We start from the raw sequence: 57,671 nt of genomic DNA, 5'->3' as shown, positions 1-57,671 counted from the left end.
AGGTGCGGTAGGTGCGTTCTTCTCCGGTTCTAACACGGTTTCTAACTTAACCTTCGGTAGCGTACAGTTATCAACCGCAGAAATTACCGGTTTATCCACTTCATTAGTACTTGCATTACAATCCGTAGGCGGTGCAATGGGTAACATGGTATGTATTAACAATATCGTTGCGGTAAACTCTGTATTAAATATCCAAAACCAAGAAGGTGCGATTATTAAGAAAACCGTCGTACCGATGTTTATCTATGGTGTGATTGCGGCAGTCGTTGCCTTAACGGTAATTCCATTGTTCTTTAATGTTTAATAAAAAAGTGGTAGAGAAAGATTTACCGCAGACGTGCTACACTACAAGCGGTTAATTTTAAAACTTTTTCACCTACATTGCGTAAAAGGAAGTCAGCTGACTTCCTTTTGTCATTTTTGGCATTTTAAATACGATTGTTTCTTATTTTTATTTAAGTGGGAGTTCTTTATGAACGTAAATTTCTATGTAACCTGTATTGCCGATATTGTTAAAGCCGGCGTAGCCAAAAACAGCGTACTATTACTCGAAAAATTGGGCTGTAACGTTGTTTTCTTAGAAAAACAAGGCTGTTGCGGACAACCGGCAATGAACAGCGGATATGCAAAACAAGCGATTCCGGGCATGAAAAACCTTATCGAAACGTTTGAGGCGAATGACTACCCTATCGTTGCACCGGCAGGTTCATGCGTATATGCAATCAAAAACTATGCCGAGTATTTAAACCGTTTCGGAGAACCGGAATGGGCGAAACGTGCGGAAAAAATTGCCGCTCGCCTATACGATTTAACCGATTTTATCGTAAACGTGTTAAAAAGAACGGATGTCGGCGCAAGTTTAACCGGTAAAGCGGTTTATCATCCGTCTTGCAGCTTAAGCCGTAAACTTGGCATCGTGGACGAACCTCTCACCCTCTTAAAAAATGTTAAGGGTTTAGAATTGCTACCGATTCACAACCAACAAACCTGTTGCGGTTTCGGCGGTACTTTCTCCGTCAAAATGGCTGAAATCTCAGGTGAAATGGTTACCGAAAAAGTGGTTAATATTACTGAAGTTGAGCCTGAATATTTGGTTGGTGCGGATGTTAGTTGCTTAATTAACATTGCCGGTCGTTTAAACCGTGAAGGTAAAAACGTAAAAGTTATGCATATCGCAGAAGTATTAATGCAAGAGTAAGGAAGCCCTATGTCACATTTACAAACTAGCACCCTACCATTTAAACAACGCGTAGAACAGCAAGTTCATAATGAAATCATGCGTAAAGCGGTGGTGAAAGCACAAGAAACCATCGGCGCAAACCGTCAAAAAATGGTGGATGAACTTGGAAATTGGGAAGAATGGCGTGATCTTTCAAAACAATTCCGTAACCACGTTTTAGCAAATTTAGACGCTTATTTATACCAATTAAGCGAAAAGGTGACTCAAAACGGCGGCCACGTCTTTTTTGCAGAAACCGCTGAAGAAGCGACCGCTTATATCCGTAAAGTTGCGCTTGAGAAAAAAGCAAAGACCATTGTTAAATCCAAATCAATGGTAACCGAAGAAATCGGTTTAAACCACGTATTAGAAGCGGAAGGTATGAAAGTGGTGGAAACCGACCTTGGTGAATACTTACTTCAAATCGTAGGCGATAAACCATCTCACATCGTGGTACCGGCGATCCACAAAGATCGTCATCGTATTCGCAAAGAATTACACGAAGTATTAGGTTATGAAGGTACCGAGCAACCGGAAGAAATGAATGCTTTCGTACGTAAAACATTACGCAAAGACTTCTTAGCCGCTGATATCGGTATTTCAGGTTGTAACTTCGCCGTACCGGAAACGGGTTCTGTCTGCTTAGTAACCAATGAAGGTAACCTTCGTTTAGCGACTACCTTACCGAAAACGCATATTGCGGTAATGGGTATGGAACGTATCGCACCGACTTTCAAAGAAGTAGACGCTCTGATTACTATGTTATGTCGTAGTGCGGTAGGTGCAAAATTAACCGCTTATAACACTTGGCTGACCGGTCCTCGTCTTGAAGGCGAAACAGACGGTCCGGAAGATTTCCATCTTGTTATTGTCGATAACGGTCGTTCAAAAATTTTAGAAAGTGAATTTTCGGAAGTTTTACGCTGTATTCGTTGTGGTGCGTGCTTAAATACTTGTCCTGCATATCGCCAAATCGGTGGTCACGGCTACGGTTCTATCTATCCGGGTCCAATCGGTTCCGTTATCTCGCCATTACTCGGCGGTTATGAGGAATTTAAAGAATTACCGTATGCTTGTTCGCTATGTACCGCATGTAATAGCGTTTGTCCGGTAAAAATTCCTCTAGCGCAGTTGATCCTTAAACACCGTGAAAAAATTGCCGAAGCCGGTTTAACACCGTTCTCGGAACGTCTTTCTATTAAAGGTTTCACCTTTGCCAACGCTAATCCGTCAGTCTGGAATATGGGGGTTAAAGTCGGGGCGAAGATTGCCGGTAAATTCATTAAAAACGGTAAAGCACCAATTCAAGTCGGTGCATTAGCCGAGTGGACAAAAGCGCGTGACTTGCCAACTGCGGACGGTGAAAGTTTCCGTGAATGGTTTAAAAATCGTAAATAATTAATTTGACTTGAACCACAGCCTCGGCAAATAAGCGGTTATTTTTAGATAAAAGTTTGCAAAAATTCAATAAATTCTAACCGCTTATTGTATGAGTAAAAATTAATAATGTGGCAAAAATAGGACAACACAATGGACTTACAGAATCGTGAAAACTTTTTAAATAAACTGGCACAACGTATGGGTAGAGAACGTAAATTAGTGCCTGATCAAATGGAAACACCGGTAAATAATCACCCTACCACACGTTTAACCCATCTTTCTCAACAAGAACTTTGCAACGAATTTATGAATTTTGCAAAAGTGTTATTGGTTGATGTGGTTGAAACTAAAGAAGCTGACGTAGCACAAGCCGTATTAGAAGTTTGTGAAAAATACGGCGGCGGAAATATCGTATTAAATAATGATGCTCGTCTTGAAAATTTAGGTATTACCGATGCGGTCAAAGAGAAATTTGATAGCTATATTTGGGATTTTACCAATCGTGAAGAAAATATTTCTCACTCCGAAAAAGCCAATATCGGTATCGTATATGGTGAATACGGTTTAGCCGAATCAGGCGGTATCGTCTTATTCGCTTCTAAAGATAACGGACGTTCAACCAGCTTATTACCGACAACGTCTATCGTCGTCGTACGCAAAAGCACCGTATTACCTCGAGTGGCACAGCTTGCGCAAATTCTGCATGAGAAAGCTCAAGCCGGCGAACGTATGCCGTCTTGCGTAAATATCATTTCAGGTCCGAGTGCAACCGCCGATATTGAATTAATCAAAGTGGTCGGCGTACATGGTCCGGTGTCGAAAATCTATGTTGTGATTGACGATCTATAATTTGTCATTCCATTATTTATAAATGACAAGCGGTCTGATTTGTTAAATTTTTTGCAAATCAGACCGCTTTTGTATTCTTCTGCTATTCTTAGCTAAAGATTATAAAATTTTCACAATACATGAGTTTACTGTGATTTTTTATTCTCTAACGTTTCCGGTTCTGTCCGAACCATAAAATCCCATATCATACCGATTCGAGCTAAAAGTTCTCTAAGTCTCACTTTTATATGTCCTTCCGGGTATTTTGCAACAAAGCAGACTGCATTAATACCATGATATTTAGCAATAAATAAAGCACGTTCACAGTGAAACTTCTGAGTTATAATGACAAATGATTCTAAGCGATATACTTTACTCGCTCTAACAATAGAGTCTAATGTACGATAACCGGCAAAATCTTGCTGAATAAATTCCTTTCCAATTCCCATTCTCACCAAATCGTTTAACATTACTTTAGGTTCATTATAATAAGGTGTTTTATTATCGCCACTTACTAAAAGCCTTTCTACTTTTCCATTTTTTATAAGTTTTTCTGCTGCTTCTAAACGATATTTATAATATAAATTCGGTGTACCTTTTGCATAAAATTTAGAAGTCCCTAATACAACGGCATTTTGGTGTTTTGGTAATTTATTAATATCGGTATAAATATTATCTTTAACATAAATACCTGTCGCATAATCAATAATAAAAATAGCTATACTCAAAAAAAGTGCTATTGCAAAACTTACTAACGCAATACGAGGGCAGATTGAAAGACACCTTTTCCATAAAGACGTCTTTGGCAAACTTTCTGTTGCTTGAGTTAATTCCATTCGATTCCCATTTGTTTCATTAAAAACAAGCGGTCTAATTTTAAGTATTTGTTAATTTGACCACCGATAGACTACATAAGTTCTGAAAGGTTCAAAAAAATTTAGCATATCCTAGTTAGCTTAAATTGCAAGTTTAACTTTGTCTAAAATTTTAGACGTTTAGACGGCTAAAATTTCTTGACAAAGATGTGTTTGACGATTAATTTATACATATTTTTAGGCGTTTAGACGTCTATACTGATAATAATAAGCGGTCTAATTTTCGCAAAATTTTTTAACCTTAGGAAAAGCCATGGCGCATAGCATTACCCTTTTTTCAGAAAAACCTCTTTCCCTGATACTCGGCGGAACACTTTCGCCGATTGATGTCGCTTACCAAACATACGGTACGCTGAATGCGGATAAAAGTAATGTCGTCTTACTCTGCCATGCGCTCACCGGCGATGCCGAACCTTATAAAAATGCACCGGAACAAGGTTGGTGGCAGGATTTTATCGGTTCGGGATTAGCTTTCGATACGGATCGCTATTTTTTTATTTGTTCTAACGTGCTTGGCGGGTGTAAAGGTACGACAGGTCCGTCCTCAATTAATACTAAAACAGGTAAGCCTTACGGAAGTCAATTTCCAATTATTACGGTGCAAGATATTGTCGAAGTACAAAAGGCTTTACTCGATGCGTTAGGTATTAGCCATTTACATGCGGTAGTCGGCGGTTCTTTCGGTGGAATGCAAGCCACACAGTGGGGAATTAGTTATCCCGACTTTGTGAATAATATTATTAACTTATGTTCATCACTTACGTTAAGTGCGGAAGCGATCGGTTTTAACCACGTAATGCGCCAAGCGATTATCAACGATCCACATTTTAATCACGGTGACTATTACGACGGCTTACCGCCGGATAACGGTTTAAAAATCGCTCGTATGCTCGGCATGCTGACTTATCGTACCGATGTACAATTAGCCCGTGCTTTCGGGCGTGAAATGAAGCAACAAACCGAAATTTGGGGCGATTATTTTCAAGTGGAATCGTATTTGAGCTACCAGGGAGTAAAATTTTTAGATCGCTTTGATGCCAACAGCTATTTACGTTTATTACGCGCTTTGGATTTATATGATCCGGCGTTAGGCTATGAACATGAAATTGATGCGTTAAAACGAATTAAAGCAAATTACACTTTGGTTGCGATTACTAGTGATCAGCTATTTAAGCAAATTGATGTACTAAAAAGTAAACAGCGTTTAGAAGCTGCCGGCGTGCAGGTGGATTATCACGAATTTCATTCCAACTTCGGGCATGATGCTTTCTTAGTTGATTATGATTTCTTTGAGCCGATGATTAGAAAAGGATTACAAACGGAAACCTAATTTCCGTTTGCTAAAAACAGATAAAAAAAGACCGCTTGCAATAAATAACAAGCGGTCTTTTTTTATGGAATTTTTACACTACACGTGTGTTTGTTCAGGTAATGTTCCTTCAATTTCTTCGACTAAATCGCCGTTTTTAAAAAACGCATAACCGCCGTTTTTCATTTTGACCCATTTTTCGTTTTTGGTAAGCGGCTGCGTGGTAATAATGGTGACTTTATCATTTGCGGTGGTGTATTTGCTAAAATCAATTTCTACGTCATCATCACGTAATGCCGTGCTAAACGGTGCTTTACGTGTTACATAATGTAGATTGGTCGAACAACGAGCAATCATCCAATGTCCGTTCGATAAAATAAAATTAAATACGCCGTGTTTGGCAATTTCGGAAGTAATTTCTACAACCGCATCAAAAATTTCTTTCTCGCTCGGTTTTTTTAAGAAACGTTCTCTCAGCTGAGACACTAAGCAACAAAATGCGGCTTCCGAGTCTGTCGAACCGATAGGCTGATAATGACATTCCTCACAAACGCCTACCCCTTCTACTGTTCCGTTATGTGCGAACACCCAGTTTTCACCCCACAATTCTCGAATAAACGGATGTGTATTTTCTAAATTAATATCGCCTCGGGTGGCTTTACGAATATGTGCAATCACATTGAACGATTTAATACGATATTGACTGACAAGATCCGCCATCGGCGAAGAAGCACCCGGTCGGTTATCTCGAAAAATACGTACGCCTTTACCTTCAAAAAACGCGATACCGAAACCGTCCGTATGTTGATCCGTTAAACCGGCGCGGCGGCGAAATCCCTCAAAGGAGAAGGTAATGTCCGTTGGGGTGTTGCAATTCATTCCGAGTAATTGACACATAAATTTATTCTTCGTTAGGTAGGGTGATAAAAAAGAAAGACCAGCTGGCTAGCTGGCCTAATGGTTATATTTTGGCAAATCTTAAAAATAATTCAATAGAACTAGATCAAAAATTTTATAGCTTATAGTCATTATTTATATTTATTTTGCTATATAAATTAATTTTCCTGATTTATCACTATACTTTCTCTTTTCTAAACAGCGAAAGTAAAAAGATGGCTCCGGCACAAACGACAACCGAAGGCCCTGCCGGCGTATCTTTCCACGCAGAAAATAATAACCCTCCCGTAATGGAAAGCATACTGAATACAATAGCGTATCCGACCATAGCTTCCGGTGTTTGAGCAAAACGACGGGCAATTGCCGACGGAATAATTAATAAAGAAGTAATAATCAGCGCACCGACAAACTTCATGCTTAATGCGATGGTTAATGCGGTAAGTAACATCAATACTAAACGTAAACGTACCACATTCAATCCTTCAATTTGCGCTAATTCGGGACTAATCGTAATCGAGAGTAATTTTTTCCAAAAATAACCTAAAACACCGGCGATAAATAACGTTCCGCTGCCGATAAATACCACATCGTCAAAATCAATTGCCAGTAAATCACCGAATAGATACGACATCAGATCAACACGAACATTATCAAGCAAACTAATGGTAATTACCCCCAGCGATAAGCTACAGTGTGCGATAATTCCCAATACCGTATCTAAAGAATAAGCGGTTTTATGCTCTAACCATACCAGTAACATCGCTAAAATCAGCGTCATAACAATAACCGCAATATAAGGATCAATCTGTAAAAAGATACCAAGTGCGACACCAAGTAAGGCGGAATGAGAAAGCGTATCGCCGAAATAGGCCATTTTGCGCCATACCACAAAAGCCCCTAGCGGGGCGGTAATAAATGCCAATAATAAGCCGGCTAGCCAAGCTGGGAATAGAATTTCAAACATTTCTCTCTCTATTGTTTTTATTGTTCAGTAAAATACAAGCGGTCCGATTTCTCTGAAATTTTGCAAAAAAATCTTAAAATTTTACCGCTTGTAACGTTGTTGCAAGCTGGATTGATCTTGTGCTTTTAACCACTGCAATTTTTCCTTAATTTGCTTTTCCATACCTCGTTCCGTCGGATGGTAAAATACGGTATCCTTTAATTCCGGCGGAAAATAGTTTTCTCCTGCAGCGTAGGCATTCGGCTCATAATGGGCGTAACGATACTCTTCACCGTAACCTAACGATTTCATCAACTTAGTCGGTGCATTGCGCAGATGTTCCGGTACATCGTAATCTTTGCCCTCTTTCGCAAGACGTTTCGCTTCATTGAAAGCGTTATAAACCGCATTACTTTTTGGCGCAACCGCTAAATAAATCACCGCTTGAGCAATGGCTCTTTCGCCCTCATAAGCTCCGACTCGGGTATAACAGTCCCAAGCATTAATCGCAACTTGCATCGCTCTGGGATCCGCATTGCCAATATCTTCCGAAGCTATCGCCAGTAATCGACGCGCGACATATAGCGGATCACCGCCTGCGGTTAAAATTCTTGCATACCAATACAATGCTCCGTCCGGTGATGAGCCTCGTACCGATTTATGCAATGCTGAAATCAAATCATAATAACGATCACCGCCTTTATCAAAGCGCGCTTGTCGCTCTCCTAAAACTTCAGCCAATAACGCTTTATTTAGACGTTTTCCTTGAGAGGAAGTCTCCGCCATATCCGACATTAGCTCTAAGCAATTTAAGGCAAATCTTGCATCCCCATTTACATAATCGGCGAGTAATTCAATAACATTATCTTCAATGCAATAGCTTTCATTGCCTAATCCTCGTTCTTTATTGTAGAGGGCATTTGTTAAAACTTGCACAATTTCGACCGCCTGCAATGACTTCAAAATATAAATTTTTGCACGAGAAAGTAAGGCGTTATTTAATTCAAAGGATGGATTTTCTGTCGTTGCACCAATAAAAATAATGGTGCCGTCTTCAATATGTGGGAGAAAAGCATCTTGTTGGCTTTTATTAAAACGATGCACTTCATCTACAAACAGCAATGTTCGTCTGCCGCTTTGTCGGTTGAGCTTAGCTCGCTCAATCGCTTCACGAATTTCTTTTACACCGCTTGTAACGGCGGAAAGACGCTCTACTTCCGCATCAAAATGATGTGCAATAATTTCGGCCAGCGTCGTTTTACCTGTGCCGGGAGGTCCCCAAAAGATCATAGAATGAGAATGCTCCGCTTCTATCGCACGACGTAACGGTTTACCTTCTCCGACAAGATGAGATTGCCCGATATACTCCGCCAATGTGCGGGGACGCATTCTGGCGGGTAACGGTCTAAAATCTGCTGAAAAATCAAAGGATAGACTACTCATAGTCATACTCCATTAACGTAATCTGAGCTGACGACGAATTTGGCGCATAAGTAAAAAGATCCACGGCCATAAAATACCGCTGATAATTGCACCTAAAATTTCTTGCGTATTAAACTCGGCACTATGTAATACCAATTCCACGAAGAAAATCATAAAACGAATAAGTATTACATAAAGCATTACCAAGATCGCCTGTAACCAAAGCGATAAATTACGTAAAATGAGGTGATGCTTCGCCACAAAATAAATTGCAACGGATAGCACTAGTGCATGGATCCCTAAAATAGAACCTAGCGCCAGATCCCAAACAATACCCGCTAAGAATGCCGTTCCGACGCTGATTTTATTTGGTAATGCCAATGCCCAATAGATAAGAACAAGTACGACCCAAGTTGGGCGTAATCCTTGTAATCCGACCGGCCAAGGCATAATTTCCAACACAAAAGCGATAATAAAAATTAAAAGTAATACTAAAATCTGAAATAATGGATTCGTTCGCATTACTCCGCTCCTTGCTCTGTATGATGATTTTCTTCATCATCTGCTTCAAATTGACTCGCCGGATTTATCACGTCATCCGGACCGTCTAACAACTCTTCTTTAGTTTCTTCTTTTACTTCTTCTTTCTTTTTCTCATTTAAACGCTCTAACGGATTTAAACTATTCCGTCTTTCTTCCACTACATCTCGTACTTGCTGCGGTGATAAACTTTGTGCTTTACGTAATTCCTCGCCGGTAGGCCATAATAAAAGCAAATATCTTAAACGCTCAAAAGAAGCGAGAGGGCGTGCCACAATTCGAGCAAACTGGCTTTGCGTATCATTGGTTACGGCTTCAACAATAGCTACCGGATATCCCTCAGGGAACCTGCCGCCTAAACCGGAAGTCACGAGTACATCACCTTTCACCACATCGACCGAACGAGGTAAATTATCAATAAAAAGCTCGTCATTGTGTCCCGTACCGTTTGCAATACCACGTACATCATTGCGTAATACCTGGATAGGTACCGCATGGGTTACATCCGTAATTAACAGTACTCGGCTGCTTTTCTCACCAACAGAAATAACTTGCCCGACCACTCCTCTTTCATCAATGATCGGCTGACCGACAAAAGCCCCGTCACTTTTTCCTCGATTAATAATCACTTGCTGACGATAAGCATCCATCTCAGCGGTTAAAACCTCACCGATCTTTTTATATTCGTCTTGACGTAACGGTGAGCTAAGTAATAAGCGTAATCGCTGGTTTTCTACTTTAAGTTGATCCAACAATAAAAGATCCGCATTCTTTTCGCGTAATTGCTCTTTTAATACATGGTTCTCCATTTGTAACTTATTGTTATCAATAAAGTTATTACTTACTCCATCTAATACGGAACGCGGCGTATTGGCAAAATAGTATAAACCGCTTATTGCGGTTTCCAACATATTACGGAATTGAATAATCGCACTACTTCTACCGTCAAAAGCAATCAGCACGATAGAAATAACGATAGCAAGAAATAGGCGTACGCCTAATGATGGGGCTTTAGCAAAAATTGGTTTCATTGTTCACTATTTTGAGAAGTAAATGAGTGAGAGATGGAGATTGATAATAAACAATGGATAATGGACATTTTACTGCCATTATCCATCGCAAATACTCATATCAATAAATAGTCGGCTTATTCATCGCTACTAAAGATATCGCCGCCGTGCATATCAATCATATCAAGAGCCTTACCACCACCGCGAGCAACACAGGTTAAAGGATCTTCTGCCACGATTACCGTTACGCCCGTTGCTTCGGAAAGCAATACATCGATATTTCTTAGTAATGCACCGCCACCGGTTAATACCATACCACGCTCAAAAATATCTGCCGCAAGTTCAGGCGGACATTGTTCTAATACTGATTTTACCGCTTCTACAATTCCGTTTAACGGCTGCTCAATAGCTTCCAATACATGTGTTGAATTCAGTTCAAAAGTACGGGGTGCGCCTTCGGCAAGATTATGACCGTGTACTTCCATTTTACGAACTTCGTCTTCATCACGAATAATTGCCATCGCAATTTCTTTTTTAATACGCTCTGCTGTCGCTTCACCGATTGCAGAACCGAAATGACGGCGGACATAAGCAACAATTGCTTCGTCTAATTTATCACCGCCAATGCGTACAGAGGTCGAATAAACGATACCGTTTAATGAAAGTACCGCAACCTCCGTCGTACCGCCACCAATATCAATAACCATCGAACCTGTCGCTTCATGTACCGGTAATCCCGCCCCAATTGCCGCCGCCATCGGCTCTTCAATTAAATACACTTCACGAGCACCGGCACCGATTGCAGATTCTTTAATCGCACGACGTTCCACTTGCGTTGCACCTGCCGGCACACACACCAATACGCGTGGGCTAGGACGCATAAAATTATTACTGTGCACCTGTTTAATGAAGTGCTGTAACATTTTTTCCGTAACAAAGAAATCAGCGATTACACCGTCTTTCATCGGACGAATCGCCGTAATACTTTTTGGCGTACGACCAAGCATTAATTTAGCATCCGAACCTACCGCCGCAATACTTTTTAAAGAACCGATACGGTCTTGACGTACGGCAACGACTGACGGTTCATCTAAAACAATACCTTGACCTTTCACATAAACCAATGTGTTTGCCGTGCCAAGATCGATAGAAAGATCGTTAGAAAACAATCCTAGAAATTTTTTAAACATATAGAGGAATCCATTGAATTTGGGAGTTGCAATAATAAAAAAGAATGCTCACAATGGAGCAAAAAATTATGTGTAAATATAACAAAAAAGCCTACTAAACTTCAATGAATAATTTAGGTAAAAGAAAATTACTTGCATTTAAACCAAAAACGCCACTCTTTTGGAGCGGCGTTTCAAATCAGAAACTAATTAATTAGCCTTTGTAGTTATAAACGTGAGCAACTAAGTCTAATACTTTGTTTGAATAACCTGTTTCGTTATCGTACCAAGATACTAATTTTACGAAAGTATCTGTTAATGCGATACCTGCTTTAGCATCGAATACCGAAGTTTCAACCGCACCGTTAAAGTCTGTTGATACTACCGCATCTTCAGTATAACCTAACACGCCTTTCATTTCTTCTTGTGAAGCACGTTTAACTTCCGCACAGATTTCTTCGTATGTAGCCGGTTTTTCTAAGTTCACCGTTAAATCAACAACAGAAACGTTTGTTGTCGGAACACGGAAAGCCATACCTGTTAATTTACCGTTTAATGCAGGTAATACTTTACCTACAGCTTTCGCCGCACCTGTTGATGAAGGAATGATGTTTTGTGAAGCACCACGACCACCACGCCAGTCTTTCGCAGACGGACCGTCTACAGTTTTTTGTGTCGCAGTTGTTGCGTGAACTGTAGTCATTAAACCTTCTTTGATACCGAATTTGTTGTGGATTACTTTCGCTAAAGGTGCTAAGCAGTTAGTTGTACAAGATGCGTTAGACACGATATCTTGACCTGCATACGCATCGAAGTTTACACCGTTTACAAACATAGGTGTTGCATCTTTAGACGGGCCTGTTAAAACAACTTTTTTCGCACCTGCCGTAATGTGTTTACGTGCTGTTGCGTCATCTAAGAATAAACCTGTCGCTTCAACTGCGATATCAACACCGATTTCATCCCATTTTAAGTTAGCCGGATCACGTTCAGCAGTTACGCGGATCGCTTTGCCATTAACTACTAATTGACCGTCTTTAACTTCAACTGTACCATTGAAACGACCGTGAGTTGAATCGTATTTTAACATGTAAGCCATGTAATCAACGTCGATTAAGTCGTTAATACCTACCACTTCGATATCATCGCGAAGTTGAGCTGCACGGAATACGATACGACCGATACGACCGAAGCCGTTAATACCAATTTTAATAGCCATAGATTTTTTCACCTATATTTAAAGTTAAACAAAATTCGTTCTTCCATACTCTGAAAGTACAGGGATTATAGCACATACTCTAATATGCCTTTCAACTAAAAGAACGCAATCCAATATAACAGATAAATTTTTTGTGATCTATGTCAAAATTTCAAAATTTGTAACGCTAAAGTGGTAAAAAAACGGTAGAATTGGAGAGAAATTTCTATTTTAGGAGTGAAGATGATTAAAGATATTGACGAACTAACCGAAGAACAAGTTGAGATTCTGATTAACCACGGAACCGAAATGCCGTTTACCGGTAAATTCCTGCATGAAGAACGTATCGGGACTTATCGTTGTGCACGTTGCCACAACGCATTATTCCGTTCCGATACTAAATTTGATGCCGGCTGCGGTTGGCCAAGTTTCTATGAAGCGGTTTCGGACGATGCACTACGCTATTTAGACGATTATAGTTTAGGTCGTCACCGTACCGAAATCCGTTGCGGTAACTGCGATGCGCATATGGGTCACGTATTTAATGACGGACCTCCGCCGACAGGTTTACGCTTCTGCCTAAATTCCATCGCACTCAATTTCAAATGGGATGAAACAGGCGAAGAAATTGATGGTTAATTAATTTTATAAATTAAATATCATTTAATAAATTAAACATAATAAAAGCGGTCAAAATTTGAAAAAGATTTGCAAAAATCTTTCAAATTTTGACCGCTTGTTTATGCAAAACAATCCACTATTTAAGCTAAAATATTTCTCGTAATAATATCGCCCATTTCACTGGTAGAAACCGGCGTATTTTCATCCGCCAAATCACCTGTGCGATAGCCGTCCGCTAACGCTTTTTGAATCGCCGCCTCAATCGCATCCGCAGCCTCATTTAAATTAAAACTATAGCGTAACATCATTGCAGCCGATAAAATTTGTGCAATTGGATTCGCAATATTTTTACCTGCGATATCCGGTGCCGAACCGCCCGCCGGTTCATATAAACCGAAACCGTTTTCATTTAAACTTGCAGACGGCAACATGCCCATTGAACCGGTAATCATTGCCGCTTCATCCGAAATAATATCGCCGAAGATATTCGAACATAATAAGATATCAAAACTTTCCGGTGTTTTAATGAGTTGCATTGTAGCATTATCAATATACATATGTTCTAACGTTACTTCCGGATAGTCTTTTGCAATTTCGCTTACCGTTTCACGCCATAAAATTGAACTTTGCAATACGTTTGCCTTATCAATAGACGTTACTTTCTTATTACGTTTCATTGCAGATTCAAAAGCAACGCGCGCAATACGCTCAATCTCATATTTATAGTACACTTCGGTATCAAACGCCTTAGTCTGCGAACCTTCGCCCTCACGTCCTTTCGGCTGACCGAAATAAATGCCGCCGGTTAATTCACGTACTACAACCATATCGAAGCCTTTTGCCGCAATATCCGCTCGCAACGGACAGAATTTTTCTAAACCTTTATATAAAGTGGCGGGACGTAAGTTACAGAATAATTTGAAATGTTTACGTAACGGAAGTAATGAACCACGCTCCGGTTGTTCATCCGGCGGCAAATTTACCCATTTAGGTCCGCCCACAGAACCAAACAGAATCGCATCGGCTTCTTCACAACCTTTTAAGGTATTTTCCGGCAATGCTTTACCTTGCGTATCAATTGCCGCACCGCCGATATTAAAATGATTAAAATTTAATTTAAAACCGAATTTTTGCTGTGTCGCTTCAAGCACTTTGATCGCCTGAGCCATAATTTCAGGGCCGATACCGTCCCCAGCTAAAACCGCAATGTTGTGAGTTTGCATATAATATCCTCTTATTGTTATGTAAAGATTTAAATATTCTACCTTAAAATTTTAACTATTGGGTGGGAAATTACGTAATTTGCTCTAGAATATAATATGATCGGAGAGATAATATGAATACACCATTATTAAAAATTCTCACATTAGCAGTCTTGCTCCAAACTTTAACCGCTTGCGGTACGATTATCAGCCTAACCGAAGGAGATTATTCCGTTTATGCCGGTGTAGCTAAAGACTTCAATGTCATTCAAGACGGAGGAATTTTAAGTATTCCTGCTGTGGTTGATTTACCGCTCAGTTTTGTGCTTGATACGTTAATGCTACCGGTCACATTAAGTCAATAAAGAAATATAACCAGCTTTGTAGTTACAAAGCTATACAAGAAAAATCAAGACTTGAAAGTAAGAAGTGGACGAAAACGAAAGACTAGAAAAGTTAAGTTGGCCCCCTACCGAGTTTGAACCAACCTACACGAAGCATTGCAATACAACACTCTAAGAAAAATCAAAGTCATTCCGTATAACTAAACGTATAACTAAATCAAAAAGTCATCTATAAATTAGTATATTTTACATACAATAATTCATATCGTAAGAATGGTTGGCGGAATGAATCCCGAAAAAGTAGGGAGTTCCCGAAATAATAGGGATTCATTGCACCGGCGTGATAGAACTTACTGTTTCGGTAAATGGTGTTTTACCGTTTCGGTCAATGTTTGACTGTTTTAGGGATTCTCGCCATACATCAAAGGATGTAATGATGTGGGGAAATTGTTTTTTTTGCCATTTTTCTTACCTTACCCCAGCATTTAACCCGAAACTTTCAAAAATTCTGCAAAAAGAGAACCTAAACGCATCTGCAGTACCCCATTCGAATACCCCTCCCCCTGGGAAGAACCTAGTTTTTTCTGTGTGGGGGAAATCCCCATACTTTACTGGGTGTGTCCAAAAGTGGGCATACCTCTCTAGGGTTGTTGCTGTGGTGTACTTATGTACACGACTACGAACCGTGGTCGTAATAGCCATAATTCGCCGGTAATAAAAAGCCCTATCTATATTCGGATAAGGTTCTTAGTGTTCTTTAGCTAGGATTCATCGCAACGGCTTAATTGTGGTGATATGACCACACTTATTAATGTTTGCCTGTGTCGGTGTGCTGTGTGGGGATTTCCCCCATACAGTAGGCGTTCCTTACGTATCAGCCAACGGCTTACACCCACCCGTAGAACGTAATTGGGCTGGTTAAATGTTGGCGGTGTTGGGTATAAGGTTCTTTTATCGGTCAATTTATACGAAATATAAGAATTTTGTCAGCAGTACGCGCGCGCGTATTGTTCCCTAAACTCGTTTAATTTTGCGGTTGTAAAAATTGAGCTCAAGGGGCGGTTTCTGTTGCTCACTGTTCGATATAGCAAGATAAAATTAATTTTCACCCCAAAACCACTGTATAAGATTTTCACACTTTCCACCCTCTCTATTATATAAGGAAAAATTCGTAGTCCAATAGTCCCATTAGTCCCAAAACTAACTTTTCTTTTTATATTCAATGGGTTACATGAAATTTTTGGGACTATTTTTTCACGTTTGGGACTATTTTAGGTGGTTTTTGGACTAAATACTTTTGAGTGTTTTCATTTTTTTAGCTTAAGCATTTAGTCCCAAAAGGGGGTATTTTAGTCCCAAAATGTCGATTTTAGTCCCATGATAGTCCAATAATTTTACATCTAACTTATTGATATATAATGACTTCATACCTTAAAAAGGGTGTTTGGGACTATGGGACTATTAAAAATATGCATCCTAATAGAAAGGAGAGAATAAATTTATACAGGCTGTATAAAAAGTACATTTTATAAGCACAAGGCATAACAAAAGATAACAAAAAAACCGCCAATAGTGGCGGTCTGAATGTAGTTTTATAGCATGGCTATACTTCGCTGTCTTCGTTGAGAATCTCGACAAGATACGCCCGTGTTCTCTTTGGGTTGATCTTGCGCGGCATTCGTTGAAGATATGCGTAGCCGTTGCCCTCTCCCTTATGAAGAATGCCCGCTTTAACTAATACCGGAAGCGCAACCTCTTTCGTCTGCCCTTGTAAGGCTTCATCTTCAAATACGCTCTTGAAGACAAAATAACGGTCATCTTCTACCAGTCGATAACCGGCTTTATTGCTGATAGGCTTCTGTGTGCCGTCCGGTGGAAACTCTTCAAAACGAGTATCAGCATTTACCAGTAGCCAACCGTTCACCTGTTCAATGATTTGGGTATGCTTTTTCGAATGCCAGCCATAAGCATTTACCCATTCATTGAAGTTAGCCGTGATAGCGTTTGATATATCTTGTCCCGTCCATTGTAAGATATCCTTAGCCAATAATAGGGCGGTTTCAATGAGGGCGAATCTATCCGCCATTACTCGCTTAATTTGAGGTTCTGAATTATCCGGCAAGCTCTTTAATCGAGATTGTTTTACTTTGTCGTATAACGCTCTTAATGCGCTTTTTTCCGCTTGGACTAGATAAGTAAGCCAATCTACGCCCACCGCACCATAAAACTTCATTACGTTAGTGTTTAGCGTGTCAGCGTGCGTTTTACCGTCCGCCAAGCCGTGAAACTCTGTCGCTCGTTTCATCGGGATATTGAGCAAGCGGACTAATTGACCGGCATTGACCTTTATCCCTTGTTGCTTGAGGTAGCTCTCTAAACCTTCCTCACCGGTGGAGAGATTCGCTACTAGCCATTTAATCGACTTGCGATTCCCACCTTCTTTCGCACCTTGTAACTTCCCTTGTCCGTTAAACAAGCTGTAAGCGGTCTGTGCGACGGCTTTCGGACTGGCTTCGCTGATTTCATCTAACGGCATAAATAGCCCGTTACGACTAAAGGCTTCGTTCTGTAAGGCTAACGGTGTAGCGTTCCATGCTGTACGGGTTTCTCTTGGGTGTCCGTAAATTGAAGCGGCAATATTTAAAGCGGTTGTTTTGCCGAATGTTGAATCTTCGTAGAGGTGTACGCCGTAGCCGTCCGCTTCTAAGGGTTTCAACAATGGCGCACTTAATGCCACGCCAACCGATAACATCATCGACGGATTACCTACGCAATAACGCCCGATATTCTCCACCCAGTCCGCTGTTGTTCCGCTTACTCTATATCCTTCGATATTCTGCGTTAAATTGCGGAAAATAGTCGGGGTTTGCGGTTGCCCTAGGGTTTCCCCGTTTGGCAAGGTAAAAGCAGTTAAATCGTCATTCCAGCCGGTTTTGTCGGTAATGTAATACTGCTTGGCGGTTCGGCTTTTAAATTGCAAATAATCGGCTAATTCCGCCCGCAATGCTTGCTTAGTCGTTACCGTTACATCATTACGTTTCAAATACTGCCAGCCATCACGCTCGCCAATATCTTTTAGCGGCATAACAAGCGGTCGTTCTTGCTTCTCTTTTTGCAAAATAATGAAATGTTCACTTTCTCCTTTGCCTAGCCCGATGACCTCGACAAAATCGGATAACCATTTTTCGCTTTCGACTTTCTCACCGTCCACAATACGAGTAGTTATGTAGTACAAGCCTTTTAATCCGCCACGCTTACGCATTTCTACACGTGGGGCGGTATCATCTTCGGGGTTAAGTGTGCGTTGCTCTAAAAGCTCTGCGGTAGCGTGCTGTCCGTTCTTAATGCGCTGATATTCGCTGGTTAGGTTTTCCGTATTAAAGCCTTCATCCAGCCATTCTATGGCGGTAAGGTTCGGGCAATGCTCCGCAAGGTTCATCAATACCCGTGTTCGGAAATCGTCTTTATCTTTTGCCAAAGTGGGGAGTTCTCCCACTTGGAATATTTTAATGAATCGTTGTGCTGCCGGCGCAAGTAACAAGCGGTCTAATTGGCTCAAATCTTTGCTATCCAACAAGCACGGAATCATATCATTGCCTAGCCTGAAGCTATCACGAATTAATGCCCATCTTTCTCCCTTGCCGGCTTCTGAACGGCTCATCGTACTATTCCATCGGTAATAGGCTTTGTGTGCGTCTTGACCGGCGAGAATAATCCAATCGTTGAAAGCGTTCGCTTTTGCTAACTGGTCATCATAAAAGCGGATTTTGTTCATACTCCACCTCTTCGATCACTTCCTGTAAGTAAGTGTGCGCTTCATCTAAGTATTGGAAGGCTTCCGCCAGTATTTCATCTCTGCTCATCAGCGTACCGTTTTCACGTCGTACCGCACCGTTGCCGGTTAAAGCAATCTCAAGGAATATCTTCGCCATATCTAACGGCTGCTTGATTGAATGGAGGGTTTCTAGATTACTCATTCTCGCCTCCCTTAAAGTTTAAATTTTCCATTTCAGATAAGGCAGATATAAGAATGCCGTGAATTCCTTCGATTGCTATACTAATACTTACACCATCCATATCTTGAAGACGTGATTTTGACATAGCATCTAATAGGGTCGCCGCTTGCCAACATTTAGCCATTCCTTCGTTAAATTGTGCTTGTTGGTTACTCATCTTTCGCTACCTCTACCGCTTTGCGTTCAGATTCCACTAATTTGTAGGTATTCAAGGCTTCTGTCTGTGCTTGGTGAGCTTGGATTAATTCATAAATCTGTTGATCACGTTGGCGGTGTACCTGTTTAATCTGCTCAATAAGGTAATCATTAAGCGCAAGTAAGCCGTCTGCAATATCGTCGCTATAAGTAAATCCGCCTTCGCCATCTGCGCTTAGGCACTCAGAATGATCGACGCTAATCGCACTTGATAAACTATTCGCATAGGTAAGGAGCATATCGAGGTTGTCGGTTTGCTCACGAATATCTTCAATCAATTTATTTGTGTTACGCATAAACCACCTCCTTAACGGCAAAGAAAGGGCAGACCTTAGCTTTAGCTTGTTCTAAGCTATTGGCTTTAATACGCACGGTATAGCAAGGGAATGATGAAATCGGTTTTGAAGTGTTACGTAAGTCTAAACGGCTTACGGCTTTGAATAGGTAGATCATGGCTGATAGCTCCACAAGTAAATTTTTAGAGTCTATCGCTTTGCTTTCCACGGCTTGGCGATAGCGTTTAGCGGGGTGGAAAACTGCGACTTGTGGAACACAGCCAACGATTAAACGTTGCCCACTAAACGCTACCATTGAGAGAAATGTAACAAATCCATTTTTGGATTGGTTATTTTCTTTAGGTGTGTTTAGTCCACGAACAAAAAAAGCACGGTCATTGAAGGGCGTGCTAGTGTTCGCCACAAGTAAATTATTCGAGTTTCCACGCTCGGCTTCCGATTTTGCGAAAGCGAGAATAGCATAAACCTTATTCGCTAAACTTGTAAAGTAATTCTTTTTACAAGCGGTCGAATTTTCTTCATTTTTTGCAAATTCCGCCAATAGTGCGGAATGAACCATATCTAAATAACCTTGCTGATTATTGTTGATTGTGTCGCTATTTGTTGTGATGTACTGTAAAATATTCATTGGTTAAATACCTTTTTTAAATTTTTGTTCTCGCCCTCTTAGTGTCGCTTTGAGGGCGTTTTTATGGACTCCAAGAATTCGAGTTATCAAAGTTAGGTGCAACAAGTTCGATAACTGTCGGGATATTATCTAACGTACCATTTACCGCTACTTCTAGCGTTGGCTTATCAAGCCCCAATAACTTCGCTTTTGCCATTGTGGCGGAAATCATTGCATTAGCATTGCCGTTCTCTTTTGCTATGTTTCTCGCTTCGTCTAGATCAATTAGCAAGTCATCAACGGTCAGCTTGTGCCGTGCTTGATGTTCTGCCTTTAGCTCGTCAATCCTTGCCGTGATCTTGCCGTTACTCATCAGCTCATTAGCTTTTCGGTGGACGGTTTCCGACTTCATTTCATCAGTATTGTAGGCTTGGCGGTATGCTTCGCTTGCGTTACCTAATTCAACATATTTCAGCGCAAAGGCTTCTTGTTTGGGTGTTAGGTTGTTGTCATTTGTTGTCATTATTTTTCCTTATTTGCCGCTAGTTTGCGCCAGTAATGCAGCGCACTTGCTTGTAAATGATTTTTACGTACTGTGTACTCCAAACCTAACTTAATCATTGTGGCGTTTTCCGTAACCAGTAAATGGATTAAATCAAGTTGTTCCGGTGTGAGAAATTGGCGGATTTCAACATCTGCCGGATAGCCATTCTGTGATAACCATTTCTTTTTACTCATACCCAACGCCACACAATAAACGAGAGTATTCTCACGGCTGTAAGCGTGCGGATCTTCTTTTTCAGAAGTCTGCTGTTTGAAATCAATCGCCTCATTAAGTAAGTGTTGCGTATCTCTTAAGCGGTCTTTGCTATCAAGTTGCTTTTTCATTCGGTTAAATTCTGCAATGTAGGATTCTTTGAATTGCATTGCTTTTTTACCGGTAAATCCCATAACTAAAAGCGTAAAGCCGTCTTGGGTCATTAAGAACATCTTCCGGCTTTCTCCCTTTTGGTCGGTGTACTTAACGGGCTTAAAATTCAGCCGGTTAAATTCTTCTGAACACTCTAAATTTTCAAGACGTTGCAAAATATTTTTATGCTGTTTTCCGAAATATTCCGCTACTTTGAGGGTGTTTGTCATTGCAACGGTTTCTTTACGAAACACTTTAGGAAATACCGCTTCAATCGGTAATTGCTCATTTAATCCTTTCATCTCACTTTTCCCTTTCTAATCAGTTCCAATTGCTTAATTCTTTTCGCATATAGCCATATTGAAGTCTGCCGGCTCTCGGTGTGTTTTTCTTGCTGTTCCGCTTCTAAAATCTGAATATGCGTAGCAAGGCAAGTGATAAGCTCCTCAAGCGGGTAGGGTTCTTCATCGTTATACAGGCTCTTAAACGTGAATATGTTCTTATTGCCGGCAGCGTAGTAATCAAATGCGTGCTGAATTAATAGCGTATTCATCTTGGCTATTTCACACTTCATACTGAATCACTCCTGTTACACTCCTTTCACCGGTTTACGTACTTTGTGCTGTAATTGCGCTTCCGTTGGCGTTGCTAACTGATTAAGTACGGATTCCGCCACCGTTGGCGGATAGGGAATCGCGGCGTTACGACTTACCGCTTTTCCATTTAGGAAAGTGATTAATCTCTCCGCTTGTGTTTTATCCGCTAAGAAATAGCGAAAATGCGTACCTCCGTTTTGGTTATGTTCTTGAATACGAATAAATTCAGTCTGTGTAATCGCTTCTAGTGCGTTGATCTCGTTTCGACCGCTGGTGATGCCTAATTCCCTCATTCCGTCCAGTTCAGAAAAACCGTTACGGCTTGCTAATAAATAGCTTCCTAACTTTTCTTTACGTGTAATATTGGCACTCATAATCTACCCCTACGAATTGATATAGGCTTGAATATCCGCTAAACGCCAACGAGTAGATCGCCCACATTTTTTCGGCTGTGGGAATGCGCCATCTTTCATGAGTTTGTAGATAGTAGTAACTGATAAACCAGTTACTGTACGCACATCTTGAACATTGAGTAATTGCTTTGGCGGAGTTGCCATAGTTTGAGGTTGGTTAGTTTCGATTGATGGGATATGTTCCATTCTTACGCTCCTTTGCGATTTCTTTGTTAATCATTCGGGGCGTATTGTGGAAATAAAGGCTAAATAATTCAAAAAGTTAGGTTTTAAATTAAAAACTCATTTTCAAATAAGCCTTATTTGAAAAGATATAGCAATAAAAAAGCCCTTAATTGAAAACAATTAAAGGCTTATTTGAAAACTATTTGATTTTTGGCGGGAATGGTGAAAGATTGTTTATTCTTAAATCCTCATCAATTAGCCTATCTAAGGTGGGATATTTTAAGTCTTTTGTTGTAATGCCATTGCTTTTTAGTTCAACATTTATCGCATTAAATAATTCGTTACGTGTAGAATGATTAGGATAACATTTCATAACAAGTAAGCTAAATATAGCCCTTTGCGGTGAGCTTATTCTATTTCCTTTTTCTGTATTGTCCTCAATAGTAGTATATTCTACCGCTTGCGTGTTAGGTTTTGACAGGTTTTCTAGTTGAGATTGTAGATCCGCTATCTGTTGTGCTTGCTGTTCAATTATGTTTTTTAACTGTGCTACTTCGTCAGAATTGGAGTCATCATTTGTAGAATTTTCATACTCACTAGTTAATGGACGATATGCGGGTAATTCCCATTTATAGCCGTAATGCTTAGCCCAGTTTTCAAGGGCTTTGTGTTCTATATTCAAGCTAGCAAAATCAAAATCTACATTTTGGTATGTTGAAAAACCTAACTCGCCTTTTTTTATTGCTCCTAACAATGCCGTATGTATTGAATGAAAATTAGGTTTATTCCCCATATATCGATATTCATCGGGATTAAGCCCCTGTAACAATGCAATAGAAGTATATTCATCAAAATAAGGCATTGAGGTATAAGGCAATAAGTAATCATCTAACGGTTCTTGATGATTAAATTGTTTTGTAGGTAATTCAGATAATGAAACTCCTAACGCTTTTTCTAATTGAGCTTTATTAATATAGAGTTTTTTAGCTTGCCATTCTTCAATTAACATATAATTTCCTCAGAACGGTGTATCATCATATAAATTATTTTTATACCCGTGGTTGCTATTAATATCTTTCAAATATTGATTTAGCGACTCACCTAGTTTTGTTAGCCTGTCTTTAATTCCTTTATGATATTGATAAATTGGCACCGTCTGATTATTTTCTTTTAATAGGGCTAAAAACTCGTAAGTGGTATTTGTTAAATTCCCATAGTATTTACTATTTGCCCATTCTAAAAGGTCATAAAGGCTAATATATTCATCCCTATTTTGGCTAATAATATTAGGCTGGCTTATGCTCTTTTCTAAAATCTCTGAGTTATTTTTTATCAAATTTGAAAACTCACTAGCTCTAACAAAAATTAAGTCTAGATTCTCAATTTCTAAGCTATTTCTAGATATAACATCTTTTAAATGCCCTTTTACATAATCAAAAGCGTCTTTAAAATTATCAGCCATTGGCTCATAAATTTCTCTATTGGAATTGCTGTGATCAAAAATAGTGCAATAACAAAACGAGTTTATATAGCTTCTATTCTGCCTAAATCCAAATAAAACCCCCTCAAGTTCATCAGCCACTTTACTTAGCGTTTTATTAGTGTAATTGGAAATTAAAGAAATCAATTCTTTAAAACTGATAAGCGGTTCTTGTCGGTTGGTTAAACCAGAAATAAATTGAGAATGTCCATTCATAAACGTCCCTACACGCTGCCCTATTAAGAGAGTGAGCAACAGGAAACTAATAGGGATAGCTTCTTTTCGGCTCGGGTAATTAGTCCGCTCCTAGTTGCTCAAATTGGAAAGCCATTTAAGGCTATGTAATATTGCGTATTATATCGTTTTCTTTCGTGCTAATAAAGGAAAACCTGTTTTTATAAACAGTTACCTAAGCACGTTTAAGACGTTCTAGTAAATCATTCGGGGAAATATACCCGATAGCATTCCCTATCTTGAATTGCCCCAGTAGGTTTAAGTCTAATAACGCCTTTAAATCACTTCTTGCTGTGTTCTCAGATATACCGTATTCATTGCTGATTTCTTTTGCCGTGAAGATATAGCCTGTTTCTTTAACCGCTTTTTGCAAAATTTGGATTTGTCTATGACTGATTTTTGTCTTGGCGGTAAAGTCCGCTATCACGCTCACAAAGTTACTAAAATCACGCTGTTTATTAATGATATAGTTTTCTAAATCAGCAATGGCCCGCTTAATGATATGGGCTTGATAGTAAAGAAAATACGTCATATCTAACTCGTCTGTTTCCGTATCTATATAGCTCATGGCGTATTGTTTCGGGGCTTCTTTCAGTAATCTACTTACAGAAATAAACTCAAATAGCCAATATCCGCTTTTGAGCATATACCAATAAAACAAGGCTCTGGCGGTTCTTCCGTTTCCATCTCCGAAAGGGTGGATATAGCCAATCAAGAAATGAAGAATGATCGCCTTGATTACAGGGTGAATAAAATTCCCACTCTCTCCCGTATGTTCATCATTGGCAAAATCACAAAAAGCTGTCATTAAATGATTTAGCTCGGTATGCGTTGGCGGTTGATGGATTTTATCTCCGTATTCATCAGCGATATAAATTTCATCATCTTGCCTAAACTCTCCCGCTACGGCTTTATTTTCAATGGCGTTGTGCGTTGCAATACGATGAAGCTCAAGAATCAATTCAATGCTAAGCGGTTCATCTTTACGAGCTATGGCTTCTTGCATCAGATAATAGTTATTTACTATCATCATTTCGTCTTTTGTTCTTGGCTTTCTTGCCGTTTCTAACATTTCCTTAGCTACTTTTCGAGTTGTTACCGCCCCTTCTAGCTGTGCTGAGGTTATCGCTTCTTCCATCACTAAAGATTTCAACAAAAAACGCCCCTGTTCTTGCTTACTTAAGCCCTCGAGGCTACTCACACCAACACTTCCGCCAGTTGATTTATCAATGAAATGTAGTGTCGCCTGTAAGCTATCAGGTACACAAAAAGCAAAAGAAATATCGCCTATCTTAAGTGTTTTCTGTAATGTTTTGCGGTTCATCTTTACCGCCAGCCATTTTTGCAAACTATCATTAGGATTTACCCGCTTGAACTTATCCCACGCAAGATACCGCCCTTTCTCATCCGTCGCTTTAAATTCAGCTAAGTAATTGAAAAAGTCATTATGGTTTACTGGTGCTTGGAGTAACTCGTCATAAGCTGGTAGTTTTGGCATTTTCATTTTAATACCTCAATTTTTTAAAATTGCGTTGTTTTACGCATTATTCCGTATTCATTTGAGTTTGTAAAATATAATTCGCCTTAAAAGTATCCTATTTGCCGTACTAAATTTTCAATAAATAGTCCCAAAAGGGGGTATTTTAGTCCCAAAATGGCGATTTTAGTCCCATGATAGTCCAATGATTTTACGTCTAACCTATTGATATATAATGACTTCATACCTTAAAAAGGGTGTTTGGGACTATTGGACTATTAAAAATATGCTTCCTAATAGAGAGGAGGGAATAAATTTATACAGTATAGGTAAAAATCGTTAATTCCCCCATGTTCTGAAAATGCTCTACTAAATCCCAATAGAACACTTCTCAACATAATCCGCCCATTGTTGCATTACTTCTACTCGTTGATCGAGATAATCAGAACGGTTGTAAGCCTTTCTGGTTTGGTCTTTGATAACGTGTGCTAAACAAGCCTCTACCACGTCATAATTGACTAATTGTTCATTCAAGTAGGTAGACGCTATCGACCTTAAACCGTGAGCAGTTAAACGCCCTTCATAGCCTAGTAATTTGATTGCTCTATTTGCTGTTTGAGAGTTCATCGGCTGCTTTGGCTTTATCTCGCTTTGGAATATAAAAGGGCTATTGCCGGTAATCTTTCTCATTTTCTCAAGAATACGTAGAGATTGGTTACTCAGCGGAATTACGTGAGAACGCTTCATTTTCATTTTTTCAGCGGGTAACGTCCACGTTTTAGCCTCCCAGTCTATTTCACTCCATAGTGCTTCGCTCGCTTCTTTAGGGCGGGTAATTGTGAGTAACTGCCATTTAATTAATAACTTGGTTTGTAGTGATAGGTTGCCATCTCTTAAGGCTTCTAGAAAAGCTGGTAATTCTTTTGGCGGAATGGTTGGGTTGTTCACGGCTTTAGGTGTACTAAAATGCTCACTTACTTTTAGGCATTTGTTGAACTCGATTAAATCCGCATTCACCGAAAAATTCAGCACCTCATTCAATAATCGAATCGCACGCTTGAGTGTATCGCCTAAACCACGCTCTTTTGCCGGTTCTAGCGCATCAATTACAATTCTTGGACTAATCTCAGTTATCGCTAAATGTCCTAGTGCTGGCAAAATATGCCTATCTAATATCAACTTATTCTTCCGTAACGTTTCCGCTTGAATATCCCCGTGCTTTACGTCATCAAGACGTTTGTTGTGCCATTGTTCAACAATTTTCAACAAGGTATTTTCTCTCTTAGCTTGTTCTTCTCTCTCTACCTGTTGGCGGTGTTCCAATGGATCAGCATTTACCGCTAATAGAGATAAGCACTCATCACGCTGTTTTCTCGCTTGTTGTAGAGATATATCCGGATAGCGACCAAAACTTATTAAGGCTCTTTTCTTTATGATTGGCTTATAGTAATTGAATCGCCATAGCTTAGCCCCATTAGGTTTAATAAGTAGATAAAGTCCGCCACCATCAGAAAGGGTATATTCCTTCTCTTTAGCTTTGGCCCGCTCTATTTCGGTATTAGTAAGTGGTTTAGTTAATCTCGCCATTTCAGCCCTTTTAGTTATACGATTTTTTTAGTTATACGATACATATAACTAAATGTATAACTAAAATTCACGGCTGTAAACGTATGAATACGAAAGAATACGTAAGAAAAAAGAATGAAAAAGTGCGATAAAGCTAGTAAAATCAAGGCTTGAGAATAAGAAAACGTAAGAAGACGAAAGAGTAGAAAAGTTAAGTTGGTCCCCCCTACCGGACTTGAACCAGTGACCAAGCGATTATGAGTCGCCTGCTCTAACCGACTGAGCTAAGGGGGGATAAGAAATGAGTTTGGATTATAGGGAAATTTTAGGTGTTCGTCCAGCATTAGGCGAACACCCGCATAAAAAACATACTTGCTATAAATTGTGCTTTATTCAGATCGCCAAATTATACTTGCCATACGCCCTGTCTGCTTATCTCTTCGGTAAGAGAAAAATCGTTCTTGTTCAGTAAAAGTACAATGCTCTCCACCGGAAATTTTGGTAATACCAAGTTTATTCAATCGCTGCCGAGCAATTTGGTAAAGATTTCCTAAAAATTTACCGCTTGTTGTCAGATCCGCAACAAATGCCTGTTTCGCTTGCGGATCAAACGCACAAAACTGCTCAATCACTTCTTTACCGACTTGAAAAGCATTCGGACCAATCGCTGGCCCTAGCCATGCACAAATCTCAGCTGGAGGACAAGCGAATTCCGCTACCGTATTTTCTAATACGCCATCGCATAAACCACGCCATCCGGCATGAGCGGCTGCCACTTCTTTTCCATCTTTACTATAGAAAAGTACCGGTAAACAATCTGCCGTCATCACTAAACAAACTTGATTCGGTTGATTGGTATAGACCGCATCCGCTTCCAAATTATCTCCGTCATGTGGTAAACGAATCACTCGAGTACTATGCGTTTGCGTTAAAAATAGCGGAAAATTCGGTAACCCGAACCGCTCTACGAGTAGCTGACGGTTACGCTGCACATCCGTAGGATTATCACCGACATGATCACCTAAATTAAAGCTATCAAAAGGCACTTGGCTAACGCCGCCTGTTCTGACGGTAGTAAAGGCATGAATATGCTCAGGTGCATTCCAATCTGGCGTAATGTTTTTCATTGCAAAATTTTCTCTAAAAATGACCGCCTATTTGCGTACCGCAATCGCTTCAATCTCTAAACCGACATCTTTCGGTAAACGAGCGACTTCAACACATGAGCGAGCCGGAAATGACGGATGATTATTTTCACGGAAAAACGCTTCATATTCAGCATTTACGGTTGCGAAATCATTCAAGTCTTTCACAAAAACGGTTGTTTTAACAATATCCGCCACACTTAAGCCGGCTTGTTCAACAATCGCCTTGATATTTTCTAATGATTGACGTGCTTGCTGAGTAATATCAGTTGGAATCTCGCCTGTTTGCGGATTAACCGGAATTTGCCCTGAGGTTAAAACAAGATTACCTAAATCAACCGCTTGTACGTATGGGCCAATTGCCGCAGGTGCTTTTTCTGTATGAATAACTTTAGTCATGGTGAATTCCTTCTTTTAGTAATGAAAAATAGTGCGTTTAATGATAATATCTCCCACCTTTTATTTCTACCCCTAATCTCAAGAGAAATAGTATGAGCATTAACGTTACTGAAATCGTCCTTCATCAGATTCACCAAACCGAAGGCGAAACACCGGAGTTAAATACGGTACTTCGCGACAATCTGCTTGCCATCAGTCCTGAAGTGGAGCAAATGATGTTGCAGCTTCACCAAGCTTATCAAAGTAAGACTAAGGCTTACGGCATATTTAAAAATGAATCTATTTTTGCTCAGCAACTTAATCGCTTATTAGAACAAGAAACCGATTTTCTGCCATTTAGTCACAGCTGTGCGAAAATGCTTTCTAGCGAATTAGCGAAATATCCTTTTGCATCAGGCGGAACTTTTATTCTTTGTCGCTATAACTTTTTAGCGACGGATTATTTATTTATTGCATTGATTGACAGCCGTACCTCAATGTTAGTGGATGATCAATTAGACATAAAACGCACCGAATATTTGGATATTACTCAGTATGATATCGCTTGCCACATCAATCTGACAGAATTAAAAATCAATGCGCAATCAAACCGCTATCTCACCTTTATTAAAGGAAGAGTCGGACGAAAAATTGCAGACTTCTTTATGGATTTCCTGAGTGCGGAAGAAGGTCTAAACCCTCAATTACAAAATCAAACGCTGTTACAAGCGGTAAGCGACTACTGTGATCAAGGCGAATTATCCGCACCACAAACTCGAGAAGTAAAAAAACAAGTGTTTGAATACTGCAAAGGACAAATTAATAGCGGGGAAGAAATCGCATTAAGTGAATTATCCGACTCGCTGCCGACACTTAACGAAGTTAATTTTGCGCAATTTACTCAAGAACAAGAATACGGACTCGAAGAAAATATTCCACCGGTTCGTAACGCGTTGAAAACCTTAACGAAATATTCGGGCTCAGGTAAAGGAGTAACAATCAGCTTTAATGCGGAATTACTCGGCGAACGTTTAATCTGGGATGAACTAAACGATACATTGACTATCAAAGGATTACCGGCGAACTTGCGTGATCAGTTAGAACGCAATAAGTAATGGAAAATTTTTATTAGTTTGGGTATTATCTATCCAATCATTTTGAACAATTCAAAGGTCAATAAATATTATGAAAATGAAATCTCTTTTAGCTATCGCACTACTTGCTATCGGTGTCACCTCTTGTTCAACCGTAAAAAAAGTCGTGTATCGTATTGATGTTCCGCAAGGCAATTACTTAGAGCAAGAAAAAATTGACCAAGTTAAAGTCGGTATGGATAAAACGCAAGTACAATATTTGCTTGGTACGCCGATGCTAAAAGATACCTTTAATCAAGATCGTTGGAGTTATGTTTATATCAAACGCGAAGGCTATAATGATCCTATCCAACATACGCTTTTTGTTAATTTCGATAGTAAAGGTCTTGTAAGTAATATCACCTTAGACAAACCTATTACGAATGAAGCGCAATAATCATTGACAACTTCAAATGCCCACTTTATATAGTGGGCTTTCTTTTACCCATTACCTTTAATTAGTTTTTTTTATCATACAAAAAGTATGTATGATTTCAGCTTATCCAGATGAAAATTAACTAAATTTATGCCAATTTGACTATTAAAAAACCAAATAATAAATTTTTATCATATATTTGATAAATTTTTTTAATTATTGCTTTTCAAATCCAAAATAGCTTGATAGACTCCTTGCCATGCTAAACACACTACTATTTGATAAATATTTTTCATTTTAAATATAAATACGCAGGAGTACTTTATGAGCGACTTAAACGCACTGTTCCAAAAAATCAAACAACGTGACCCTGACCAAGCGCCTTTCCACCAAGCGGTGGAAGAAGTTTTCGGTTCATTAGCACCATTTCTTGCCAAAAATCCTAAATATACGCAACAAGGTATTTTAGAACGTATCGTTGAGCCGGAACGTGTAATTACTTTCCGTGTCACTTGGGTTGATGATAAAGGTCAAGTGCAAGTAAACCGCGGTTATCGTATTCAAATGAACTCTGCGATCGGTCCTTATAAAGGCGGTATTCGTTTCCATCCATCTGTTGATTTAGGGGTTTTAAAATTTTTAGCATTTGAACAAGTATTCAAAAATGCTTTAACCACATTACCGATGGGCGGTGGTAAAGGCGGTTCGGATTTCGATCCTAAAGGCAAATCAGACGCGGAAGTTATGCGTTTTTGCCAAGCATTTATGACCGAATTATCTCGCCATATCGGTGCGGATACTGACGTACCGGCGGGCGATATCGGTGTCGGCGGTCGTGAAATCGGTTATATGTACGGTCAATACAAAAAATTACGCAATGAATTTACCTCAGTCTTAACCGGTAAAAGTTTAACTTGGGGCGGTAGCTTAATTCGTCCGGAAGCAACAGGTTACGGTGCGGTTTACTTTGCAGACGCAATGTTAGCAACTAAAGGTCAAGGCTTTGAAGGCAAACGTGTGGTTATCTCAGGCTCGGGTAACGTAGCACAATATGCAGCTGAAAAAGCAATCCAAAAAGGTGCGAAAGTCTTAACCGTATCCGACTCAAACGGTTATGTATTATTCCCTGATTCAGGTATGACCGAAAAACAATTAGCGGATTTATTAGTGTTGAAAAACGTACGTCGCGAACGCTTATCGGTATATGCCCAAGAACAAAGCCTCCAATATTTTGAAGGTCAAAAACCATGGGGTGTGAAATGTGATATCGCGCTTCCGTGTGCAACACAAAATGAATTAGACGGCGAAGCGGCAAAAGAATTAGTGAAAAACGGCTGTTTCTGCGTGGCTGAAGGTGCAAATATGCCGACAACGCTTGAAGGTGTTGAAGTGTTTATCGCTGCGAAAATTCTTTACGCTCCGGGTAAAGCGGCAAATGCCGGCGGTGTAGCGACCTCAGGTTTAGAGATGAGCCAAAATGCTATTCGTTTAGCTTGGACTCGAGAAGAAGTAGATCAACGTCTATTCAATATCATGACGGCGATTCACCAAAATTGTGTGGAAAACGGCTCGGAATCAGACGGTTATGTGAACTATGTAAACGGTGCAAACATCGCTGGCTTCAAAAAAGTGGCAACCGCAATGTTAGAACAAGGTATCGTATAACGATTTCATCTAAAATAAACCCTCTTCGGAGGGTTTATTTTTGCACGCAATAAAGCCTTTATGCTATGCTGTTCCAAACGGATATAGGAACAATACGATGCGAAAAATTCTATTTACATTAGCTTGTACAGCTTTATGCCACACAGGTTTTGCAAATTCTGCTGAAAATTCAACCGCTTATACGGAACAAGCCAAATATAAAATTTCCGAAACGGATGTGAAAATCTTAATTCGTCAGCTAAATAACATTGAACAATGTATATTTCCGGATCTTGCTAAACCCGATTATCAAAAGATCTATGACAATTGGTCGGTTGCGGAAAATATGACAATGTTCTATTTTCAGCAAAACCTTTTAAAAGAACTTATCGGCGAACAAAATGCGCAAGTTATTGAAAAAGATAAACTCTCACACAAGTATTTTGAACAAATGCACGACAAATATAATCACCAAAAAGCGAATGTTGATAAATCTCGCTGCGAAGAGTTCAAACCAATCTATGCTCAAATCAAACAACAAATTGAATACTCAATACCGCAGGTGTATAAATAAGTATTTCACTAAAAAACAAAAGCCCTTGAATCTTCTCAGACTCAAGGGCTTGTTTTTATGCTTTAATTTAGTTTTCGTTATGAATTTCTAAATTGGTTGCTTGTTTTGCGGCTTTAGCCTTCGCTGTGTCGTTACGCGCGCAAGCAATGGTATCAAGATAGGCTTTATCTACATCGCCGGTAATATATTCACCGGTAAATACCGAAGCATCGAAATTATGAATTGCCGGATTTTCTGTTTGTATCGCTTTATAAAGGGCTTCGAGATCTTGGAAAATCAGTTTATCTACGCCGATCATTTCCGCTACTTCTTCTACCGAGCGATTATAAGCCACTAACTCTTCGCAGGTCGGCATATCGATACCATACACGTTCGGATAACGAATTTCCGGTGCGGCAGACGCAAAGTAAACTTTTTTCGCACCGGCAGCACGAGCCATTTCAACGATCTGTTCCGATGTTGTACCACGTACAATTGAGTCATCGACTAATAACACGTTTTTATCTTTAAACTCACTGGCAATCGCATTTAATTTACGGCGTACCGAGCTTTTACGTTGCGCTTGTCCCGGCATAATGAAGGTACGTGCAACATAGCGGTTTTTCACAAAACCTTGGCGATAAGGTTTATATAAAACGTTTGCGATACGTACGGCAATATCATTTGAAGTTTCAGGGATTGGAATAACCACATCAATCTCATCAACCATTCTGCCCCATTCGCGTTTGATTTTTTCACCTAATAATTCGCCCATATGCACGCGAGCACCGTAAACAGATACGCCGTCAATCACAGAATCCGGACGAGCAAAATAAACGTATTCAAAAATACATGGGTTTAATTTCGGGTTATCGGCACAAATGGCAGAATGTAATTCACCGTCAAAGGTAATATAAACCGCTTCACCCGGATTTACATCACGTACGAATTCAAAACCGACAATATCTAACGCTACGCTTTCGGAAGCAAACATATATTCCGTTTTGCCTTCTACAATTCGTTTACCTAATACTAACGGACGAATACCGAACGGATCACGGAATGCCACCATACCGTGGCCGATAATCATTGCGATACACGCATAAGCACCACGAATCACTTCGTTGGTTTTACGTACCGTTTCAAAAATATTTTCAGGAGTTAAATGCGCTGTCGGATATTGATCTAAATAGTGCGCAAATATATTCAGTAATGATTCAGAATCCGAATTGGTATTCACGTGGCGGCGAGCTTCTTTGAATAAACGCTCTTTTAATTCAGCATTATTGGTTAAGTTACCGTTATGAACTAAAGTTAAACCGAAAGGTGAGTTTACATAGAAAGGTTGAGCTTCCGAAACACTTGATGAGCCGGCGGTCGGATAACGAACATGGCCGACACCCGCATTACCTTGTAATCTGAGCATATGTTCTTGACGAAATACATCGCTTACCAAGCCGTTAGCTTTACGTAAGCGGAAGCGGTTTTCATCGTCAATTGTGACGATACCTGCGGCATCTTGCCCGCGATGTTGAAGTAATGTTAAACCATCATAAATCGCCTGATTAACCGGCGATCCCCCAATAATGCCGACAATGCCGCACATATGAAAAACCTCTCTATTTAGTCGAATTTAAAAAGCTGGAATTAGCTTGTAATTGTTCAAAAAACCATTTCACAATAAAGTCAAAATGCGGAATCAGTTGAGATTCTTTCCATAACTCCGTTTGACTCGCCGATGAGAAGGTATCTAAGAAGAATAAAATTGCCGCAACAATCAAAATACCGCGTAAAGCACCGAATGCTCCGCCTAACACACGATCGGTTGCAGATAAACCCGTCGTATCAATGAGTTTACTTAACAATGCCGTGATGATACCGCATACAATCAATGTAAGAATGAAAAGTATTGCGGCTGCAATACCATTACGTAGATATTCTGAGTTTTGAAGATATACCGAATTTACTTGTGTGAGGTAGCTACTAAGGTAAGGATAAAAACTACTTGCCACAAAAAATGCTACAACCCAACCGGCAAGTGAAAGCACTTCGCTGATAAAGCCTCGCCAAAGACTGACTAAAATAGAAAATGCAATTAATCCGATTACAATAATATCAACCATAAAAACCTCTAAAGGTTAAGAACCTATATTCTACAAAAAAAGAAAACGTTTGCGTAGAGCAAACAGCGTAAAAAATACATAATATATGCCAAAAAATTTACAAGCGGTTTAAATTTGCAAATACTTTGCAATATTTAACCGCTTACCTTTGGCTACTGTGCATTATACCCTACATCTTCCAAAGTCGGGTTATTTGCCCCTGCTTTAGCCAACTCATCACAAATTTCATTTTCACGATGACCCGAGTGCCCTTTCACCCAAGTCCACTCAATTTTGTGACGCTGAATTTCCTGATCTAATGCTATCCACAGTTCTTTATTTTTAACCGGCTTACCGCTTGCGGCTTTCCAGTTATTTTTCTTCCAGTTAAAAATCCATTTAGTGATGCCGTCTTTCATATATTGGCTATCTGAATTTAACTGTACTTGACAAGGCTCTTTCAACATTGCCAACGCTTCGATCACCGCTCGTAATTCCATCCGGTTATTGGTGGTTTGCAAGTAGCCTTTACTAACCTGCTTTTCATATCCGTTGTAACGCAATACAATGCCGATTCCACCTTTACCGGGATTTCCCAAGCACGAACCGTCCGTAAATATTTCAACTAATTTCATTTGCAAAACATTCTTAATTTTTGACCGCTTAATTTAAAAACTGATGAAAAAAATGAAAGCCCCAAAGCGTAAACTATTGGGGCTTTTGATTGATTCTAAGTTTTCTAAAGCATTAGATCAAGATTACTTTTTACCAAGTTGTGGTAATACGTTGTTTTGAACGGATAATAAACCTGTCTCGGTATAGATACCTAATTTACCGCGTGTATCCACGATATCTAAGTTACGCATAGTTAATTGACCGATACGATCCGCCGGTGTAAACGGTGCATCTTCTACTTTTTCCATACTTAAACGTTCCGCTTCGTAGGTTAAGTTTGGTGATTCGGTATTTAAAATGGTGAAGTCATTACCGCGACGTAATTCTAAGGTTACGGTACCGGTAATCGCTTTTGCCACCCAACGTTGAGCCGTTTCGCGTAACATTAATGCTTGTGGATCAAACCAGCGACCTTGGTAAAGTAAACGACCTAAACGTAAACCGTTAATACGATATTGTTCGATTGTATCTTCATTGTGGATACCGGTTACTAAACGCTCGTAAGCGATATGTAATAACGCCATTCCCGGTGCTTCATAGATACCGCGAGATTTCGCTTCGATAATGCGGTTTTCGATTTGATCCGACATACCTAAACCGTGACGACCACCGATACGGTTTGCTTCTAAAATTAATTCAACCGCATCTTCGATACGTTTACCGTTTAATGCCACCGGCACACCTTCTTCGAAGGTCACTGAAACGGTTTCAGGTTTGATTTCTACGCTTTCATCCCAGAATGCTACACCCATAATCGGTTTTACAATTTTCATACCGGTGCTTAATTCTTCTAAGTCTTTCGCTTCGTGGGTCGCACCTAACATATTTGAGTCTGTTGAGTATGCTTTTTCTACCGACATTTTATAGTCGAAACCGTTCTCGATTAAGAATTGAGACATTTCGAAACGGCCGCCAAGCTCATCAATGAAAAGTTGGTCTAACCAAGGTTTGTAGATTTTTAATTTCGGGTTGGTTAATAAGCCGTAACGGTAGAAACGCTCGATATCGTTACCTTTAAAAGTTGAACCGTCACCCCAGATGTTTACCTCATCTTCTTTCATTGCCGCAACAAGCATTGTACCGGTTACCGCACGACCAAGCGGCGTAGTATTGAAATATGGAATACCGCCGGTTGAAATATGGAAAGCACCGCATTGAATCGCTGCGATACCTTCGTGTGCTAATTGCGCACGGCAGTCGATTAAACGTGCGTTTTCCGCACCGTATTCCATCGCTTTTTTCGGAATTGCGTTGTAATCGTCTTCATCCGGCTGACCTAAATTTGCAGTATAAGCGTAAGGCACTGCACCTTTTTTACGCATCCAAAGTAATGCGGCTGAAGTATCTAAACCGCCTGAAAATGCGATACCTACTTTTTGACCTAACGGGAGAGATTCTAAAATTGTTGCTGACATACGAATTCCTATAAATTTTAAAACATAAAAGAGAACTGACGCAAACGGTTGCATTTGTGCCATTCCGTCTATTCTAGTCCAATTTCGTAAAAATTACATCTAAAATTTCGGGGGAAATTCTGTAACATTCGACAATCTAAGAATGAAAAAGAAATAAGCGGTCGAATTTCCATAATTTTTTACCGAAAAGTCACCTTAGAAAGTGCTAAAATACTTCAATAATTTATTTTAAAGGTGGATATAGATGAAAAAAATTCTTGTCGTTCGTAACGATAAAATCGGTGATTTTATGGTTTGCTTCCCGGCATTTGCCATGCTGAAGCAATCGATGCCGAATGTAGAAATTACCGCGTTAGTACCAAGCTATACCGCACCGCTTGCCGAACTTTGTCCTTCGATTGATAACGTTATTATCGATACCCCCAACAAAAAAGATAACACCGAATTTAATCGTGTTCTGCAAGAGGTTAAAAATGCGCAATTTGATGCGGTGATCTGTTTTGTTTCCGACTGGTACAATGCCAAGCTGACTTGGAAAAGCGGTATCAAACACCGCCTTGCGCCGGCGACTAAAGTCTTTCAATTTTTGTATAACCAACGTTTAACTCAACGCCGTTCACAATCGGCAAAAGCGGAAAGCGAATATAACCTTGATTTGGCTCGTGCCTTTCTACAAAAACATCATATTGCAGCGGTTGAGCCTAAGCCGCCTTACTTACAATTTAGTGAAAATGAGATTGCGCTACAAAAAGCAAAATTAGCAAAACATCTGCAAATTTCGACCACTTGTAAATGGTTATTTGTGCATGCGTCCACCGGTGGATCGGCAACCAGTTTATCCATTGAACAATATGCACAAATGCTTAATTGCATTGCCGCTGAGACGAATTGTGAAATCGTGCTGACCGCCGGCAAAGGCGAAAGTGAAAAAGCGCATCAGTTAGCCGCCAAAATTACGGCAACCGAAGCGGTTGTGTATGATAAAAATGACGGATTACGAGATTTTACCCGTTCGATTGCTTGTGCCGATCTGTTTATCGCCGGTTCGACAGGTCCGCTCCACATTGCAGGTGCATTAAATGTACCGACTATTGGCTTTTATCCTAGTCGCCTTTCTGCTCTACCTCGTCGTTGGCGACCGATAAACGCAGAGGGCAAACATTTAGCCTTTATGCCGCCTGAAGCGAAAACAAAAGTACAACAAATGAATTTAGGTTTAATTTCGATCCCGGAAGCACTTAAAACAATAGTGCCTTTTGTAAAGAACATTTGGAATTCATAAGAATTGTTTAATAAATAGCAAGGGCTAAAAAAGCCTGTTAGAATGGCAAGTCTTTTTTAATTGAAGTGAACTTAAATACAAATATGCTAAAAAAATTACTTTCTCTCTTATTATTTTCCCCAAGCTTAGTTATGGCGCAATCCTACGTGGTATATGATTTTACCCATGATAAAATTTTAGAAAGTCGTTCCGCCAATACTGTTCAGCCGATCGCCTCGGTCACAAAGCTAATGACAGCTAACGTATTCTTAGAAAATAATAAAAACAAAAATTGTAGTGCCTCGATTTCCGATCAAGATTTTGACCATATTAAAGGAACGGGAACTAAATTACCGAAACACACGCCTATCGCTTGTGATGAATTATTAAAAGCGATGTTAGTTCATTCGGATAATTATGCGGCACATGCGCTTTCGCGTTCCGCCGGTATGAGCCGTGCGCAGTTTATCCAAAAGATGAACCAAAAAGCGCAACAATTAGGTATGCGCTCTACACGTTTCAGTGACAGTTCCGGTCTTTCCAGTGCCAATATTTCAAGTGCGATGGATTTAGTTAAATTGGCGAAATATTCGCTGAACAATGCGAAAATCCAAGAACTATCCAACACGAAAGCGGCTTATGTGCGAGCAGGGAAACGCAATGTATTTATGCAAAATACCAGTGCGTTGGTACGTGAAGAAATGTTTGATGCGGCGATAAATAAAACCGGTTATATTCGTGAATCCGGCTATAATCTCGTATTTGTTAATAAACACCAATGTAACCATGCGACTATCGGTGTAATCAGCTTGAATAATCGCAGTTCTGCCACTCGCTCAACCTTTACCAAAAATAAATTGGAGCAATACGGTTGCATTTCATTAGCCAATGATGATCTTAATTATGACGGCTATGATGAGGAAGAAGATATTTAATTAACAAGACCGCTTGTTTCTACATACAACAAGCGGTCTTTTTTTCACTATTTTTTGCAATTAGTTACGCGTTCTATTCCAAAGATCCGCATATTTCACAAAGGTTGAATGTGCTGAAAGTACCGCTAACAGAAAGCCTTGTTTACCGTCTAGAAAACCGGCTTTTAACAAATACATTTTCACGAAACAGCCTACCGCGTGAGTTACACCGTCTAATAAACTCGCCTTTTTACCCGCATTCGCACGTTGAACCGCCCATGCTTTTGCATAACTTGCCGATTTGACTAAATAATGATGAATATCCTTATAAGTAAAATGCAGTAAATCGCCTCTTAATTTTTTCACCGTTGCATTTTTCGGGTAGTGCACTTTTTCATGTACCAATTCTTCGCCGTATTGAGCAAAATCGGTACGATACAAACGCACGACATAGTCTGGATACCAACCCGAATGACGAATTTGTTTACCGAATACTTCACTTAAACGGCTTACTTGATAGACGGTATTTTTGTCATCTTTTTCTACCGCTTGCAAAATGCTCTGTTTTAATTCGGGTGTGACACGTTCATCCGCATCTAACCATAACACATAATCGCTTGTGACATATTGTTGAGCTAATCGGCGTTGTTTACCAAAACCTTGCCAATCGGAATTTACATACACTTTTGCCCCGAAACTTTCGGCGATTTGTACGGTTTCATCGCTACTGCCGCTATCCAGCACAATAATTTCATTTACCCAACCTTGCACGGTTTCAAGGCATTTCGCTAAATCCTGAGCCTCGTTTTTTACAATCATCGCAACACTTAACGTTGGCATAATCTGTCCTTTTTTGGTTTATTTTGTTTGTTGTTCTCTGCATTTTACTTTAAAATTCGCCCCTTTTGTGCTATTTTCTACGCCAAATTTTATTCACAAACAAACCACAGGTTTAAAAACAATGTCTATTACATTAACAACGAAACAAAAACAATTTTTAAAAGGTTTAGCACACCACTTAAGTCCGGTTGTCATGCTTGGCGGTAACGGCTTAACGGAAGGCGTGTTAGCTGAAATCGAAAATGCGTTAGAGCATCACGAACTTATCAAAGTAAAAATCTCCGGAGCGGATCGTGATACCAAGCAATTAATTATTGATGCGATCGTGCGTGAAACGAAAGCGACGCCGGTACAAACCATCGGTCATATTTTAGTGCTGTATCGTCAAAGTGAAGAGAAAAAAATCAGTTTACCTAAAGCAACCAAAGCAATTTCATAATTTATTTTTATTCAAATCTGACCGCTTGTAAGCGGTCTTTTTTATAAGGAATTTTTCGTGATTAAAAAACTCTCGATTTTCACCTTTTTAATGTTGCTTATCCCGTTATTTACGTGGGTAACCGGTTGGAAATGGACCTTCGGCGGTATGGATTACCGTCTTTACGATCTCGATTTCTGGTTATTTTTCTTAACCGAAACCGGATCCGCTCCCTACGCATTAATTACTTGCGTTATTTTTATGTTTTGGCTAATGCGGCTCACTCGTAAACGTTATTCATGGTTTTTAGTCGGTTTTATTTGTGCAAGTTCCGTAGTCGGTACGCAAATCATTAAAGAAAGCGCGAAAACTTTATTTAAAGAGCCTCGTCCGTTCGTCACGGAAATGTTCCCGACACAAACGGAACAATTTTACGCCTTACCGGAAGCGGAACAAGCTCAAGCGGTATTAACGCTTGCCGACAAAATGCATCCGAATGATGCTGATTTTGTCGTCAAGCATCAATCAGGCGAATTAGGCTACTCATTCCCTTCCGGTCATACCATTTTTGCCGTTTCTTGGTTATTGGTATTCGGCGGATTACTATTCGGTTTAAGCGGTAAAGCGGTCATTTTTGCCCAAAGTTTTGCCATTTTATGGGCGGGTTTGATGTTGATCAGTCGCTTACGTTTAGGAATGCATTATCCTATTGATCTGTTTGTCAGCACGTTAATTTCTTGGGTATTCCACATTATCGTGTTTGTTTGGATTATTCCTCTGTTAGAAACTTTTAAAATCTTTCAAAAGCGAGGCTAATTATGGCTATTTATTACGGGTTGGATGTCGGCGGTACGAAAATTGAGTTGGCGGCTTTTAACGAGCAGTTGGAAAAACTTTATAGCGAACGGGTACCTACACCGCAAACAAACTACGACGATTGGCTTGATACGGTTGAAACCTTAGTACGTAACGCCGACCAAAAATTCGGTGAGCAAGGTTCCGTCGGTTTAGGCTTACCCGGCTTTGTAAATCGTGAAACCGGCATTGCGGAAATTACCAATATTCGTGTTGCAGACGGTAAAGCGATTTTAAAAGATTTAAGCGAACGTTTAGGGCGTGAAGTTCGAGCGGAAAACGATGCTAACTGTTTTGCGCTTTCGGAAGCTTGGGATCCGAATAACCAGCAATTCTCAACCGTACTCGGTTTAATTATCGGTACCGGTTTTGGCGGCGGTTTTGTGTTTGACGGTAAAATTCATTCCGGCAGAATCGGTATGGCGGGTGAAGTCGGTCATATGCAACTGAATTATCACGCATTAAAACTATTAGGTTGGGATAATGCGCCGATTTATGAATGTGGCTGCGGTAACCGCGCTTGCTTAGATACTTATATTTCCGGTCGCGGTTTTGAGATGCTATTTCGAGATTTGGTCGGTGAAAGCGTATCGGCAAAAGAAATCATCGAACGGTTCTATCAAAAAGAGTCGAAAGTTGTCGAATTTGTAGATAAATACATCGAATTAATGGCAATTAGCATCGGTAACCTTATTACGATTCTTGATCCGGATATGATCGTATTCGGCGGCGGCTTGTCTAATTTTGATCATATTTATGAGGCATTGCCAAAAGCACTTCCACCACATTTAATGCGTAGTGCGAAAGTACCGGTCTTCAAAAAAGCAATTCATGGCGATTCAGGCGGTACACGCGGTGCGGCGGCACTCTTCTTAAAATAATTCGATTTAATGAATACATGGGTTTCCCATGTATTCTTTTATAGAGGAAAGTATTATGCTAAACATTACCCCCATTCCGGCACTCTCCGATAACTATATTTGGGCGATTCAAAAAGATAATGACGTAATTATTGTCGATCCGTCAGATGCCACTCCAGTGTTAGCATTTCTTGCAAAAAATCAGCTAAATCTGACCGCTATTTTATTAACGCATAATCATCATGATCATACCGACGGTATGCCGGAACTGCACTCTCGTTATCCTCAATTGCCGGTTTATGGTCCACAAGAAGTTGCTCAATTTGCTAATCATATCGTTCGACCAGAGGATCACCTCACTTTATTTGATTATGATGTCCGAGTAATTGAAAGTGCCGGTCATACCGCACAACACGTTAGCTATTTATTTGGTAACGAATACCTATTCTGTGGCGATGCGTTATTCTCCGCCGGTTGCGGACGTGTCTTTACCGGTGATTACCAAGCGCAATTTGAGGCGTTACAACGCTTTAAAGCGTTACCGGAATTTGTCGAAATCTTCCCGGCGCATGAATATACGTTAAGTAATCTAAAATTTGCAGAAGCGGTCTTACCGCCAAGTTGCGGACTATTTGAAATACAAGAACGCGCTGATATTTTACGTTCTCGTAATCAGCCGACACTTCCGACAACTTTAGCTAGAGAATTACAAATCAATCCGTTCTTACAAGCGGTCGATTTAGCGCAATTTATTGCATTACGTCAGCAAAAAGATAACTTCTAATCTATTATCCGACAGGAAACGTTTGTTTCCTGTTTATTTCTTTCCAGTCCGCCAAACTTTTTAATTTTTATACTGTCAATTCCTCCTGTATCTATCATAGAATCGTATCCTATGATATAGTTATCTTCATTTGTATTAACGATTAATTTACTATCTAATAAAGCGAGAACTCCTGTGAATTTTGATCCTCAAAAGATGCCTCAACATGTTGCGATTATCATGGACGGTAACGGTCGTTGGGCTAAACAACAAGGAAAATTACGCGTTTTTGGTCATCAAAATGGTGTGAAAGCGGTACGTTCTGCGGTAAGTTTTGCCGCCAAACATGGGATTAAGGTCTTAACGCTTTATGCCTTCAGCAGCGAAAACTGGAACCGACCGGAAGCGGAAGTTTCCGCATTAATGTCGCTTTTTATGCGAGCATTAGATTCGGAAGTAAAAAAGTTACATAAAAATAATATTCGTTTGAATATTATCGGTAACAAAGCGGCTTTCAGTGAAACTTTACAGAAACGTATCGCTGAATCGGAAAGACTGACAGAAAATAATACGGGACTGATTCTCAATATTGCAGCCAACTACGGTAGCCATTGGGATATCACTCAAGCCGCACAACAACTTGCCGTCAAAGCCAAACTGGGTGAAATTACCGTTTCGGAGATTACACCGGAACGTTTACAAAATGCGTTAGTGACAGGTACACAACCTCAAGTTGATTTATTAATTCGTACCAGTGGGGAACAACGTCTCAGTAACTTCTTATTATGGCAAATCGCCTACGCGGAGCTTTTCTTCAGCCAGGTATTATGGCCTGATTTCAATGATGATTCTTTTAGTGAAGCCATTATTGCTTATCAACAACGTGATCGTCGTTTCGGCGGTTGCTAATAAAATAATTATAAGGATTTCTAAATGCTTAAAGAACGAGTACTTTCTGCTATTGTTATGGTGATTGCCGTATTAGCGGGTATATTCTTACTTTCTCCTCTTCCCCTCACAATCATATTAGCGGCAATTATTACTGCGGCAATGTGGGAATGGGCGCAATTTGCCGGCTTTAAACGTTCATTACCTCGAGCGGTGGTTGCCTTCGTTACCGTTTGTTTGTTTATTTTATTGATTTTTGGCAATACCAACTACATTAGAGCCGCACGTTTCTTAACGGATGAAACCGCTCCGTTACTATTTATTTCATGTATTTGGTGGTTAATCGCCTTGGTTTTAGTCGTGACGTATCCTCGTTCTGCCAATGTTTGGGCTAAATCAGTCAGTGCCAAATTTATTTTCGGATTCTGTACTCTCATTCCATTTTTTATCGCTGCACTCGCATTACGTTTTAATAATTATGCGGTAGATGAATTCCAAGGAACTTATTTATTATTGTATGTTTGCTTATTAGTCTGGGGAGCGGATTCCGGTGCTTATTTCTTCGGTCGTGCATTCGGTAAACATAAATTGGCTCCTAAAGTTTCCCCTGGAAAATCTTGGGAAGGCGCAATCGGCGGTCTAATGACGTCATGTGTTATCGCATTCTTATTCTTGGAGTTCGCACCGAATAACGTATTTGGACGTGAATTAGCAACCGTACCCTTTATTTTAGTTTCCGTGGCTACCGTTGCGATTTCAGTATTAGGTGATTTAGCCGAAAGTATGTTTAAACGCCAAGCGAATATTAAAGACAGCAGTAATTTAATTCCGGGACACGGTGGTATTTTAGACCGTATTGACAGCTTAACTGCGGCAATTCCGTTCTTTGCAACTTTCTTTTTCTTTGTATTATAGGATGTTATGACTTCTGTTATTGCATTTTTTATCTTAATTTGCGTACTGGTTTTTGTACATGAATACGGTCACTTTTGGGCCGCTCGTAAATGTGGCGTAAAAGTCATTCGTTTTTCTATCGGTTTTGGCAAAGTTTTATTTAAAAAAATCGATAAACAAGGTACTGAATTCGCTTTTTCACTGATTCCGCTCGGCGGTTATGTACAAATGTATAACGGTGAGAGTGAATATCAAGCATCTTTCGATCAAAGTTTAGTAAGTAAATCCGTTTTACAGCGTGCCTTTATTATTATTGCCGGTCCGTTAGCCAATTTTATATTTGCGATATTGGCTTATTGGTTGGTATTTGCAAACGGTATCCCGACATTAAAACCTGTTATCGGACAAGTATTACCGAATACGATTGCGGCACAAGCAAATTTACCGACAGAATTCGAGATCAAACGCGTTGCTTCGCATAACGTACAAGATTGGGAAGAAACCACACTTGCGCTAATCGGTTATGTCGGTTCTAATAAGGTAGAAGTGGAAGGCAGTTTGGTCGGCGAAGATCGTTTACAACGCTTCTACTTAAATTTATCTAATTGGAATGTGGACGGAAATAAAGAAAATCCATTAACTACGCTCGGCATCAGAACTAAAAGTAGTATCGTTAAACCTGATATTAAACAAGTTATCGAAAATTCACCGGCGGCAAAAGCCGGATTACAAGCCGGAGATCGGATCATTAGCGTTAATCAAAAACCCTTTGATTGGTCTGATCTGATTAAACAGGTTCAAACCGGTCAAATCTTAGAATTAACGGTCGAGAAGTCCGGCACTACTTATAGCTATTCTCTGCAGCCGGATAAAAAAGACGATCGTTATTTTATCGGCATCGTCCCAAGCTATGAGCCTTTAGCGGATAAGTATCGAACCGAATTAAAATATGATATTCTAACCTCGTTATGGAAAAGCGTTGAAAAAGTAGGTTCGCTGGTGAAAACCATTCTGCAGTTCATCGGCAACTTAATCACGGGTGAATTATCATTAAAGAATATGGGCGGACCTATTTCAATGGCTAAAGGTGCGGGTGCAACCGCTGAAATCGGTTGGGTTTACTATATTAGTTTTATGGCTCTGATTAGCGTTAATCTTGGGGTAATGAATTTATTCCCGATTTTGCCATTAGACGGCGGACAACTTATTTTACTTGGTGCGGAAGCAATCAGGGGCAAACCTCTAGCCGAACGATTCCAATTACGTTTTCAACAAATCGGTGTTTTCTTCGTACTAAGTTTAATGGCTTTTGCCTTTATGAATGATCTCATTCACTTTTAATTTTAGGTTATAAGCGGTTAATTCCGCGGATAATTCTGCAAACATTCATAGGATAATTTCAATGAAAAAATTATTACTTTCTTCTCTTCTAATTGCAAACGGTGTTATTGCGGCACCTTTTGTCGTTAAAGATATTCGTGTTGATGGCGTACAAGCCGAAACAGGTCAAGCTATCATTTCTTCGCTTCCGGTGAAAGTCGGCCAAACAGCGACAGACAATGATGTAGCAAACGTAGTTAGACAACTTTTCGGGCAAAATCGCTTTGATGATGTACGAGCGACACGAGAAGGTAATACGTTAGTCATTAAAGTTGCCGAGCGTCCTTTCATCAACAGTGTTGATGTTGAAGGTAATAGTGCCATTCCAAAAGAGCCGTTACAAGAAAACTTAAAAGCGAACCTTATTACTAAAGGTGAGCTCTATGATGCTGCAAAATTAGAAGGTTTTAAACAAGGCTTATTAGATCATTACCATTCTATCGGTCGCTATGAAGCCAAAATTGATACGACAACCACACGTAACGAAAACGGCGGTATCAATATCAAATTAAATATTACTGAAGGCGAAGTTGCTTACGTTAAAAATATAAAATTTGAAGGTAATCAAGCATTTAGTGAAAAAGAATTAACCAAGCAATTGGATATTCAACCGGACGTATCTTGGTGGAATATTTTCGAAAGCAGCAAATTCGAGCAACAAGCTTATAATAAAGATTTGGAAACATTACGCGATTATTATTTAAATCGCGGTTACGCTCAATTCACCTTACAAGATACCGCAATTAACTTCAATGATAAAAAAACCGAAGTAGATCTCACTTATAAAATTCATGAAGGCGTTCAATATAACGTTAGTGATATTCGTATCATTGGAAACACTGCAAAACTTGATAAAGAATTAAACGCATTACTCAAAGATTTCAAACCGGGACAATTATTCCGTAAAAGCGAACTAGTGGAAATCGAAGAAGGCATTAAACAAATCCTTGGCGATCACGGTTTCGGCTCGGCAAAAGTTGATCTTTATCCTAAATTCAACGAGCAAGATAAAACGGTACAAATTAACTTTATCGTAGATGCCGGTCGTCGTATTTATGTGCGTAAAATCCGCTTTGAAGGTAATGATGTAACTGCAGATTCTACTTTACGTCGTGAAATGCGCCAACAAGAAGGTGCGTGGTTATCCACAACGAATGCCGCATTAGGTAAATCTCGTTTAGAACGTACCGGTTTCTATGAAACTGTCGATATGACGATGCCAACGGTGCAAAATACCGATGACCAAGTGGATTTAGTCTATAAAATCAAAGAACGTAATACCGGTTCGATTAACTTCGGTATCGGTTACGGTACGGAAAGCGGTATCAGTTACCAAGCGGGTATTAAGCAAGACAACTTCTTAGGAATGGGTTCAACCGTAAGCTTAAGCGGTACGCGTAATGACTACGGTACCAGCGTGAACTTAGGTTATACCGAACCGTACTTTACCAAAGACGGAGTAAGTTTAGGAGGAAACGTCTTCTATGAAGATTACGATAACTCGGATAGTGACACTTCTGCAGCCTATAAACGTCAAACGTACGGTATTAACGGTACGTTAGGCTTCCCGGTAAATGAAAACAACTCATATTACTTAGGCTTAGGCTATACGCACGATAAGCTGAAAAATGTCGAACGAGAATTTACCCGTGAAAAATATGTGAAATCAATGAATTTCCCAATTATTGACGGTAGCAATCGTTACGAACACATTAAAGCGGATGATTTTGATTTCTCATTCGGCTGGAATTACAATAGCTTAAATCGCGGTTATTTCCCAACGGAAGGTACGACTGCGAATATCGGCGGTAAAGTCACGATTCCGGGTTCAGATAATAAATATTATCGCTTAAATGCCGATTTTAGAAATTATTATCCGCTTAATCGCGAACATAAATGGGTTGTTTCGACTAAAGCCGGTTTAGCTTACACCAAAGGTTTCGGCGGTAAGGAAGTTCCGTTCTATCAACTTTATTCGGCGGGCGGTATCGGTACATTACGCGGCTTTGCATACGGTGCGGTAGGTCCTAAAGCAATTTATTACTCTGTTGAAAATAAAGGCTTTACTTCAGCCAGCGATGATGTTGTCGGCGGTAATGCGATGGCGAATGCAAGTTTAGAGTTAATTACACCGACACCATTTGTAAGCGAAAAATATCAACATAATGTTCGTACCTCATTGTTTGTTGATGCGGCAAGCGTTTGGAATACGAAATGGAAAAAATCCGTATATCCGACGTTACCGGATTATAAAGATTATAAACGTGTTCGTGCGTCTGCCGGTATTGCATTCCAATGGCAATCTCCGATTGGACCTTTAGCGTTCTCTTATGCTAAGCCAATTAAAAAATACTCAGGTGATGAAATCGAGCAGTTCCAATTCAGTATTGGCAGCTCATTCTAACTCTCCTAGATAAGCGGTGAGATTTTGTAATTTTTTTGCAAAATTTCTGATAAATCTTACCGCTTATCCTCCATATTTAGTCACGATTAATTGAAAGAAACAAAGGATATCTAAATGAAAAAATTATTTAAAGTAGCAACAGTAACCGCAGCACTAGCAGCGGCAGGTTTGGCTCAAGCAAGCGATACGATTGGTTTTGTCGATCCAAATTATTTATTACAAAATCACCCGGTTGCAATTGATGCGGCACAAAAATTTGAAAAATTCATGAAAGAAGGTCAAAGCAAATTTGCCGATGAAGACAAAAAATTAGCAGAAGAAAATAAAGCTTTAACCTCTGAACGAAACAAACTTGAAAGCGATGCTAAAAAATTACAAGAAGAACAAACAAAAGTAGAAGCTTCGCTTAAGAAAAAATCAGCCGCATTAGAGAAAGATGCGCCTCGTTTACGCTCTAAAGAAATTCAAGCGCGTCAAAATGCTATTGAAGCGGAATATAAAGCATTCCAAAACAAAGTTTCTGCAATTCAAAAACGCGAAGCTGACTTTGGTAAAAAAGCGGAAGCATTCCAGAAAAAAGCGGATGCTTTCCAAGAGAAATTAAACAAAGCTCAACAAGAAGCCGGCGGTATGGATCCTCAAACAGTACAAAAACAAGTGGTTGAGGAAATTAACGCGACTATTAAAGATGTTGCGAAATCAAAAGGTTATACTCTTGTATTTCCACCGTCAGTGGCACTTTATGCGGAAGATGAAGGCAAAGATATTACCGAGAAAGTGTTAGAAGCGTTAAAAGCAAAACACCCTGAAATTAAAATCGAACAACCGGCTGCAAATACAGAGGTAAAAGCCGAGGAAACAAAACCGGCGACCGAAGCACCTAAAACAGATGCAGTGAAACCAGAAGAAGCGAAAAAAATAATGGCTAATTTCCGTTTAATTGAACTTGCGGAGCAAATCGGCGGTACTCTCAAAGGTAACGCCGATTTGGCTATTTCCAGTATTGCCGCATTAGATAAAGCAGATCCAAATCAGATTACTTTTATTTCTAACGCAAAATATCGCCCTCAATTAGCGCAATCTCAGGCGGGTGCGATTATTGTCAGTGAAGCCGATGTAGAATTCTGTGCAGAATCGCAAAACCTTATTATTGTTAAAAATCCTTATGTTGCTTATGCTCTACTGGCGCAATATATGGATTCAACCCCTAAAGCGGCAAACCGAATTTCACCCAATGCGGTAATTTCTTCGGAAGCGGTTTTAGGTCATAATGTTTCCATCGGTGCGAATGCCGTCATTGAAAGCGGTGTGGAATTAGGTGACGATGTGATTATCGGTGCCGGATGTTTTGTCGGTAAAAATACAAAAATCGGTGCAAGAACCCAATTATGGGCGAACGTATCGGTTTACCATAACGTCCAAATCGGTTCGGATTGTTTAATTCAATCTTCCGCGGTAATCGGTAGTGACGGCTTTGGTTATGCGAATGATAAAGGCCAATGGATTAAAATCCCGCAAACAGGCGGCGTAATCATCGGTAACCGCGTTGAAATCGGCGCTTGTACCTGCATTGACCGAGGAGCATTGGATCCTACTGTTATTGAAGATAATGTAATTATCGACAATCTCTGTCAAATTGCGCATAATGTTCATATTGGCTTTGGTACAGCGGTTGCCGGCGGAGTAATTATGGCGGGTAGCCTCAAAGTAGGCAAATTCTGTCAAATTGGCGGTGCAAGCGTACTAAACGGTCATATGGAAATTTGTGACGGTGCCGTCATTACCGGTATGAGTATGGTTATGAAGCCGATTACCGAGAAAGGTATCTATTCATCCGGTATTCCTGCTCAAACCAATAAAGAATGGCGCAAAACTGCTGCGCTAACAATGAATATTGATGAAATGAACAAACGTTTAAAAGCACTTGAAAAACGTTTAGCTGAATAAGCATTTTATGGGCTTACTCTCACGTAAGCCTTATTTTAATTTATATATCTTATTATGAGGCCGAATTAATGACTATTGAAGTACAGGAAAATAGAGAACCTAAAATCATCGAAGTAACAGAAATTATGAAAATGTTACCTCATCGCTATCCTTTCTTACTTGTAGATCGTGTAATCGACTTTGAAGAAGGCAAATGGCTGAAAGCAATTAAAAACGTCACCGTAAACGAACCTTGTTTTACCGGTCACTTTCCGGCAAGCCCGATTTTCCCCGGCGTGCTTATTTTAGAAGCGATGGCGCAAGCAACCGGTGTGTTAGCGGTAGCTACTCACGGAAAAATGAATCAGGACGAATTATATTATTTTGCCGCTATTGATAATGCTCGCTTTAAACGTCCCGTCGTACCCGGCGACCAACTTACCTTCGAAGTCGAATTTCTGAAAGAAATACGTGGCATCACTAAATTTTCCGGAAAAGCTTTCGTTGATGGAAAATTAGTGTGTGAAGCCGATTTAATGTGCGCACGTAAATAATTACACTCCAACCACAAAGGAGAAACTATGCGATTAATTGATTCTACTGCAAAAATCAGTCCTTTAGCAGTCATTGAAGAAGGGGCGCAAATTGGTGCTCACGTCGAAATCGGCCCATTTTCCGTTATTGGAAAGAATGTAAAAATCGGCGCAAAAACTGTTATTCATTCTCATGTTGTGATTAACGGTCATACTGAAATCGGTGAACAAAATCAGATTTTCCAATTCGCCAGTATCGGGGAAATTAACCAAGATTTAAAATATCAAGGTGAGCCGACCAAGGTAGTTATTGGTGATCGTAACCGTATTCGTGAAAGTGTTACTATTCATCGCGGAACCGTTCAGGGTGGTGGCGTTACACGTATCGGTAATGATAACCTGTTTATGATCAATACCCATATTGCACACGACTGCTCTATCGGTAATCGTTGCATTATTGCGAATAACGGTACCTTAGCCGGTCACGTTACTTTAGATGATTTTGTGATTGTCGGCGGAATGTCGGCTATTCACCAATTCGTAGTCATCGGTTCACACGTTATGTTAGGCGGCGGCTCAATGGTCAGCCAAGACGTTCCGCCATATGTGATGGCACAAGGAAACCACGCTCAACCGTTTGGTGTGAATTTAGAAGGTCTGAAACGTCGTGGATTCGATAAGCCGGCAATGCATGCCATTCGTAACGCTTATAAATTAATTTATCGTAGCGGTAAAACGATCGAAGAAGCCATTCCGGAAATTGAACAATTTGCGGTTAATGAACCTGCGGTTCAATTGTTCTTAGATTTCTTTAAACGTTCAACTCGCGGTATTATTCGCTAATCGGTTAAATAGATAAGCGGTTGAATAGATAAGCGGTGTAATTTGTCGAAAATTTTACAAATTACACCGCTTTATTTTTATAAATTAATGACCGCTTGTTCCGCCAATTCTCGTGCCAGTTTATCAATATGTAACACATCGGCAATTGCTTGTACTTTAATCGGCGCAATATTTTCCACCACCGTTCTATTCACATTCACAATATCAATAAAACGAATACGTTCATTTAAGAAAGCTTCTACCGCCACTTCATTTGCCGCATTCATTGCGGTTGTCGCATATTGCCCTTCTGCAAACGCATCAATCGCTAATTTTAAATTCGGATAGCGGGCAAAGTCCGGTTCGATAAAAGTGAGTTCTTTCAATTTAAAGAAATCCAACGGTGCTACGCCCGAATTAATTCGCTTCGGATAAGCCATTGTGTGTGCAATCGGGGTACACATATCCGGATTCCCCATTTGGGCGATCACCGAACCGTCAATATAACGCACCATCGAATGAATAATCGATTGCGGGTGAATAATAATTTCCATTTCATCTGCCGAAGCATTGAATAACCAACGGGCTTCAATATATTCCAAGCCTTTATTCATCATAGTAGCACTATCGACCGAGATTTTCTTACCCATCGACCAATTCGGGTGTGCCACCGCTTGTTCAGGTGTAATAGTTGCAAACTCATCGAGCGGTTTTACACGGAACGGACCACCGGAACCGGTCAAAATAATTTTACTCACGCCTAGCTCTGCAAGCGGGCAAAAGCCGACTTTTTGCTGTGCTTCCGGCGGTAGAGATTGGAAAATCGCATTGTGTTCGCTATCAACCGGTAATAATTGCGCACCGGATTTTCTTGCCTCATCAATAAAAATTTGTCCGCAAGTGACTAATGATTCTTTATTTGCCAATAAAACTTTTTTACCTGCTTTCACCGCAGAAAGCGTTGGTAACAAACCGGCCGCCCCTACAATCGCCGCCATTACCATATCCGCTTCCGGATGTGCGCTCAGTTCGCAAATCGCTTTTTGACCTCTTAAGACTTCAGTTTTTACATTGAATTGTTTGAGCTGTTCCGCTAATGCTTTTGCTGCATTCTCATCAGCTAATGCGGCAAATTTCGGTTGAAACAATAAACATTGTGCTGCCATTAATTCAACATTTTTACCACCGACTAAACCGAATACCTCGTATTCCGTTTTGTTCTGCTCCACCACGGACAAGGTACTTTTACCGATTGATCCGGTTGAACCTAAAATGACCAATTTTTTCATATTCATTCCTAATCACTCAAAAAATAAGCGGTCTTTTTTGTTATTTTTCTTACAAATTCGACCGCTTGTCACTTAATTTGATAGACGTTTTGCTTCAATCACATCGTCAAGTTGTGCAATACGTGCTAATAATTTTCCAAGCATTTCAATATTGTTAAGCTCGATACTCATATCCATAATTGCCAAACTGCGTTTCGTATCAATACGGCTTGAAACACTCAAAACATTGACTTTTTCATTTGCCATCACCGCACTGACATCTCGTAATAAACCGTTACGATCATTGGCAATAACTCGAATCGCGAGACTAAAGCCATTAGCGTAATGTGTTCCCCATTGTGCATTCACAACTCTTTCCGGATTGGCACTACGTAAGTCAAACAATTGCTCGCAATCTGCTCTGTGAATTGAGATTCCTCGTCCCTGTGTAATATAACCGACAATTTCATCACCCGGAATCGGCTGACAACAACGTGCAATGGTATGCATTAAATTACCCACACCATCGATGATAATCTGCCCGTTTTTGCCTTTATGCTGAAATTGGTTATTAGCATTCTTATTAACTTGTTTTAATACCGCTTCGTCTTCTTGCTCTGCTGTCGGTTTAATTAATTTGCTTTGTAAATAATGACTTAATTGATTTAAACGAATATCGCCACCGCCAATGCCGGCATATAAGTCATCGAATTGTTTTAAGTTATAGCGAGGTAATGCGTACTGTTCAATCTGTTTTAATGTAAATCCGAAACGAGCCATTTCCGCGTCCAAGGCTTCTTTACCGAGCGGAATATTTTTTTCTCGATCCAGTTTTTTAAACCAAGCAATAATTTTAGCGCGAGCTTTGGACGTATTGACAAAGCCGGCATTCGGATTTAACCAATCTCGACTCGGATTCGGCGTTTTCTGAGTAATAATTTCAACTTGATCTCCCATTTGTAATAAATAGGTAAACGGTACGATCCGTCCTGCAACTTTTGCACCGATGCAACGATGACCGACTTCACTATGAATCGCATAAGCGAAATCAAGCGGTGTTGCATTTTTCGGCAAATCAATCACCTCGCCCTTCGGCGTAAAGACATAAACACGATCATCAAACACTTGAGAGCGCATTTCCGCCGCCATAACCTCGCCGGAATCGGCAATATCGTTTTGCCACGCTAATAATTTACGTAACCAGACGATCTTTTCTTCATAACCGGAACGACCGGCGGTTGCTCCCTCTTTATATTTCCAATGCGCCGCAACCCCTAATTCCGCATTTTCGTGCATTTCTCGAGTACGAATTTGCACTTCGATAGTTTTATCTCCCTCTCCCAACACAACCGTATGAATAGATTGATAGCCGTTCGGTTTAGGGTTGGCAATATAGTCGTCGAAATGTTCCGGTAAATGTTTATATTGAGTATGAATAATGCCTAATGCGGTATAGCAATCTTCCAAATTCGGTACGATAACTCGCACCGCTCGAATATCGAACAATTGTTCAAAACGCAGATTTTTCTTCTGCATTTTTTTCCAGATACTGTAAATGTGCTTCGGACGACCATACACTTCCAAATCTTCGATTTGTTCACTAAGACAAGCGGTCAAATTTGCCACAAAATTTGTAATATAACTTTCGCGTTCCAAACGACGCTCGCCAAGTTGTAACGCAATCACACGATAACATTGCGGATGTAACGCACGGAAGCAATAATCCTCCAGTTCCCATTTCAGCTGTCCGATGCCTAGACGGTTAGCAAGCGGTGCATAAATATGCGAGCATTCTTTTGCCGCCAATACAAGATCTTCTTCGGTATGACGATATTTTCCTCGCAAATAGACGATACGTTCCGCCAGCTTAATAACCACACAACGGAAATCATCAACCATCGCCAATAACATACGACGAATATTATCGATTTGCAGGTCGGACACACTGTTCGCACTCAGTTGGCGAATATTGTCCATTTCAATCACACCTTTCACTAAGTTTTTGACTTGATTACCAAAGTCTTCTTTGACTTGGGCAAGATCGATAATGTGATTCTTTACGAGAGGGAAAAGTAAGGCGGCGACAAGCGAGTCATCATCCATATTTAACCCGTGTAAAATTTCCACCATTTCAATACCATCCCACATAAGATGGTAAGTATCGGTATCTAATTTTTCATGGGCGTAACGCCACGCAATTTGTAATTCTTCAAAAGTTATCGGTGACATTTGCAAAGCGGCACTCCAACTCGCTAACTCAAAAGTACTCGGATCAAGCTCATGTGAGCGACGAATTGCTACCATAATTCCTCCTTTGCAAAATATTGTGAATATTTAACCGCTTGTCAGTCGAAAAGATAAGGAACATTATACTGTTATTTTTACAAAATGCTTGCTTATTTAGTCACTTTTCTTTTTTGAAATGAACTGCATTATAGCCTTACCTACCTTGTTTGAGGTATGGCAATTGTGATAAATCAAACCAATCTCTACAATTATTTGCGAGAGCTTATATGATTCGATAGAATAGCCAAAATTCAACGGCATTTTGCCGTTTTTTATTTTTTGATGTGGGATGTAAATGACGATTTTAGCACTTGGTATTAACCATAAAACAGCTTCGGTGAATTTGCGAAGTAAGGTAGCGTTTGATGCTCAAAAACGCCAGCTTGCTTTTGAGCAAATTCAACACCGCGCACTTGCTGAAAGCGTTGTCATTCTTTCAACGTGTAACCGAACAGAGCTTTATTTTCATAATGCGGACATTACGCCGCGAGAAGAACATGAAGATAATATCGCATGGCGTGAGCAGTGTTTTGAATGGTTTGCTGAAATTCATCAGCTTGAACACGATGAATTACGTGAATGTATTTATTTCAAACAGAATATGGAAGCGGCTCGTCATCTAATGCGAGTTGCGTGCGGATTGGATTCGCTTATTTTGGGCGAGCCGCAGATTTTAGGTCAGGTAAAACAAGCCTATCAATATAGCGAGCATTTCTACCATACGCAAAATAGCCAGGTTTCTACCAAATTATCTCGTTTATTCCAACGTACGTTTTCTACGGCGAAACGCGTGCGTTCCGAAACGGAAATCGGTTCAAGCGCAGTTTCTGTCGCTTATGCCGCCTGCGGTTTAGCTCGCCAAATTTTTGATAATTTCGGCAAATTGCGCTTCTTATTAGTCGGTGCCGGAGAAACTATTGAGCTAGTTGCTCGTTATCTGATTCAGCACGGTGCGAAAAATATTATGATTGCCAACCGTACTCCACAACGTGCCGAAAGATTAGCCGAGCGTTTGGATACCCCAATGCAAATTTTGTCCTTAAGCGCATTGCAAATCGGTTTAAACCAAGCGGATATTGTTATCAGCTCTACCGGCAGTCCGGATATGCTTATCAGTAAGGAAATGGTGGAAATCGCACAGAAACAACGCCAGTTTGATCCGATGTTACTGATTGATATCGCCGTACCTCGAGATATTGATGAAAATGCCGGCGAGTTAGATGCCGTATATGCTTATAGCGTGGATGATTTACAGCATATTATTCAACGTAATATGGCACAACGTGAGCAAGCAGCCGAGCAAGCGGCACAAATCGTAGATGAAGAATGTAAAGCATTCTTCGAATGGCTAAAACAACAGCAATCCAGCGATTTAATTAAACGTTATCGCCAAGATGCCGAACAAACTCGCCAAGAACTCTTAGCCAAAGCCTTGCTTGCATTAACCGGCGGACAAGATAGTGAAAAAGTCCTTAACGAGTTAAGCTATAAGCTGACCAACAGTTTATTGCACGTGCCGACCCAAGCCTTACAAGCAATGGCAAAAAGCGGAAACTCCCAAGGTCTGCAAAGTTTTTCTAAAGCCTTAAAATTAGAAGAACCGGAAGAACAATAATTGCTGGAAAAACCGATAAACAAGCGGTCGATTTTTTGTAAAATTTTGCAGAAAATTGACCGCTTTTTTTGATCCTTTTTCCGTTCTCAATGCTTTTAGTATATAATATGGGGATTTTGCGACTCGCAAAGACAGAATTTTTAGAAGGACAGAATAAGAATGACTCCAGTTGTTGCCCTTGTCGGCAGACCGAATGTGGGTAAATCCACTTTATTTAACCGCTTAACCCGCACACGTGATGCGCTGGTAGCGGACTTTCCGGGACTTACACGTGACCGTAAATATGGTCATGCGAATATCGCCGGTTATGATTTTATCGTAATTGATACCGGTGGTATTGACGGTACGGAAGAAGGTGTAGAAGAAAAAATGGCGGAACAATCGCTACTCGCGATTGAAGAAGCGGATGTTGTGCTTTTCTTAGTCGATGCGCGTGCCGGCTTACTACCTGCCGATATCGGTATTGCACAATACTTACGTCAACGTGAAAAAACTACTGTGGTAGTAGCAAATAAAACGGACGGTATCGATGCGGATTCGCATTGTGCGGAATTTTATCAATTAGGCTTAGGTGAAGTTGAACAAATCGCAGCGGCACAAGGTCGTGGCGTAACACAACTTATCGAGCAAGTATTAGCCCCGTTAGGCGAGCAATTAAATGCGAATCAAGCGGTCGAAAATGACGAAGATTCTGCAAACGAAGAAGCGGACGAATGGGATACCGACTTTGACTTCGATAATGAGGATGATACCGCATTACTTGATGAAGCTCTTGAAGAAGAAACCGAAGAATCGATTGAAGATAAAAATATTAAGATTGCGATCGTCGGTCGTCCGAATGTGGGTAAATCGACTTTAACCAACCGTATTCTCGGTGAAGAACGTGTGGTGGTTTACGATATGCCGGGTACGACGCGTGATTCTATCTATATTCCGATGGAGCGTGACGGTCAGCAATACACGATTATTGATACTGCCGGCGTACGTAAACGTGGTAAGGTCAATTTAGCGGTGGAAAAATTCTCCGTGATTAAAACCCTACAAGCGATTCAAGATGCAAACGTGGTATTACTTACCATTGATGCTCGCGAAGGTATTTCTGATCAAGATTTATCTCTACTCGGTTTTATTCTGAACGCCGGTCGTTCACTTGTGATCGTAGTGAATAAATGGGACGGCTTATCACAAGATATTAAAGATCAAGTGAAATCCGAATTAGATCGCCGTTTAGACTTTATCGATTTCGCTCGTGTGCATTTTATTTCTGCATTACACGGCTCAGGCGTAGGTAACTTATTTGACTCGGTAAAAGAGGCCTATGCGTGTGCGACACAGAAAACATCAACTTCAATGCTGACGCGTATTTTACGTATGGCAGCGGATGAGCATCAGCCACCGCTAGTAAACGGTC

58 protein-coding genes, 1 tRNA gene and 1 pseudogene (2 of these 60 only partly in view) are annotated in these 57,671 nt (G+C 40.1%); 27 read left to right on the top strand and 33 right to left on the bottom strand.

Annotation, left to right across the window (positions count from 1 at the left end; genetic code table 11):
* The 4 genes from NYR63_RS02490 to NYR63_RS02475 form a co-directional block, all read left to right on the top strand.
* Positions 1–304: the final stretch of an L-lactate permease gene (locus tag NYR63_RS02490; RefSeq protein ID WP_279458030.1), read on the top strand. It extends 1,292 nt beyond the left edge of the window; 304 of the gene's 1,596 nt are visible here — the last part of the coding sequence; its start codon lies off the left edge, out of view; its stop codon occupies positions 302–304.
* Positions 305–472: 168 nt separating this feature from the next.
* Entirely contained in the window at positions 473–1,198 is a 726-nt protein-coding gene (locus NYR63_RS02485; RefSeq protein WP_005611668.1) for a (Fe-S)-binding protein, read from the top strand.
* Between the two features lie 9 nt (positions 1,199–1,207).
* Positions 1,208–2,617 (top strand): LutB/LldF family L-lactate oxidation iron-sulfur protein, encoded by a 1,410-nt coding sequence (locus NYR63_RS02480; protein WP_279458029.1) that lies wholly within the window; start codon positions 1,208–1,210, stop codon positions 2,615–2,617.
* A gap of 132 nt (positions 2,618–2,749) precedes the next feature.
* The gene (locus tag NYR63_RS02475; RefSeq protein ID WP_279458028.1) at positions 2,750–3,448 is read left to right on the top strand and encodes a LutC/YkgG family protein; all 699 of its coding nucleotides are present in this window, start codon (positions 2,750–2,752) and stop codon (positions 3,446–3,448) included.
* 125 nt (positions 3,449–3,573) lie between these two features.
* Here NYR63_RS02475 and NYR63_RS02470 read toward each other — a convergent pair whose 3' ends face one another.
* Positions 3,574–4,263, bottom strand: coding sequence for a SanA/YdcF family protein (locus NYR63_RS02470; protein WP_279458027.1), 690 nt, complete (start codon positions 4,261–4,263; stop codon positions 3,574–3,576).
* Positions 4,264–4,555: 292 nt separating this feature from the next.
* Between NYR63_RS02470 and metX the strand changes: the two genes are divergently transcribed.
* Complete coding sequence (metX, locus tag NYR63_RS02465) at positions 4,556–5,632, top strand: homoserine O-acetyltransferase MetX (RefSeq protein ID WP_279458026.1); 1,077 nt, start codon at positions 4,556–4,558, stop codon at positions 5,630–5,632.
* A gap of 78 nt (positions 5,633–5,710) precedes the next feature.
* On the opposite strand, the gene NYR63_RS02460 is transcribed toward metX, so the two are convergent.
* From NYR63_RS02460 to gap, 7 genes are all read right to left on the bottom strand, one after another.
* Entirely contained in the window at positions 5,711–6,508 is a 798-nt protein-coding gene (locus NYR63_RS02460) for a class II glutamine amidotransferase (protein ID WP_279458025.1), read from the bottom strand.
* 178 nt (positions 6,509–6,686) lie between these two features.
* The gene (znuB, locus tag NYR63_RS02455) at positions 6,687–7,472 is read right to left on the bottom strand and encodes a zinc ABC transporter permease subunit ZnuB (RefSeq protein WP_279458024.1); all 786 of its coding nucleotides are present in this window, start codon (positions 7,470–7,472) and stop codon (positions 6,687–6,689) included.
* A gap of 81 nt (positions 7,473–7,553) precedes the next feature.
* The gene (locus NYR63_RS02450; protein WP_279458022.1) at positions 7,554–8,894 is read right to left on the bottom strand and encodes a replication-associated recombination protein A; all 1,341 of its coding nucleotides are present in this window, start codon (positions 8,892–8,894) and stop codon (positions 7,554–7,556) included.
* Positions 8,895–8,906: 12 nt separating this feature from the next.
* Positions 8,907–9,395, bottom strand: a complete 489-nt coding sequence (gene mreD, locus NYR63_RS02445; RefSeq protein ID WP_279458021.1) for a rod shape-determining protein MreD — start codon at positions 9,393–9,395, stop codon at positions 8,907–8,909.
* A complete protein-coding gene (gene mreC / locus NYR63_RS02440) occupies positions 9,395–10,444 on the bottom strand; it encodes a rod shape-determining protein MreC (RefSeq protein WP_279458020.1) in 1,050 nt (349 codons plus the stop codon). Before mreC ends, mreD begins: the two co-directional genes overlap by 1 nt.
* Before the next feature lie 116 nt (positions 10,445–10,560).
* A complete protein-coding gene (locus NYR63_RS02435) occupies positions 10,561–11,613 on the bottom strand; it encodes a rod shape-determining protein (RefSeq protein ID WP_279458019.1) in 1,053 nt (350 codons plus the stop codon).
* A gap of 193 nt (positions 11,614–11,806) precedes the next feature.
* Positions 11,807–12,811, bottom strand: a complete 1,005-nt coding sequence (gene gap, locus NYR63_RS02430; RefSeq protein ID WP_279458018.1) for a type I glyceraldehyde-3-phosphate dehydrogenase — start codon at positions 12,809–12,811, stop codon at positions 11,807–11,809.
* 222 nt (positions 12,812–13,033) lie between these two features.
* On the opposite strand from gap, the gene msrB reads away from it, so the two are divergent.
* Positions 13,034–13,429 carry a peptide-methionine (R)-S-oxide reductase MsrB gene (gene msrB / locus NYR63_RS02425; protein ID WP_279458017.1) on the top strand — a complete coding sequence of 132 codons (396 nt, stop codon included), beginning with the start codon at positions 13,034–13,036 and terminating at the stop codon, positions 13,427–13,429.
* Between the two features lie 122 nt (positions 13,430–13,551).
* Here the strand turns inward: msrB and leuB are convergent, their stop codons facing one another.
* Complete coding sequence (leuB, locus tag NYR63_RS02420) at positions 13,552–14,634, bottom strand: 3-isopropylmalate dehydrogenase (protein ID WP_279458016.1); 1,083 nt, start codon at positions 14,632–14,634, stop codon at positions 13,552–13,554.
* Between the two features lie 113 nt (positions 14,635–14,747).
* Between leuB and NYR63_RS02415 the strand changes: the two genes are divergently transcribed.
* Positions 14,748–14,978 (top strand): YceK/YidQ family lipoprotein, encoded by a 231-nt coding sequence (locus NYR63_RS02415; RefSeq protein WP_279458015.1) that lies wholly within the window; start codon positions 14,748–14,750, stop codon positions 14,976–14,978.
* Between the two features lie 1,582 nt (positions 14,979–16,560).
* On the opposite strand, the gene NYR63_RS02410 is transcribed toward NYR63_RS02415, so the two are convergent.
* From NYR63_RS02410 to NYR63_RS02330, 17 genes are all read right to left on the bottom strand, one after another.
* Entirely contained in the window at positions 16,561–18,732 is a 2,172-nt protein-coding gene (locus tag NYR63_RS02410) for a DUF927 domain-containing protein (RefSeq protein WP_279458014.1), read from the bottom strand.
* Positions 18,710–18,934 carry a hypothetical protein gene (locus tag NYR63_RS02405; RefSeq protein WP_014991326.1) on the bottom strand — a complete coding sequence of 75 codons (225 nt, stop codon included), beginning with the start codon at positions 18,932–18,934 and terminating at the stop codon, positions 18,710–18,712. The genes NYR63_RS02410 and NYR63_RS02405 overlap by 23 nt, the downstream gene beginning before the upstream one ends.
* On the bottom strand, positions 18,927–19,130 hold the full coding sequence (locus NYR63_RS02400; protein WP_014991325.1) for a hypothetical protein: 204 nt from the start codon (positions 19,128–19,130) through the stop codon (positions 18,927–18,929). Before NYR63_RS02400 ends, NYR63_RS02405 begins: the two co-directional genes overlap by 8 nt.
* Entirely contained in the window at positions 19,123–19,464 is a 342-nt protein-coding gene (locus NYR63_RS02395) for a hypothetical protein (protein ID WP_279458013.1), read from the bottom strand. Before NYR63_RS02395 ends, NYR63_RS02400 begins: the two co-directional genes overlap by 8 nt.
* Positions 19,457–20,092, bottom strand: coding sequence for an ash family protein (locus NYR63_RS02390; protein ID WP_279458012.1), 636 nt, complete (start codon positions 20,090–20,092; stop codon positions 19,457–19,459). The genes NYR63_RS02395 and NYR63_RS02390 overlap by 8 nt, the downstream gene beginning before the upstream one ends.
* Before the next feature lie 61 nt (positions 20,093–20,153).
* The gene (locus NYR63_RS02385) at positions 20,154–20,594 is read right to left on the bottom strand and encodes a terminase small subunit (protein ID WP_005612738.1); all 441 of its coding nucleotides are present in this window, start codon (positions 20,592–20,594) and stop codon (positions 20,154–20,156) included.
* Positions 20,594–21,283, bottom strand: a complete 690-nt coding sequence (locus NYR63_RS02380) for a Rha family transcriptional regulator (RefSeq protein WP_279458011.1) — start codon at positions 21,281–21,283, stop codon at positions 20,594–20,596. The genes NYR63_RS02385 and NYR63_RS02380 overlap by 1 nt, the downstream gene beginning before the upstream one ends.
* On the bottom strand, positions 21,280–21,555 hold the full coding sequence (locus NYR63_RS02375; RefSeq protein ID WP_279458010.1) for a hypothetical protein: 276 nt from the start codon (positions 21,553–21,555) through the stop codon (positions 21,280–21,282). The genes NYR63_RS02380 and NYR63_RS02375 overlap by 4 nt, the downstream gene beginning before the upstream one ends.
* A 15-nt stretch (positions 21,556–21,570) precedes the next feature.
* Entirely contained in the window at positions 21,571–21,951 is a 381-nt protein-coding gene (locus NYR63_RS02370; RefSeq protein ID WP_279458009.1) for a hypothetical protein, read from the bottom strand.
* Positions 21,952–21,960: 9 nt separating this feature from the next.
* A complete protein-coding gene (locus NYR63_RS02365) occupies positions 21,961–22,176 on the bottom strand; it encodes a helix-turn-helix transcriptional regulator (protein ID WP_257192414.1) in 216 nt (71 codons plus the stop codon).
* Positions 22,177–22,354: 178 nt separating this feature from the next.
* Positions 22,355–23,164 carry a hypothetical protein gene (locus tag NYR63_RS02360; protein ID WP_279458008.1) on the bottom strand — a complete coding sequence of 270 codons (810 nt, stop codon included), beginning with the start codon at positions 23,162–23,164 and terminating at the stop codon, positions 22,355–22,357.
* 9 nt (positions 23,165–23,173) lie between these two features.
* Positions 23,174–23,851 carry a hypothetical protein gene (locus tag NYR63_RS02355; protein ID WP_279458007.1) on the bottom strand — a complete coding sequence of 226 codons (678 nt, stop codon included), beginning with the start codon at positions 23,849–23,851 and terminating at the stop codon, positions 23,174–23,176.
* Between the two features lie 193 nt (positions 23,852–24,044).
* Entirely contained in the window at positions 24,045–25,373 is a 1,329-nt protein-coding gene (locus tag NYR63_RS02350) for a Fic family protein (protein WP_279458006.1), read from the bottom strand.
* 342 nt (positions 25,374–25,715) lie between these two features.
* A complete protein-coding gene (locus tag NYR63_RS02345; protein WP_279458005.1) occupies positions 25,716–26,933 on the bottom strand; it encodes a tyrosine-type recombinase/integrase in 1,218 nt (405 codons plus the stop codon).
* A gap of 196 nt (positions 26,934–27,129) precedes the next feature.
* Positions 27,130–27,206: transfer RNA gene (locus tag NYR63_RS02340), tRNA-Ile, on the bottom strand.
* Positions 27,207–27,301: 95 nt separating this feature from the next.
* Positions 27,302–28,039, bottom strand: a complete 738-nt coding sequence (gene pgeF, locus NYR63_RS02335; RefSeq protein WP_279458004.1) for a peptidoglycan editing factor PgeF — start codon at positions 28,037–28,039, stop codon at positions 27,302–27,304.
* A 27-nt stretch (positions 28,040–28,066) separates the two neighbouring features.
* Complete coding sequence (locus NYR63_RS02330; RefSeq protein ID WP_279458003.1) at positions 28,067–28,456, bottom strand: RidA family protein; 390 nt, start codon at positions 28,454–28,456, stop codon at positions 28,067–28,069.
* A gap of 92 nt (positions 28,457–28,548) precedes the next feature.
* Between NYR63_RS02330 and yejK the strand changes: the two genes are divergently transcribed.
* The 4 genes from yejK (at position 28,549) to NYR63_RS02310 (ending at position 32,162) form a co-directional block, all read left to right on the top strand.
* Positions 28,549–29,550: a nucleoid-associated protein YejK gene (yejK, locus tag NYR63_RS02325; protein WP_279458002.1), complete on the top strand. Its 1,002-nt coding sequence runs from the start codon at positions 28,549–28,551 to the stop codon at positions 29,548–29,550.
* Between the two features lie 70 nt (positions 29,551–29,620).
* Entirely contained in the window at positions 29,621–29,965 is a 345-nt protein-coding gene (gene bamE / locus NYR63_RS02320) for an outer membrane protein assembly factor BamE (protein ID WP_005603735.1), read from the top strand.
* Positions 29,966–30,268: 303 nt separating this feature from the next.
* Complete coding sequence (gene gdhA, locus NYR63_RS02315) at positions 30,269–31,609, top strand: NADP-specific glutamate dehydrogenase (protein WP_279458001.1); 1,341 nt, start codon at positions 30,269–30,271, stop codon at positions 31,607–31,609.
* A gap of 97 nt (positions 31,610–31,706) precedes the next feature.
* Positions 31,707–32,162: a DUF5358 family protein gene (locus NYR63_RS02310; RefSeq protein WP_279458000.1), complete on the top strand. Its 456-nt coding sequence runs from the start codon at positions 31,707–31,709 to the stop codon at positions 32,160–32,162.
* A gap of 67 nt (positions 32,163–32,229) precedes the next feature.
* Here the strand turns inward: NYR63_RS02310 and purF are convergent, their stop codons facing one another.
* From purF to argG, 4 genes are all read right to left on the bottom strand, one after another.
* Positions 32,230–33,747 carry an amidophosphoribosyltransferase gene (purF, locus tag NYR63_RS02305; protein ID WP_279457999.1) on the bottom strand — a complete coding sequence of 506 codons (1,518 nt, stop codon included), beginning with the start codon at positions 33,745–33,747 and terminating at the stop codon, positions 32,230–32,232.
* Between the two features lie 13 nt (positions 33,748–33,760).
* Positions 33,761–34,264 carry a CvpA family protein gene (locus NYR63_RS02300; RefSeq protein WP_279457998.1) on the bottom strand — a complete coding sequence of 168 codons (504 nt, stop codon included), beginning with the start codon at positions 34,262–34,264 and terminating at the stop codon, positions 33,761–33,763.
* A gap of 152 nt (positions 34,265–34,416) precedes the next feature.
* Complete coding sequence (gene rnhA / locus NYR63_RS02295; protein ID WP_279457997.1) at positions 34,417–34,878, bottom strand: ribonuclease HI; 462 nt, start codon at positions 34,876–34,878, stop codon at positions 34,417–34,419.
* Between the two features lie 123 nt (positions 34,879–35,001).
* Positions 35,002–36,333 carry an argininosuccinate synthase gene (gene argG, locus NYR63_RS02290; RefSeq protein WP_279457996.1) on the bottom strand — a complete coding sequence of 444 codons (1,332 nt, stop codon included), beginning with the start codon at positions 36,331–36,333 and terminating at the stop codon, positions 35,002–35,004.
* Positions 36,334–36,577: 244 nt separating this feature from the next.
* On the opposite strand from argG, the gene NYR63_RS02285 reads away from it, so the two are divergent.
* Positions 36,578–37,615: a glycosyltransferase family 9 protein gene (locus NYR63_RS02285; RefSeq protein ID WP_279457995.1), complete on the top strand. Its 1,038-nt coding sequence runs from the start codon at positions 36,578–36,580 to the stop codon at positions 37,613–37,615.
* Positions 37,616–37,698: 83 nt separating this feature from the next.
* On the top strand, positions 37,699–38,529 hold the full coding sequence (locus tag NYR63_RS02280; RefSeq protein WP_279457994.1) for a D-alanyl-D-alanine carboxypeptidase family protein: 831 nt from the start codon (positions 37,699–37,701) through the stop codon (positions 38,527–38,529).
* A gap of 60 nt (positions 38,530–38,589) precedes the next feature.
* On the opposite strand, the gene NYR63_RS02275 is transcribed toward NYR63_RS02280, so the two are convergent.
* Positions 38,590–39,348 (bottom strand): glycosyltransferase family 2 protein, encoded by a 759-nt coding sequence (locus NYR63_RS02275; RefSeq protein ID WP_279457993.1) that lies wholly within the window; start codon positions 39,346–39,348, stop codon positions 38,590–38,592.
* A 121-nt stretch (positions 39,349–39,469) separates the two neighbouring features.
* On the opposite strand from NYR63_RS02275, the gene yhbY reads away from it, so the two are divergent.
* The 12 genes and pseudogenes from yhbY (at position 39,470) to lpxA (ending at position 51,112) form a co-directional block, all read left to right on the top strand.
* Positions 39,470–39,787, top strand: a complete 318-nt coding sequence (gene yhbY, locus NYR63_RS02270; protein WP_279457992.1) for a ribosome assembly RNA-binding protein YhbY — start codon at positions 39,470–39,472, stop codon at positions 39,785–39,787.
* Between the two features lie 90 nt (positions 39,788–39,877).
* Positions 39,878–40,582: a phosphatase PAP2 family protein gene (locus NYR63_RS02265; protein ID WP_279458525.1), complete on the top strand. Its 705-nt coding sequence runs from the start codon at positions 39,878–39,880 to the stop codon at positions 40,580–40,582.
* Between the two features lie 2 nt (positions 40,583–40,584).
* Positions 40,585–41,502: an N-acetylglucosamine kinase gene (gene nagK, locus NYR63_RS02260; RefSeq protein ID WP_279457991.1), complete on the top strand. Its 918-nt coding sequence runs from the start codon at positions 40,585–40,587 to the stop codon at positions 41,500–41,502.
* Between the two features lie 55 nt (positions 41,503–41,557).
* On the top strand, positions 41,558–42,265 hold the full coding sequence (gloB, locus tag NYR63_RS02255; protein WP_279457990.1) for a hydroxyacylglutathione hydrolase: 708 nt from the start codon (positions 41,558–41,560) through the stop codon (positions 42,263–42,265).
* Between the two features lie 195 nt (positions 42,266–42,460).
* Complete coding sequence (gene uppS / locus NYR63_RS02250; protein WP_279457989.1) at positions 42,461–43,153, top strand: polyprenyl diphosphate synthase; 693 nt, start codon at positions 42,461–42,463, stop codon at positions 43,151–43,153.
* A gap of 24 nt (positions 43,154–43,177) precedes the next feature.
* Positions 43,178–44,047, top strand: coding sequence for a phosphatidate cytidylyltransferase (locus tag NYR63_RS02245; RefSeq protein ID WP_279457988.1), 870 nt, complete (start codon positions 43,178–43,180; stop codon positions 44,045–44,047).
* 6 nt (positions 44,048–44,053) lie between these two features.
* Positions 44,054–45,367, top strand: coding sequence for an RIP metalloprotease RseP (gene rseP / locus NYR63_RS02240; RefSeq protein WP_279457987.1), 1,314 nt, complete (start codon positions 44,054–44,056; stop codon positions 45,365–45,367).
* 61 nt (positions 45,368–45,428) lie between these two features.
* On the top strand, positions 45,429–47,810 hold the full coding sequence (gene bamA / locus NYR63_RS02235) for an outer membrane protein assembly factor BamA (RefSeq protein WP_279457986.1): 2,382 nt from the start codon (positions 45,429–45,431) through the stop codon (positions 47,808–47,810).
* A gap of 114 nt (positions 47,811–47,924) precedes the next feature.
* Positions 47,925–48,728, top strand: a pseudogene (locus tag NYR63_RS02230) (OmpH family outer membrane protein); the annotation flags it as partial.
* A 3-nt stretch (positions 48,729–48,731) separates the two neighbouring features.
* The gene (lpxD, locus tag NYR63_RS02225; RefSeq protein ID WP_279458524.1) at positions 48,732–49,757 is read left to right on the top strand and encodes a UDP-3-O-(3-hydroxymyristoyl)glucosamine N-acyltransferase; all 1,026 of its coding nucleotides are present in this window, start codon (positions 48,732–48,734) and stop codon (positions 49,755–49,757) included.
* 68 nt (positions 49,758–49,825) lie between these two features.
* On the top strand, positions 49,826–50,290 hold the full coding sequence (gene fabZ, locus NYR63_RS02220) for a 3-hydroxyacyl-ACP dehydratase FabZ (protein ID WP_279457985.1): 465 nt from the start codon (positions 49,826–49,828) through the stop codon (positions 50,288–50,290).
* A gap of 27 nt (positions 50,291–50,317) precedes the next feature.
* Positions 50,318–51,112 carry an acyl-ACP--UDP-N-acetylglucosamine O-acyltransferase gene (lpxA, locus tag NYR63_RS02215; protein ID WP_279457984.1) on the top strand — a complete coding sequence of 265 codons (795 nt, stop codon included), beginning with the start codon at positions 50,318–50,320 and terminating at the stop codon, positions 51,110–51,112.
* Between the two features lie 77 nt (positions 51,113–51,189).
* On the opposite strand, the gene ispC is transcribed toward lpxA, so the two are convergent.
* Together ispC and relA are read right to left on the bottom strand one after the other, a co-directional pair.
* Positions 51,190–52,380, bottom strand: coding sequence for a 1-deoxy-D-xylulose-5-phosphate reductoisomerase (gene ispC / locus NYR63_RS02210; protein ID WP_279457983.1), 1,191 nt, complete (start codon positions 52,378–52,380; stop codon positions 51,190–51,192).
* A gap of 72 nt (positions 52,381–52,452) precedes the next feature.
* Complete coding sequence (relA, locus tag NYR63_RS02205) at positions 52,453–54,663, bottom strand: GTP diphosphokinase (RefSeq protein WP_279457982.1); 2,211 nt, start codon at positions 54,661–54,663, stop codon at positions 52,453–52,455.
* 277 nt (positions 54,664–54,940) lie between these two features.
* Between relA and hemA the strand changes: the two genes are divergently transcribed.
* On the top strand, positions 54,941–56,260 hold the full coding sequence (gene hemA, locus NYR63_RS02200; RefSeq protein ID WP_279457981.1) for a glutamyl-tRNA reductase: 1,320 nt from the start codon (positions 54,941–54,943) through the stop codon (positions 56,258–56,260).
* Positions 56,261–56,419: 159 nt separating this feature from the next.
* A protein-coding gene (gene der / locus NYR63_RS02195; RefSeq protein WP_279457980.1) for a ribosome biogenesis GTPase Der crosses the window boundary here: on the top strand, positions 56,420–57,671 show its 5' portion. It continues 269 nt past the right edge of the window; only the first 1,252 of its 1,521 coding nucleotides appear in the window; its start codon is at positions 56,420–56,422; the stop codon falls past the right edge of the window.

This window comes from Actinobacillus genomosp. 1, from assembly GCF_029774175.1.
In the GTDB taxonomy this organism is placed as follows: domain Bacteria; phylum Pseudomonadota; class Gammaproteobacteria; order Enterobacterales; family Pasteurellaceae; genus Actinobacillus.
This window is presented reverse-complemented; position numbering and strand designations above follow the sequence as displayed.

Excerpts from the sequence above, each read along its gene's own strand:
- NYR63_RS02485 (WP_005611668.1), top strand. The coding sequence starts at position 473 with ATGAACGTAAATTTCTATGTAACCTGTATTGCCGATATTGTTAAAGCC.
- NYR63_RS02480 (WP_279458029.1), top strand. The coding sequence starts at position 1,208 with ATGTCACATTTACAAACTAGCACCCTACCATTTAAACAACGCGTAGAA.
- NYR63_RS02475 (WP_279458028.1), top strand. The coding sequence starts at position 2,750 with ATGGACTTACAGAATCGTGAAAACTTTTTAAATAAACTGGCACAACGT.
- NYR63_RS02470 (WP_279458027.1), bottom strand. The coding sequence starts at position 4,263 with ATGGAATTAACTCAAGCAACAGAAAGTTTGCCAAAGACGTCTTTATGG.
- metX (WP_279458026.1), top strand. The coding sequence starts at position 4,556 with ATGGCGCATAGCATTACCCTTTTTTCAGAAAAACCTCTTTCCCTGATA.
- NYR63_RS02460 (WP_279458025.1), bottom strand. The coding sequence starts at position 6,508 with ATGTGTCAATTACTCGGAATGAATTGCAACACCCCAACGGACATTACC.
- znuB (WP_279458024.1), bottom strand. The coding sequence starts at position 7,472 with ATGTTTGAAATTCTATTCCCAGCTTGGCTAGCCGGCTTATTATTGGCA.
- NYR63_RS02450 (WP_279458022.1), bottom strand. The coding sequence starts at position 8,894 with ATGAGTAGTCTATCCTTTGATTTTTCAGCAGATTTTAGACCGTTACCC.
- mreD (WP_279458021.1), bottom strand. The coding sequence starts at position 9,395 with ATGCGAACGAATCCATTATTTCAGATTTTAGTATTACTTTTAATTTTT.
- mreC (WP_279458020.1), bottom strand. The coding sequence starts at position 10,444 with ATGAAACCAATTTTTGCTAAAGCCCCATCATTAGGCGTACGCCTATTT.
- NYR63_RS02435 (WP_279458019.1), bottom strand. The coding sequence starts at position 11,613 with ATGTTTAAAAAATTTCTAGGATTGTTTTCTAACGATCTTTCTATCGAT.
- gap (WP_279458018.1), bottom strand. The coding sequence starts at position 12,811 with ATGGCTATTAAAATTGGTATTAACGGCTTCGGTCGTATCGGTCGTATC.
- msrB (WP_279458017.1), top strand. The coding sequence starts at position 13,034 with ATGATTAAAGATATTGACGAACTAACCGAAGAACAAGTTGAGATTCTG.
- leuB (WP_279458016.1), bottom strand. The coding sequence starts at position 14,634 with ATGCAAACTCACAACATTGCGGTTTTAGCTGGGGACGGTATCGGCCCT.
- NYR63_RS02415 (WP_279458015.1), top strand. The coding sequence starts at position 14,748 with ATGAATACACCATTATTAAAAATTCTCACATTAGCAGTCTTGCTCCAA.
- NYR63_RS02410 (WP_279458014.1), bottom strand. The coding sequence starts at position 18,732 with ATGAACAAAATCCGCTTTTATGATGACCAGTTAGCAAAAGCGAACGCT.
- NYR63_RS02405 (WP_014991326.1), bottom strand. The coding sequence starts at position 18,934 with ATGAGTAATCTAGAAACCCTCCATTCAATCAAGCAGCCGTTAGATATG.
- NYR63_RS02400 (WP_014991325.1), bottom strand. The coding sequence starts at position 19,130 with ATGAGTAACCAACAAGCACAATTTAACGAAGGAATGGCTAAATGTTGG.
- NYR63_RS02395 (WP_279458013.1), bottom strand. The coding sequence starts at position 19,464 with ATGCGTAACACAAATAAATTGATTGAAGATATTCGTGAGCAAACCGAC.
- NYR63_RS02390 (WP_279458012.1), bottom strand. The coding sequence starts at position 20,092 with ATGAATATTTTACAGTACATCACAACAAATAGCGACACAATCAACAAT.
- NYR63_RS02385 (WP_005612738.1), bottom strand. The coding sequence starts at position 20,594 with ATGACAACAAATGACAACAACCTAACACCCAAACAAGAAGCCTTTGCG.
- NYR63_RS02380 (WP_279458011.1), bottom strand. The coding sequence starts at position 21,283 with ATGAAAGGATTAAATGAGCAATTACCGATTGAAGCGGTATTTCCTAAA.
- NYR63_RS02375 (WP_279458010.1), bottom strand. The coding sequence starts at position 21,555 with ATGAAGTGTGAAATAGCCAAGATGAATACGCTATTAATTCAGCACGCA.
- NYR63_RS02370 (WP_279458009.1), bottom strand. The coding sequence starts at position 21,951 with ATGAGTGCCAATATTACACGTAAAGAAAAGTTAGGAAGCTATTTATTA.
- NYR63_RS02365 (WP_257192414.1), bottom strand. The coding sequence starts at position 22,176 with ATGGAACATATCCCATCAATCGAAACTAACCAACCTCAAACTATGGCA.
- NYR63_RS02360 (WP_279458008.1), bottom strand. The coding sequence starts at position 23,164 with ATGTTAATTGAAGAATGGCAAGCTAAAAAACTCTATATTAATAAAGCT.
- NYR63_RS02355 (WP_279458007.1), bottom strand. The coding sequence starts at position 23,851 with ATGAATGGACATTCTCAATTTATTTCTGGTTTAACCAACCGACAAGAA.
- NYR63_RS02350 (WP_279458006.1), bottom strand. The coding sequence starts at position 25,373 with ATGAAAATGCCAAAACTACCAGCTTATGACGAGTTACTCCAAGCACCA.
- NYR63_RS02345 (WP_279458005.1), bottom strand. The coding sequence starts at position 26,933 with ATGGCGAGATTAACTAAACCACTTACTAATACCGAAATAGAGCGGGCC.
- pgeF (WP_279458004.1), bottom strand. The coding sequence starts at position 28,039 with ATGAAAAACATTACGCCAGATTGGAATGCACCTGAGCATATTCATGCC.
- NYR63_RS02330 (WP_279458003.1), bottom strand. The coding sequence starts at position 28,456 with ATGACTAAAGTTATTCATACAGAAAAAGCACCTGCGGCAATTGGCCCA.
- yejK (WP_279458002.1), top strand. The coding sequence starts at position 28,549 with ATGAGCATTAACGTTACTGAAATCGTCCTTCATCAGATTCACCAAACC.
- bamE (WP_005603735.1), top strand. The coding sequence starts at position 29,621 with ATGAAAATGAAATCTCTTTTAGCTATCGCACTACTTGCTATCGGTGTC.
- gdhA (WP_279458001.1), top strand. The coding sequence starts at position 30,269 with ATGAGCGACTTAAACGCACTGTTCCAAAAAATCAAACAACGTGACCCT.
- NYR63_RS02310 (WP_279458000.1), top strand. The coding sequence starts at position 31,707 with ATGCGAAAAATTCTATTTACATTAGCTTGTACAGCTTTATGCCACACA.
- purF (WP_279457999.1), bottom strand. The coding sequence starts at position 33,747 with ATGTGCGGCATTGTCGGCATTATTGGGGGATCGCCGGTTAATCAGGCG.
- NYR63_RS02300 (WP_279457998.1), bottom strand. The coding sequence starts at position 34,264 with ATGGTTGATATTATTGTAATCGGATTAATTGCATTTTCTATTTTAGTC.
- rnhA (WP_279457997.1), bottom strand. The coding sequence starts at position 34,878 with ATGAAATTAGTTGAAATATTTACGGACGGTTCGTGCTTGGGAAATCCC.
- argG (WP_279457996.1), bottom strand. The coding sequence starts at position 36,333 with ATGTCAGCAACAATTTTAGAATCTCTCCCGTTAGGTCAAAAAGTAGGT.
- NYR63_RS02285 (WP_279457995.1), top strand. The coding sequence starts at position 36,578 with ATGAAAAAAATTCTTGTCGTTCGTAACGATAAAATCGGTGATTTTATG.
- NYR63_RS02280 (WP_279457994.1), top strand. The coding sequence starts at position 37,699 with ATGCTAAAAAAATTACTTTCTCTCTTATTATTTTCCCCAAGCTTAGTT.
- NYR63_RS02275 (WP_279457993.1), bottom strand. The coding sequence starts at position 39,348 with ATGCCAACGTTAAGTGTTGCGATGATTGTAAAAAACGAGGCTCAGGAT.
- yhbY (WP_279457992.1), top strand. The coding sequence starts at position 39,470 with ATGTCTATTACATTAACAACGAAACAAAAACAATTTTTAAAAGGTTTA.
- NYR63_RS02265 (WP_279458525.1), top strand. The coding sequence starts at position 39,878 with ATGTTGCTTATCCCGTTATTTACGTGGGTAACCGGTTGGAAATGGACC.
- nagK (WP_279457991.1), top strand. The coding sequence starts at position 40,585 with ATGGCTATTTATTACGGGTTGGATGTCGGCGGTACGAAAATTGAGTTG.
- gloB (WP_279457990.1), top strand. The coding sequence starts at position 41,558 with ATGCTAAACATTACCCCCATTCCGGCACTCTCCGATAACTATATTTGG.
- uppS (WP_279457989.1), top strand. The coding sequence starts at position 42,461 with ATGCCTCAACATGTTGCGATTATCATGGACGGTAACGGTCGTTGGGCT.
- NYR63_RS02245 (WP_279457988.1), top strand. The coding sequence starts at position 43,178 with ATGCTTAAAGAACGAGTACTTTCTGCTATTGTTATGGTGATTGCCGTA.
- rseP (WP_279457987.1), top strand. The coding sequence starts at position 44,054 with ATGACTTCTGTTATTGCATTTTTTATCTTAATTTGCGTACTGGTTTTT.
- bamA (WP_279457986.1), top strand. The coding sequence starts at position 45,429 with ATGAAAAAATTATTACTTTCTTCTCTTCTAATTGCAAACGGTGTTATT.
- lpxD (WP_279458524.1), top strand. The coding sequence starts at position 48,732 with ATGGCTAATTTCCGTTTAATTGAACTTGCGGAGCAAATCGGCGGTACT.
- fabZ (WP_279457985.1), top strand. The coding sequence starts at position 49,826 with ATGACTATTGAAGTACAGGAAAATAGAGAACCTAAAATCATCGAAGTA.
- lpxA (WP_279457984.1), top strand. The coding sequence starts at position 50,318 with ATGCGATTAATTGATTCTACTGCAAAAATCAGTCCTTTAGCAGTCATT.
- ispC (WP_279457983.1), bottom strand. The coding sequence starts at position 52,380 with ATGAAAAAATTGGTCATTTTAGGTTCAACCGGATCAATCGGTAAAAGT.
- relA (WP_279457982.1), bottom strand. The coding sequence starts at position 54,663 with ATGGTAGCAATTCGTCGCTCACATGAGCTTGATCCGAGTACTTTTGAG.
- hemA (WP_279457981.1), top strand. The coding sequence starts at position 54,941 with ATGACGATTTTAGCACTTGGTATTAACCATAAAACAGCTTCGGTGAAT.